This is a genomic window from Streptomyces sp. MS191, assembly GCF_008042125.1.
Taxonomy (GTDB): domain Bacteria; phylum Actinomycetota; class Actinomycetes; order Streptomycetales; family Streptomycetaceae; genus Streptomyces.
In genome coordinates, this window is the sequence record NZ_RDBI01000040.1 from 2,654,906 (window position 1) to 2,695,449 (window position 40,544).

The window sequence follows — 40,544 nt, forward strand, 5'->3', positions numbered from 1 at the left end:
GTCCTCGCCGGTGTCGAAGACGGAGACGATGTTGGTGTGCGACAGCTTCGCGACGGCCTGCGCCTCGCGGCGGAAGCGTTCGCGGAACGACTGTTCCCGGCCCAGCTCGGTGTGCAGCGTCTTGATGGCCACCTGGCGGTCGAGGGCGCTGTCGTACGCGAGGTACACGGACGCCATGCCGCCTTCGCCGAGCAGGTCGCGAAGCTGGTACCGGCCGTTCGCGACCGAACCGCCCGCATAGCGGCCCTGTGCGCCGTCCTGGCTCATTCGTGCTTCCCCCATACGCGCGCGAGGCGGCGCTGATCCGGATTTTCTCGGCCAAGTCTGCCCGAGGGCAGTGACACGTCAAGCCGGGTGCCCGTTCCGTGACCCTCCGCACAACAAGCGTCTCGGAAGCGTTACACGAACTGCGCTCAATGTGCACAGGCGTATCCGGAAGGGAGGGGGTGGCCGGTGGATCCCGGACCGTGATGTCGGGCGGAGCCTGTAGCGTGACCGCAAGGAAAGACGTATCGGTGTGCCGGTACGGCGAGACACCGAAGACAGATGCAGTCGGTCGCCGGGCTCAACCACCACGCCATCGTGGCGGTGTACGACTCCGGCGAGGACGTCGTGGCCGGCCAGTCGGTGCCGTACATCGTGATGGAGCTGGTCGAGGGCCGCACCATCCGCGACCTGCTGATCAGCGCCGAGGCGCCGGGTCCGGAGCAGGCCCTGATCATCGTGTCGGGCGTGCTCGAGGCGCTCGCCTACTCGCACCAGCACGGCATCGTGCACCGTGACATCAAGCCGGCCAACGTCATCATCACGCACACCGGCGCCGTGAAGGTCATGGACTTCGGCATCGCTCGCGCCCTGCACGGCGCGCAGTCGACGATGACCCAGACCGGCATGGTCYTSGGCACGCCSCAGTACCTCTCGCCCGAGCAGGCGCTCGGCAAGGCCGTCGACCACCGTTCCGACCTGTACGCGACGGGCTGCCTGCTCTACGAACTGCTCGCGCTGCGGCCCCCGTTCACCGGCGAGACGCCGCTGTCGGTGGTCTACCAGCACGTCCAGGACGCCCCCGTCCCGCCGTCGGACGTCGCCCAGGCCGCGCCGCCGGAGCTGGACGGGCTGGTCATGCGCTCGCTCGCCAAGGAGCCGGACGACCGGTTCCAGAGCGCCGAGGAGATGCGCGGCCTGATCCAGTACGGCCTGCAGATGCTGCAGCAGCAGGGCGGTCACACCGGGACGTGGAACACGGGCCCGGTGGAGATGCACGAGGGCGGGCACACGCCGCCCGGCGGGCTCGCCGCGACGGCCGCGCTCGGCCACCCGATGCACCACGAGACGGCGCAGCGTCCCCTCCTCCCGCCGCGGAACCCGGAGGACGGCGGGGTCGGCGGGTACGACGGCGGCTACGGGCAGGACGGCGGCTACGGCTCCCAGGGCGGCCGGAGGGGCGGGCGCGGGAAGGTAGTGCTCTTCGTGGCGCTCGCGATGGTCGCGATCGTGGCCGGCGTCGTCTACGCGCTGGACAAGGCCGCGGACCGGAGCGGCGGCACGACGGACAAGCCGACCGTCACCAACCAGCCGTCCAGCCCGACGGATTCGCCGACGCCGTCGGAGGAGCCCTCGGAGGAGTCGCAGGAGCCGGACACCTCCACCGGCGGCAACGACTACCCCTGGACGCCCACGAACAGGCCCACGAACCGGCCGACGACCCCGAGCACGCCGACGGGCGAGCCGTCGACCGACCCGGCGGACGGTGGGACCACCGACGGCGGTACCACCGACGGCGGCACCAACACGGGGACGACCGAGGGCACGACGGACGGCGGCACCAGCACGGGGACGACGACCGGGACCTCGAACGGCACGTCCACCGGCACCACCACGGGCACGTCGACCGGCACGTCCACCGGCACCACCACCGGTACGACGACGGGCGCCAACGGCGAGCCCACGGGGGGCACCACCCCCTGACGGCCCGGCCGTCCCCGCCGACCGGGACCAGGCGCGTCAGCCCGTGAACGCGTCGCGCACCGCGTCGTATTCGCGGGTCCACCACACCACCAGGGCCGACGCCGCAGGGAACTGCGGGTCGGCCCTCCGGTCGTCCAGCTGGTAGCGCCAGCGCAGTATCCAGAAGTCGTTGAGCCGTTCCCACCACACCCGGTGCACCGCGGCCGCCAGTTCGTCCGCGTCCACGCCCGCGGCGCGCCGGTAGTCCCGCGCGTACGCCCGCACCTTCGTCAACGCCAGTTCGCCCGCGGGCCGTACGAAGAAGATGGCGGCGGCCCGCACCGCCTCCTCGGCCCGCGGCTGGACGCCGAGCCGGTCCCAGTCGACGATCGCGGCCGGCTCCGCACCCCGGTAGAGCAGGTTCAGCGGGTGGAAGTCGCCGTGCACCCAGCCCGCGGCCGAGGCCGGCGGCGGGCGCCGGTGGGCGTGCTCGGCCAGCAGGCGGCGGCGCTGGAGCAGTCGGTGCACGGCCAGTTCGTCGAAGCCGTCCCGGGGGCGGCGGGCGCGGGCGAGGCGCAGCAGTTCGTCGATGACCCGGAGCGTCTCCTCGGGGCGGGCGCTCTCGTGTTCCTCGCCCGGCGGCGGTGGTTCCATCACCTGTTCGAGGCAGGTGTGGACCCGGCCGAGGAGCAGTCCGAGCCGCCGTGAGCCGCCTGCGGACAGCTGGGCACCGTCGCGGTGGCGGCCGTCGACCCAGGGGTGCAGGGCGTAGCACCGGCCCCCGATCACCGCGACGGTACGGCCGGCGGAGTCGGCGAGGGGTGGGGCGACGGGCAGGCCCAGCGCGTGCAGGCGCTGGGTGGCGCGGTGCTGGCGGCTGATGGTGTCCCGGTCCGCGGTCGGGGCGTCGAGGTGCTGCTTGAGGAAGTAGGCGCCGCGGGTGGTGGCGAGGCGGTAGCCGCGGTTGAGCAGGCCCTGGGTGACGGGTTCGCAGGACAGGGGCTCGCCGGCCTCCCGGTAGCGGCGCAGGAGGGCACCGAGCGGCGGGACGAGCGTTTCAGATGAGCGCGGCACTCGCCAGATGTTAGATCACGCTGCGTGGTGGAGGTGTCGCCCAGCGGCGCGATCGTCCGCGCGTGCGCCGGCGCCCCCGGTGGCCTGTGCGCCGTCGGGTGCTTCGATGCGCTCGCCGGCGTGCTCCCCGAGACTCCCCGCGGCGTAGTCGAGCGCGTGGACGGTCACGAACCGGGGCTCGATGCGCATGTAGACCGGGTCGAAGGGCTCGCCGTCCACGGTCCGGGGGGCGGGCCCGAAGGCGGCCAGCTGCTCCTCGGTCGGCTCGACGACCTCGGCGGTACCCGTGAACTGCACGGACCAGAGATTCTCGGAGCCGGAGTTGAGGTTGTCGGCGCCGTAGGCGACGACGCTGCCGGCGCACGCCCGGTGGTAGCCGAGTCCCCGGTGCAGCCGCAGCAGCACGCGGCCCTCGTCCACGATGTGCCGGGCCGGTGCGACGAACGGCATCGCCCGCATGCTCGTCGCCACCCGGCCGTACGACACCCCGGTCAGCAGCTCGATGGCTCGGATCTCCTCGGTGGACATGGTCTCCACTCTCCGTCACGGCCATGCCGCCCGACAGGGGCGCCTGCCCCCGGCCGGAGGGGACGTAAGTCCCGAATCCGGGCCGTCCGGGCCCGCTCCGCCCGTCGGTCCGTGCTGTTCCGCCCGGTCCTCAGCGCCGCTCGGCCTGGAGGCGCGCCACGTAGGCCGCGGCCTGCGAGCGGCGTTCCATGCCCAGCTTCGACAGCAGGCTGGAGACGTAGTTCTTGATGGTCTTCTCCGCGAGGTGGAGCCGCTCGCCGATGACCCGGTTGGTCAGGCCCTCGCCGATCAGGTCCAGGATCCTGCGCTCCTGGTCCGTCAGGCTCGCGAGCTTGTCGTCCCCCTTCGGGTTGTTGCCGTCGCGCAGCCGCTCCAGGACCCGGGCGGTCGCCACGGGGTCGAGCAGCGACTTGCCGGCGGCGACGTCCCGGACCGCCGACAGCAGCTCGTTCCCTCGAATGGCCTTGAGCACGTAACCCGAGGCCCCGGCCATGATCGCGTCGAAGAGCGCCTCGTCGTCGGCGTACGAGGTGAGCATCAGGCACTTGATGTCCTCGTTCTGCGAACGCACCTCGCGGCAGACCTCGACACCGCTGCCGTCGGGCAGCCGGACGTCGAGGACGGCGACGTCGGGACGCGTCGCAGGGATCCTGACCAGCGCGTCTGCCGCTGTGCCGGCCTCTCCGACCACTTCGATGTCGTCCTCCACGGTGAGCAGCTCGTGGACGCCGCGCCGGACGACTTCGTGGTCGTCGAGCAGAAATACCCGGATTTTTCCATCTTCGCGCACGGGGCCAGTCTCACATATTGGCTCTTCCCGTGCCCGGGGGTGCCGGGATACCGTGCCCGTGTTCCGGCGGCCTCCTGGCCGTTGCACAGCGCTGACCAGCTACGTTTCCCCTTTTCTCGATTTACTTGGAAATCCAAGCAAAATCGCAGGTCAAATGGGGTTTCGCAGGAATGCGGCGCACTGGGTAACGTGCCTATGACAGGGCGCTCGCCGGGGCACCTGTCACGCCCGACCCCGGCCGAGCCGCACCCACCCCGTGCGCGGGCCGGAAGGGCGAGCCTCCCCTTACCTGCGGTAGGGGGAACCCCAGGCCTTGCCCGGCGAACCCGGGGGCCGGACCGACGGAGGAGCACGCACGTGACCGTGGAGAGCACTGCCGCGCGCAAGACGACGCGACGCAGCAGCGGCACCAAGCGCACCGCCAGCGCGAGCGCGACCGCGAAGAAGGCACAGGGTCCCGAGAACCCGGAGCCCGAGCTCGTTCAGCTGCTGACGCCCGAAGGGGAGCGCGTTCAGCACCCCGAGTACGACATCGACCTGAGCGCCGACGAGCTGCGCGGTCTCTACCGCGACATGGTCCTGACCCGTCGCTTCGACTCCGAGGCGACCTCCCTGCAGCGCCAGGGCGAGCTGGGTCTGTGGGCCTCGCTGCTCGGCCAGGAAGCCGCCCAGATCGGCTCCGGCCGCGCCCTGCGGGACGACGACTACGTCTTCCCGACCTACCGGGAGCACGGCGTCGCCTGGTGCCGCGGGGTGGACCCGACCAACCTGCTCGGCATGTTCCGGGGTGTGAACCACGGCGGCTGGGACCCCAGCACCAACAACTTCCACCTGTACACGATCGTCCTCGGCTCGCAGACCCTGCACGCCACCGGCTACGCCATGGGCGTCGCCAAGGACGGTGCGGACTCCGCCGTGCTCGCCTACTTCGGCGACGGCGCCTCCAGCCAGGGCGACGTCAACGAGTCGTTCGTGTTCTCCGCGGTCTACAACGCCCCGGTCGTGTTCTTCTGCCAGAACAACCAGTGGGCCATCTCCGAGCCGATCGAGAAGCAGACCCGCGTCCCGCTCTACCAGCGCGCCCGCGGCTTCGGCTTCCCCGGCGTCCGCGTCGACGGCAACGACGTCCTCGCGTGCCTGGCCGTGACCCGGTCGGCGCTCGAGCGCGCCCGCCGCGGCGAGGGTCCGACGCTCATCGAGGCGTTCACCTACCGCATGGCCGCCCACACCACCTCCGACGACCCGACCCGCTACCGCCGCGACACGGAGCGCGAGGCGTGGGAGGCGAAGGACCCGATCATGCGCCTCAAGGCGTACATGGAGAACGAGGGCCACGCCGACGCGGCCTTCTTCGAGGAGCTCGAGGCGGAGAGCGAGGCTCTCGGCAAGCACGTCCGCGAGGTCGTCCGCGCCATGCCCGTTCCGGAGCACATGGCGATCTTCGACCACACGTACGCGGACGGGCACGCGCTCGTCGACGAGGAGCGCGCGCAGTTCGCCGCCTACCAGGCGTCCTTCGCGGGCGGAGAGGCCGAGTAATCATGGCTGTTCAGAAGCTTCCCCTCGCCAAGGCGCTCAACGAGTCGCTGCGCAAGGCCCTGGAGACCGACCCCAAGGTCCTCATCATGGGACTCGACGTCGGCAAGCTCGGCGGTGTCTTCCGGATCACCGACGGCCTGCAGAAGGACTTCGGCGAGGACCGGGTCATCGACACCCCGCTCGCCGAGTCCGGCATCGTCGGCACCGCGATCGGCCTCGCGCTGCGCGGCTACCGGCCGGTCGTGGAGATCCAGTTCGACGGTTTCGTCTTCCCGGCCTACGACCAGATCGTCACCCAGCTGGCGAAGATGCGGGCCCGTTCGCTCGGCACGGTGAAGATGCCGGTCGTCATCCGCATCCCGTACGGCGGCGGCATCGGCGCGGTCGAGCACCACTCCGAGTCCCCCGAGTCGCTCTTCGCGCACGTCGCGGGCCTCAAGGTCGTCACCCCGGCGAACTCCTCCGACGCCTACTGGATGCTCCAGCAGGCGATCCAGAGCGACGACCCGGTCATCTTCTTCGAGCCCAAGCGCCGCTACTGGGACAAGGGCGAGGTCGACACCGAGGCCATCCCCGGTGAGCTGCACAAGGCCCGCGTCGCCCGTGAGGGCACGGACCTCACGCTCGTCGCCTACGGCCCGATGGTGAAGACCTGTCTGGAGGCCGCCGCGGCCGCCGCCGAGGAGGGCAAGTCGGTCGAGGTCGTCGACCTGCGGTCCGTCTCCCCGCTGGACTTCGACACCATCCAGGCCTCGGTCGAGAAGACCCGCCGCCTGGTCGTGGTCCACGAGGCCCCGGTGTTCTTCGGCTCCGGCGCGGAGATTGCCGCACGCATCACCGAGCGCTGCTTCTACCACCTGGAAGCCCCCGTCCTGCGGGTCGGCGGCTACCACGCGCCGTATCCGCCGGCGCGCCTGGAGGAGGAGTACCTGCCGGGCCTGGACCGCGTGCTCGACGCCGTCGACCGCTCGCTGGCGTACTGAGGAGAACCACGTGACCATCCGCGAATTCAAGATGCCCGACGTGGGCGAGGGCCTCACCGAGGCCGAGATCCTCAAGTGGTACGTCCAGCCCGGTGACACGGTCGCCGACGGGCAGGTCGTCTGCGAGGTCGAGACGGCCAAGGCCGCCGTCGAACTTCCCAGTCCCTTCGACGGCGTGGTGCACGAGCTGCGCTTCCCCGAGGGCGCGACGGTGGACGTCGGCGAGGTGATCATCTCGGTGAACGTCGGCGGGGACGCGCCCGCGGAGGCCCCGGCCGCCCCGGTCGCCGAAGCCCCGGAGCCCGTCGTGGCACCCGTGGCGCCCGCCGCCGAGGAAGCCGAGCCGCAGGGCCGCCAGCCGGTCCTGGTGGGCTACGGCGTCGCCGCGACCTCGACCAAGCGCCGGCCGCGCAAGGGCGCCACGGTGCCCGGTCAGGCCGCCGCAGCCGCGATCCAGGGCGAGCTCAACGGGCACGGCAGCGCGACCGCCACCCGCCCGCTGGCCAAGCCGCCGGTGCGCAAGCTCGCCAAGGACCTCGGGGTCGACCTGGCGACGGTCGTCCCGACCGGCCCGGACGGGATCATCACCCGCGAGGACGTCCACGCGGCCGCCGCCCCGGCGCCGTCCGCCCTGACGGAGGCCCCGGCGCCCGTCGCGGCTCCGGCACCCGCGGCCGTTCCCGCACCCGCTGCCGCTCCGGCCGCCGTGGTGTCGACGGACGCGCGGGAGACCCGCGTCCCGATCAAGGGTGTGCGCAAGGCGACCGCGGCGGCGATGGTCGGCTCGGCCTTCACCGCGCCGCACGTCACCGAGTTCGTGACCTTCGACATCACGCGCACCATGAAGCTGGTCGAGGAGCTCAAGTCCGACAAGGACATGGCGGGCCTCCGGGTCAACCCGCTCCTGCTCATCGCCAAGGCCGTCCTGGTCGCCGCCAAGCGCAACCCGGACATCAACGCGTCCTGGGACGAGGCGAACCAGGAGATCGTGCTCAAGCACTACGTCAACCTGGGCATCGCCGCGGCCACCCCGCGGGGCCTGATCGTGCCGAACATCAAGGACGCGCACGCCCAGACCCTGCCGGAGCTGTCGCGGTCCCTGAGCGAGCTGGTCTCGACCGCCCGTGAGGGCAAGACGACTCCGGCGGCGATGCAGGGCGGCACCTTCACCATCACCAACGTCGGCGTCTTCGGCGTCGACACCGGTACGCCCATCCTGAACCCGGGCGAGTCCGCGATCCTCGCGGTCGGGGCCATCAAGCTCCAGCCGTGGGTCCACAAGGGCAAGGTGAAGCCGCGCCAGGTCACGACGCTGGCCCTGTCGTTCGACCACCGCCTGGTGGACGGCGAGCTCGGCTCCAAGTTCCTGGCGGACATCGCCGCGATCCTGGAGCAGCCGAAGCGCCTCATCACCTGGGCCTGACACGCCCTTCGGGTGGAACGCCCGTTTCACGTGAAACGCCCGGCCGGGACATCCCCGGCCGGGCGTCGTCACGCTCCGGCGCGTCCGTATCGCGGACGCGCCTGTTTGATGCACCCCTCTTGTATCTATGCTGTGTTCATGGCATCCGCACCCCCAGCCGCCGACCGCGTCTACATGCACGTCAAGCAGGCTGTGCTCGACCGCCGTTACGAGGGCGGCACCCTCCTCACGGAGGGGGAGCTCGCCGAGGCCGTGGGGGTCTCCCGCACGCCGGTGCGCGAGGCCCTGCTCAAGCTGGAGATGGAAGGGCTGCTCAAGCTCTACCCGAAGAAGGGCGCCCTGGTGCTCGCCGTCTCCGCCCAGGAGATCGCCGACGTCGTCGAGACCCGGCTGCTGGTCGAGGAGTTCGCCGTACGCCGGGTCGTACCCGCCTCCCCCGCACTGATCGCGCGGCTCGAGGAACTCCTGGAGGAGCAGAAGCGCCGGGCCGAGGCCGGCGACCTCGCCGAGGTCGCCGTCACCGACCGCTGCTTCCACGCCGAGATCGTCCAGCACGCCGGCAACCAGATCCTCGCCAGGCTCTACGACCAGCTGCGCGACCGGCAGCTGCGGATGGGCGTCGCGGTGATGCAGTCGCAGCCCGACCGGATCGCCAAGAACATCACCGAGCACGCCGAGATCCTGGAGCGGATCAAGGAGGGCGACGTCGAGGGCGCCGCCGCCTGCGTCCGGCAGCACCTCAGCTGGGTCAAGATCCTGGTCCGGGGTGAGGCACGGTGAGCGGACGCGGATTCGGGTCCGCCGTCACCCTGCCCGGCGACCCGCCCGGCGGCCGTCGCGCCGCCCTGGTCTGGGGCGTCGGTGTCGCCGTCTACTTCGTCGCCGTCATCTTCCGCACGTCGCTGGGCGTCGCCGGCCTCGACGCCGCCGACCGCTTCGACGTCAACGCCTCCGCCCTCTCCACCTTCTCCATCCTGCAGCTGCTGGTCTACGCGGGCATGCAGATACCCGTCGGGCTGATGGTCGACCGGCTCGGCACGAAGAAGGTGCTGACCCTCGGCGTCGTGCTCTTCACCGTCGGCCAGCTCGGCTTCGCCCTCTCCCCCTCGTACGGCATGGCCCTGGCCTCCCGGGCCCTCCTCGGCTGCGGCGACGCGATGACCTTCATCAGCGTGCTGCGTCTGGGCGCCCGCTGGTTCCCGGCCCGCCGCGGTCCCCTCATCGGCCAGGTCGCCGCCCTCTTCGGCATGGCCGGCAACCTCGTCTCGACCCTCTTCATCGCCCGGGCGCTCAACGGCTGGGGCTGGACCGCTACCTTCGTCGGCAGCTCGGTCGCCGGCCTCGCCGTCCTCGTACTGCTGCTCCTCTTCCTCAGGGACCACCCCGAGGGATACGAACCGGCACCCGCCACGCACGCCGGCGCCGCCTTCGTCCGGCGCCAGATCGCCCAGTCCTGGCGCGAACCCGGCACCAGGCTCGGCATGTGGGTGCACTTCACCACCCAGTTCCCGGCGATGGTCTTCCTGCTGCTGTGGGGCATGCCCTTCCTGGTCGAGGACCAGGGACTGACCCGGGGCGTCGCCGGTGAACTGCTCACGCTCGTGGTCCTGTCCAACATGGCCGTGGGGCTCGCGTACGGCCAGATCATCGCCCGGCACCACGCCGCGAGGGCCCCGCTGGCCCTCGGCACCGTCGCGGGAACCGCCCTGCTGTGGGCCGCCACCCTGCTGCACCCGGGGGACCGGGCCCCGATGTGGCTCCTGGTCACCCTCTGCGTCGTGCTCGGCGCCTGCGGCCCCGCCTCGATGATCGGCTTCGACTTCGCCCGCCCGGCCAACCCGCCGGAGCGTCAGGGCACCGCCTCGGGAATCGTCAACATGGGCGGTTTCGTCGCCTCGATGACGACGCTGCTCGCGGTCGGCGTCCTCCTCGACGCGACCGGCGACAACTACCGGATCGCCTTCTCCTCCGTCTTCGTCCTGGAGGCCCTGGGCGTCGTGCAGATCCTGCGCCTCAAGGCCCGCACCGCGCAGCGCGAGCGGGAACGGCTCGTGGCGAGCCGGGTGGAGGCCGTGCACGTACCGGTGTGACCACCCGGCCGGGGGCGGCACCGGGAGAGCGGCCCTCGCCCGGCCGCCGGCCGGAAGCGGCCCCCCGGGCGCGGGCCGGCGCGACGCCCGCGCTAGCGGGGCGTCACCGTGAAGTTGTCCAGGATCGCCTGCGCCAGGTCCAGGTCGCCCTCCGCCTTGACCCGGTCGGCGACCTCGGCCGCCCGCACCCGCCCGCAGGCCAGCCGGACGTACGTCTCCCAGTCCGTGGCCAGCGTCGCCACCGGACCCAGCGACGGCGAGCCGTCGACCGAGCCTCGGCCCTCCGCGTCCACCCGCACCGTCCGCAGGAACTCGACCGGGCCGTGCACGTCGACCACGATCGCCGAGTTGACCGGCGCGCCCGCGTCCTTGGCCACCACCTTCGGCAGCGCCTCCAGCAGCACGTCCCGCGCGATCAGAGCGGCGGGGGAGTCCAGGTTGCCCGGCCGGCCCAGCGTCGTCCGCAGGTCCTGCTCGTGGACCCACACGTCGAAGGCGCGCATGCGGTAGGCGACTTCGAGGGTCTGCTCCGCGCCGAGCGGCGCCCGGATCAGGTGCTCCGGACCACGGTTCTCGTTGCGCAGCTGACGCGCCCTGCGGATCAGGATGTACTCCAGCTCCGCGGTCATCTCCGGACCGGTGTGGTGCCGGCGCACGTCGACCTGCATCTCCATGTAGCGGGCGAACTCACTGCGCACGTGGTAGAGATCGCGGGGCAGGGAGTGGATGGGGCGAGGGTCGCCGAGCATCTCGCACTCCATGCCGATCACATGGGAGACGATGTCCCGAACCGACCACCCCGGGCACGGCGTCGGACGGTTCCACTCGCCCTCCACGAGCGGCTGGACCAGTTCGGATATCGCTTCGATGGAGTGGGTCCAGGCGTCGGCATAGGTCTGGAGGCTGGGATGGACGGTCACGGGACCCCTCGGCGGTTCTGCGGTGCGCGGGCTGAAAACAAGACTGCTTGGGAGGCTCGGACGCTAAGTTACGCTGCCCGAAGGCACCCCGGCAGTGCTTTCGTGTGACGATCGTAGGCCCGTGTTGACGGCTCGAATGCCAGGACGGTGGTAGTGTGCGCGCCTCGCTGATCCAGATTGCAGTAGACCCGGACGAATCGATCGAATCCCGCCGGGCGCGGGTGGCCGGTCTGGTACGGGCGGAGCGCGGCGGCGCCGACCTCGTCGTGCTCCCCGAGCTGTGGCCCATGGGGGCGTTCGCCTACGAGGACTTCGCCGCGGAGTCCGAACCGCTGCACGGCCCCACCCACGAGGGCATGGCGGCGGCGGCACGTGACGCGGAGGTCTGGCTGCACGCCGGCTCGTTCGTCGAGGCGGCCGGGGGCGCGCTGTACAACACCTCGCTCGTCTTCTCCCCCGCCGGCGAACTCGTCGCGAGCTACCGGAAGATCCACCGCTTCGGCTTCGACAAGGGCGAGGCGGTGATGATGGCGGCCGGCGAGGAACTGGTGACCGCCGCGCTGCCGGGGCTGACCCTGGGCGTCGCCACTTGCTACGACCTGCGCTTCCCGGAACTCTTCCGGGGCCTGGTGGACGCCGGTGCGCAGGCGTTCGTCGTCCCCGCGGGATGGCCCGCCCGGCGCCGCGCGCACTGGACGCTGCTCGCGCGGGCGCGGGCCGTCGAGAACCAGGCGTACGTACTGGCCTGCGACACGGCCGGCACGCACGCGGGCGTGGAACAGGCGGGGCACTCGATCGTGGTGGACCCCTGGGGCGAGGTCCTCGCCGAGGCGGGCCCGGACGAGGAGATCCTGCGGGTGGTCCTCGACCCGGCGAAGGTAGAGACGACGCGGGAGCAGTTCCCGGCCCTGAAGGACCGGGTCCTGGGCCTGGCACGCCCATAGGCCACGCCCGTAGGCCGGGGGCGCCCGGACCCGCCCGGGCGCCGCGGCCCCGGCGGTCAGTCCTCCCGCTCCCGCTCGGACATCCGGATCACGCACACCGCCACGGCGATCAGCAGCGCCGCGTCGGCGTCCTCGCGGACGACGTTCACGGCGTACGTGTCCCGCAGGCGGAACCACTGCCGGGAGACGTGCGCGAGCAGTTCGCCGTCGTACTCGACGGTGAACTCCCGGTCCAGGATCCGCCCGCTCACATCCAGTTCGGTGCCGTCCACGAGGCCGACCCGGTAGTGGTTGCGCAGCAGCGACAGCCGCTTCCTGCGGATCGTCGCGAGCGGCCGCTCGTCGCGCTCGATCGTCATGGTGTCGCGCAGGCTGAACAGCTTCTGCCGCAGCGTGACGAGGATCTGCCCGAGCGGGTCCTTCAGCTCCAGGGTGTCCCGCAGCCGCAGGGCCTTGCCGTCGACGAGGAAGGCGTGGCGGCCGTCCTCGTCCTCGATCCAGTAGTCGTCGCCGAGGGCGAGGATCTTGTCCCGTACGAGGTATTTCATACGGCGACAGCTTCCCCGGCGGCCGCCGCGCCACGCGGGCGCGAAGGAGTGGTCACGGCGGGGGCCCGGCGCTTCGGAGCGGCTCCGGCACGGTCCGCCCGGACGCCCTGCCCCGGTCTCCCGGGTCGTGCCGTACGCGCGTGATCCGGTGTTCATCCTCGGATGGCAAGCTTGAAGGATGAACGATGCTGCCTCGGCGCCCACCCCTGCGCCCGCACCCCGCAAGCGTGCCCGTGTCCGTGCCCCCGAGCTGATCGGCAAGGGCGGATGGATCAACACCGGCGGGAAGGACCTGAAGCTCGCCGACTTCCGAGGTCGCACATTGATCTTGGATTTTTGGACCTTCTGCTGCATCAACTGCCTCCACGTCCTCGACGAGCTCCGTGAGCTGGAGGAGAAGCACCGCGACACCCTGGTGATCGTCGGGGTCCACTCGCCGAAGTTCGTCCACGAGGCCGAGCACCAGGCCGTCGTCGACGCCGTGGAGCGCTACGAGGTGCACCACCCCGTGCTCGACGACCCGGAGCTCGCGACCTGGAAGCAGTACGCCGTGCGGGCCTGGCCGACGCTCGTCGTGATCGACCCCGAGGGGTACATCGTCGCCCAGCACGCCGGTGAGGGGCACGCCAACGCCCTCGCGACCCTCGTCGAGGAGCTGGAGGCCGAGCACGAGGCGAAGGGCACCCTGCGGCGCGGGGACGGGCCGTACGTGCCGCCGGAGCCCGTCGCGACCGACCTGCGCTTCCCCGGGAAGGCCGTCCTGCTGCCCTCCGGGAACATCCTGGTCTCCGACACCACCCGTCACCAGCTCGTCGAGCTGGCGCCGGACGGTGAGAGCGTGGTGCGCCGGATCGGCGACGGCGAGTTCCGCGAGCCCCAGGGCCTCGCGCTGCTTCCCGACGGGAAGGTCGTCGTGGCCGACACCGTGAACCACGCGCTGCGCACCTTCGACCCGGCGACCGGCGCGATCGAGCGGATCGCGGGCACCGGCAAGCAGTGGTGGCAGGGCTCCCCCACGTCGGGCCCGGCGCTCGACGTCGCGCTCTCGTCGCCGTGGGACGTCGCCTGGTGGCAGGGCAAGGTGTGGATCGCGATGGCGGGCGTCCACCAGCTGTGGACGTACGACCCCGAAGCCGGGACGGTGCAGGTCGCGGCCGGCACCACGAACGAGGGCCTGGTCGACGGGCCGGCGGCCGAGGCCTGGTTCGCCCAGCCGTCGGGGCTCGCCGCCGCCGGGGACCGGCTGTGGATCGCGGACTCCGAGACCAGCTCCGTGCGCTGGATCGACACCGAAGGCGTCGTCCACACCGCCGTCGGCACCGGCCTCTTCGACTTCGGCCACCGTGACGGCGAGGCCGGCCAGGCGCTGCTCCAGCACCCGCTGGGCGTGACCGCGCTGCCGGACGGCTCGGTGGCGATCGCGGACACGTACAACCACGCGCTGCGCCGCTTCGACCCCGCCGCCGGCGAGGTGACCACGCTCGCCACGGACCTGCGTGAGCCGAGCGACGCGGTGCTGGTCGGGGACGACATCGTCGTGGTCGAGTCCGCCCGGCACCGGCTGACCCGGCTGCGGCTGCCCGAGGAGGCCGTCCAGGTCGAGTCGGTGGCCCACCGGACGCAGCGCGAGGCGACCGAGGTGGCGCCGGGCCGGCTGCGGCTCGACGTCGTCTTCCAGGCGCCGACGGGGCAGAAGCTGGACGAGCGCTACGGTCCCTCGACCCGGCTGCTGGTCTCCTCGACGCCGCCGGAGCTGCTGCTGGGCGGCGAGGGCACGGGCACGGACCTGTTCCGGGAGCTCGACCTGAACCCGGAGCTCGCCGAGGGCGTGCTGCACGTCTCGGCGATGGCGGCGTCCTGCGACGACGATCCGGCCAACGAGTACCCGGCCTGCCACGTCCACCAGCAGGACTGGGGTGTGCCGGTGCGGCTGGCGGAGGGCGGCGTGGCGCGCCTCCCGCTGATCCTCGCGGGGATGGACGCCCAGGCGTAGGTCCCGCTCCTCGGGATGTCCCGCCGTCCCCGGTGGGCGTACGAAGCCGGTGGCGCGGCCGTTCTCAGCGGACGGTTCCCTGGTTCCTGGACGGGCGGCCCGCCGCTCCGTCCAGGCAGCCGGCCACCCAGGCGGCCGGGTCGTGGGCGGCGCGGTCGCCGCCCATGCCCAGGCGTTGCATCTCGGCGCACTCGCCGGTCAGCAGGGACCGGGTGCGCTCGCCGGTCACGTCGTAGCCCCGGATGCGGGCCGCCTGGACGTAGCCGCCCTCGTAGGCGATGTCCGTGGCCCAGGGCGGCCGCCCGTCGTAGCGGGCGATGCCGTACCAGGCCACCGCCGTGCCGATCAGGGCGGCGGTGGCCAGGACGGCGATGAACTTCCCTCGGGGCGGGCCCTCGTGACGCTGCATGAGTTCACGGTGACGACGGGGGCCTTTCGCCGATGTTTCGCCGGTCGCTCAGTAGTCGCGGCGCCCTTCGTCCACCACGGTGGGGGCGGACGGCGGGACGACGACCCGCCGGCGCCGGGCGATGCTCGCGAACGTCGCCGTGCCGATGAGACCGACCGCCATCATGATCAGTCCCACCAGGTCGAGGTTGACGCCGTCGAGCTGCCAGTCCGTGGCGAACGTGAGGATCGCGCCGACGGCGATGAGGATGATGCAGCCTCCCAGACCCATGAATCCCGCCTCCTAGTGGGGTAGTCGGGATCGGGTACCCGGGTCCGGGCGGGCTATCCCTCCGCCCGCGTGATCGCTCCGCCCGGATCGTCGCGCTCCGGGTGCCTCATCCCTCCAGGAAGGCGACGAGGGCGTTGGCCAGGAGGTACGGGTCGTCCGCGCCGCACAGTTCGCGGGCGCTGTGCATCGAGAGGCAGGCGACGCCGATGTCGACGGTGCTGATGCCGTGGCGGGCGGCCGTGATCGGGCCGATCGTCGTGCCGCAGGGCATGTCGTTGTTGGACACGAAGGACTGCCACGGCACGCCGGCCTTCTCGCAGGCCGCGGCGAAGACGGCCCGGCCGCTGCCGTCGGTGGCGTAGCGCTGGTTGACGTTGACCTTGAGGATCGGGCCGCCGTTGGGGCGCGGGTGGTGCGTCGGGTCGTGGCGCTCGGCGTAGTTGGGGTGGACGGCGTGGCCGACGTCGGAGGAGAGGCAGATCGAGCCGGCGAAGGCGCGGGCGCGGTCCTCGTAGGCGCCGCCGCGGGCGTAGACCGAGCGTTCGAGGACGTTGCCGAGGAGCGGGCCCTGGGCGCCGGTGTCGGCCTCGGAGCCGTTCTCCTCGTGGTCGAAGGCGGCGAGGACCGGGATGTAGGGGAGGTCGGGCCGCGCGGCGACGGCGGCGAGCGCGGCGACGCCCGCGTGCACGGAGATGAGGTTGTCCATCCGGGGGCCGGCGAGGAGTTCGAGGTCGCGGCCGAGGTAGGCGGGGGCCTCGACGGCGTGCACCATCAGGTCCCAGCCGGTGACGTCCTCGGCGTCGACGCCGGCCTCGGCGGCGACGAAGGAGATGAGGTCGCCCTCGTGGACCTCGCCGAGGCCCCAGATCGGCTGCATGTGCCGCTGGCGTTCGAGCTTGAGGCCGTCGTTGGCCTGGCGGTCGAGGTGGATGGCGAGCTGGGGGACGCGGAGGACGGGCCGGTCGACGTTGACGAGGACGTGGCTGCCGTCGCGCAGGGTGAGCCGGCCGGCGAGGCCGAGGTCGCGGTCGAGCCAGGTGTTGAGCAGGGTTCCGCCGTAGATCTCGACGGCGACCTGGCGCCAGCCCTGGTTGCCCAGGTCGGGCTGCGGCTTGACGCGCAGGTTGGGGGAGTCGGTGTGAGCGCCGACGACGCGGTAGGGGGTGTGGGGGTCGGCGCCCTCCGGCACGTACCAGGCGATGATCGCGCCGCCGCGGATCACGTACTTCCCGCCGCTCGTCCCGTCCCAGGCGTCGGTCTCCTCGACCTTGCGGAAGCCGGCCTTCTCCAGGCGGTCGGCCGCGTTCGCCACGGCGTGGTACGGCGACGGGGAGGCCGCGAGGAAGGTCATGAGGTCATCGGTGTGGCCGCGGTCGAAGCGGGAGGGTGCGCTACTCATGCGTTCACCATACGCAGCACGCCGGAGGCGGTGCGGGGGCCCTGGAGAACGGTTCCTTCCCGGGCTCGGCGGGGAAGACGAAACGGCCCGCTCCCCTCCCCGGGAGCGAGCCGTTCGTGGCGGACGGAGGCGCGTACTAGAACGCGGCCTCGTCCAGGTCCATCAGCGAGCCGTCGATGGCCTCGGCGAGCGCGCGCTCGGCGCCGACGCCCGGCAGGACGTTGGCGGCGAAGAACTTCGCGGCGGCGATCTTGCCGGTGTAGAAGGCCTTGTCCTTGGCGGAGGCGCTCTCGAGCTTCTCCGCGGCGACGGCCGCGCCCTTCAGCAGCAGGTAGCCGACGACGACGTCACCGGAGGCCATGAGCAGGCGGGTGGTGTTGAGGCCGACCTTGTAGATGTTCTTGACGTCCTCGCCGGTGGCGGTGAGGTCGGTGAGCATCTTGCCGACGATGCCCTCCAGGTCCACGGCGGCCTTGGCGAGCGCGTCGCGGGCGCCGGCCAGCTCCTCGCCGCCGGTGCCGACCGCGAGGAACTTCTTGATCTCCTCGGCCAGCGCGTTCAGGGACGCGCCCTGGTCGCGGACGATCTTGCGGAAGAAGAAGTCCTGGCCCTGGATGGCCGTGGTGCCCTCGTAGAGGGTGTCGATCTTGGCGTCCCGGATGTACTGCTCGATCGGGTACTCCTGCAGGAAGCCGGAGCCGCCGAAGGTCTGGAGCGACTGCGCGAGCTGCTCGTAGCCCTTCTCGGAGCCGTAGCCCTTGACGATCGGGAGCAGCAGGTCGTTCAGGCCGTGCAGGGCCTTCGCGTCCTCGCCGTTCGCCTCCTTGAGCTGGATCTCGTCCTGCACGGTGGCCGTGTAGAGGACGAGGGAGCGCATGCCCTCGGCGTACGCCTTCTGCGTCATCAGCGAGCGGCGGACGTCGGGGTGGTGCGTGATGGTGACCTTGGGGGCGGCCTTGTCCATGAAGTTCGCCAGGTCGGTGCCCTGGACGCGCTCCTTGGCGTACTCGAGGGCGTTGAGGTAGCCCGTCGAGAGGGTGGAGATCGCCTTCGTGCCGACCATCATGCGGGCGAACTCGATGATGAGGAACATCTGGCGGATGCCGTCGTGCTTGTCGCCGATCAGCCAGCCCTTGGCGGGGTGCTGGTCGCCGAAGGTCATCTCGCACGTGTTGGAGGCCTTGAGGCCCATCTTGTGCTCGACGTTGGTGGCGTAGACGCCGTTGCGCTCGCCCAGCTCGCCGGTCTCCCAGTCGAAGTGGTACTTCGGCACGAGGAAGAGGGACAGGCCCTTGGTGCCGGGGCCGGCACCCTCGGGGCGGGCGAGGACGTAGTGGAGGATGTTCTCCTCCATGTCGTGCTCACCGGAGGTGATGAAGCGCTTCACGCCCTCGATGTGCCAGGAGCCGTCCTCCTGCTGGACCGCCTTGGTGCGGCCGGCGCCGACGTCCGAGCCGGCGTCCGGCTCGGTGAGGACCATCGTGGAGCCCCACTGGCGCTCGACGGCGATCTGCGCGACCTTCTTCTGCGCCTCGTTGCCCTCGTTGAAGAGGATGCCGGCGAAGGCGGGGCCGGAGGAGTACATCCAGACGGCCGGGTTCGCGCCGAGGATCAGCTCCGCGTACGCCCAGATGAGGGAGCGCGGGGAGGTCGTGCCGCCGATCTCCTCGGGGAGGCCGAGGCGCCAGTACTCGGAGTCCATGAAGGCCTTGTAGGACTTCTTGAAGCTCGCCGGGACCGGGGCGGTGTTGGTCTCGGGGTCGAAGACCGGCGGGTTGCGGTCGGCGTCGGCGAAGGACTCGGCCAGCTCGTTCTCCGAGAGGCGGGTGAGCTCTTCGAGCACGCTCTTGGCGGTCTCGACGTCCATCTCCTCGAACGGACCGGTGCCGTAGACCTTGTCGCGTCCGAGGACCTCGAAGAGGTTGAACTCGATGTCGCGGAGATTCGACTTGTAGTGCCCCATGGCGACGGCTCCGTAAGGATCGGGGAGGGAGATGTCCTCGTACGCGTACTCGTACTACCGGTGAGTAGCCCACGCTCTCTACGATGATGCTACCCACCGGTAATAAGATGCAACCCCTGGCCTGATATCTGTGACGCGAGCCGCACGCCCCGGGTCTTGTGTGACGCTCAGTCGCCGACCGTGTACTCCGGGTCGGTGTAGCAGGGCGAGGTCAGCGAGACCGAGAGGCTGTCGCGGGTCGCCTTCTCCCACTTCGACGCGTCCTTGTACGTCGAGGGGAGCAGCAGCTCGATCGTGGCCGTGTGGTGGTCCTTCTCGTGCTCCACGTCGAGCTGGAGCTGCTTGGCCTGCGACTTCGCCGGCTCGAAGCGGAGCACCTTCCATCCCTTGGCGGGCAGCTCCTGGTGGAGCCGTTCCATCGCCTGCTTCAGGGCGTCGGCGTCGGGGCCGTACATCGACCAGAAGTGGCGGACCCGGAAGCCGTCGTCCACCCCGTCGCAGGGGGAGGCGTCGGGCGCGCCGTTGTTCGCCTCGCGCAGGCCCGCCGTGTCGAAGATCGTGCTGGACCGTGAGCGGACCAGGTCCTTGGCCGCCGTGACCTTCATCGGCTGCGGCTCGTAGGGCAGGCCGGCGTCGTTGCTCATGGTGGTGCATCCCGTCGCGAGGAGAAGGGCGGCGGCGGTCAGGGCCCCGCCGGTGCGTGCGGTGGTGCGGCGGCTCATTGCGAGGTCACTTCCTGGTACCGGCCCGTGACGACGCGGGCCTGGTTGTTGAGGCTCTCGGTGCCGTTGTCCCAGTAGCCGCTGTGGCCGCGGGACCCGTCCGTGGCCACGATGTGCGCGCCGAAGTCGGGGTTGGTCGGTGTCAGCGGCTTCACGACGCTGGCGCCGTCGCCGTCGATGAACGACGGCAGGATGTCGATGTCCAGCTTCTTCGGCGCGTGGCCCCAGCCGCCGAGGTCCGGTACCGGGTCGCTGGTGACGAAGGGGATGTTGAAGCCGCCGTACTTGCCGTCGGTGACCCCGCCGGGCAGGTGCAGGCCCTTCAGGTAGGGGTCGCTGTCGGCCTCGGCGGCGTAGACGTGGCCCTTGGGCACGTCCAGGTCGGTGGCGCTGCCCACCTGCATGCCCGGGCTGCCGGCCACGAAGATGTCGTCGGCCGCCAGGTGGCCCTGGCGGGCGGCGGAGCCGATGACCGTGCTGCCGTAGCTGTGGCCGGTCACGGTCATGTGGGTCGCGTCGCCCTGGTGGGTGGCGCGCAGCCCGTCGACGAAACCGTTCAGCTTGGGGGCGCCGTCGTCGGCGTAGTGGCTGAACGGCGCGTCCTTGACGATGCTCTGCGGGGCGTCGTAGCCGAGCCAGGTGATCGTGGACACGCTCTGGCCGTTCGCCAGGTTGTCGCTGGCGCGCCAGAGGGTCTCCATGCGCTTGATGTCGCCGCCTATGCCCTCCAGGTTGGAGGTGGTGCCGGGCACGTACATCGCGGTGTGCGTCGCGGTGTCCGGATTGCCGTTGGCGACGATGGCGTGGCCGTTGCCCTGGGTGTCGAAACCGAGGAGGTACGCCTCGGGCAGCGGGCGCTCGCCGGGACGCTCGGACTGGCCCGTGCGGTCGAAGCGGGCCTGGATCGCGTCCATGCCCTTCTTCTGGGCGGTGAGCTCCTCGAAGCGGTCCCCGTACTTCTTGTCCCACTGGAGGTACTCGGGGTTCTTGATGACCGCCGGGTACTGGCCGCTGGGGTTCTGGATGTACTCCTGGGGCTGCTTCGGAATGGCGTTCAGGTCGAGCTGGGCCTGGGCACGGGTCTCGGCGAGGACCATCCGGTTGGCGTCGTCGCGGACCGCGGAGGGGATGCCGTCGAGCGCGCCGACGGACGCCGGGTAGAGCGTGGCGTACTCGTCACGCTGCTCCTGGGTCAGCCCGTTCCACCACTCGGCGTTCTCCTTCGGCGACTTGCCGTGCGGGATCTTGCCGTCGTCGGCGTACTTCCCGGCGGCTTCCTGGAGGGCCTTGGTGTCCTTGGCGGCGTCGGCGAGGGTCTCGTCGCTGACGGTGAGGCCGGGCTCGGCCCTCAGCTTGCGCAGGACGCCCGCGTACCGGCCGTCGATCTCGGCGGCCTCGCGCACCGCGTCGCCGATGCGCTGGGCGATGTCCTCGGCCTTGCCCTTGTTGGGGTCGGAGCTGCCGATGCCCTCGGCCTTGCCGGGCAGGAAGGGGACGGGCGCGCCGTCCTGGGCGGTGGCGGCGCCCGGCTTGAGGACGTAGGACTGGGTGGGGTACTCGACGGACCCGTCGGGCTTGACCGTGAACTTGAGGTTCTCGGCGTCCTCCAGCGCCTGCTTCAGCTTCCGCTGCGGTGCGGCGAGCTCGGAGGCCAGCCCGTTGAGCGCGGTGCGGATCAGCCCGCACTCGGCGTGCAGGTACTGGAAGTTGCGGCTCAGCTGCTGGACGTCGCCGGTGGCGGTCTTGGCGGCCTCGCCCTTCTGGGTGTCGTTGATCCGCGCGAACATGCCGTTGTCGACGCGGTCCTTGTCGACGTTGGCGCGGGAGCTGATCTTGCCCCAGCCGTCCGCCGCGTCCGTGTACTCGTTCAGCTTCACGTCGCGCAGCTGCTGCCAGGTGGGCATCCGGATCAGCCCTCCTTCTTCTGGGAGGGGGCGGGCGCCTCGGCGGCGATCTTGCGCTGGGTGTCGAGCTCGCGCTCGCCGAAGTCTCGGCCGGCGCTCTTGAGGGCGCTCTCCAGCCGTCCGCACTCGTCGCGGACGGCGGTGAGGCGGGTCTTCCAGGTGCCGAGGATCTCGCTCAGGGCGGCGGAGGAGTCGAAGCCGGCGGTCCCGCCGGTGACGCCCTCGTTCGCGGTGTCGAGGTCGGTGAGCGAGGTGGTGGTCGAGGTGCGCAGCTCGCCGGAGGTCTTGCCGGCACCGTGCCAGGGACCCTCGTCGGCCTTCAGGTTCGCGTCGCCGCCCCCGCCTCCACCGCTGTCCTCGGCGGGCAGACCCGCGAGGGTCATCGACGCCGGTTGTCCGGACGGCGCGGAGCCCCCGAACAGCTCGTCCCATTTGGCGTTCAGTGCCATGTTCCACCCCCGTGGCGGCCGGAAATTGCTCCCGCGAACCTAGCAAGAGAAGACGAACGGTGCGAAGACATGTGCGAAGGGCAGGTTCTTCGTCCGGGGCGGGGGCTGCCGGGCGCGGTCGCCGGGGGCCCTCAAGAGCGCCGGCCGAGACTTCGGCGAGCGCGAGCTCGACACCCAGCGCAAGATCGCCGCCGAGGCGCCCGCCCCCTCCCAGAAGAAGGAGGGCTGATCCGGATGCCCACCTGGCAGCAGCTGCGCGACGTGAAGCTGAACGAGTACACGGACGCGGCGACCGGGGGGCCGGCGCGTCGGCTCCGGCCGGTCCCGCCGGGGGCGGGGGCGGTGGCCCGGCCCGTTCCGCCGGGGTGTGCGCTCCGTCTCGGCCGACCCGAACCGCTCTGGGCCCGGCGCCCGCTCGATAGGCTGGGGGCATGTACGGATACGGCCAGCACGGCGACGGCAGCGCCGCCCAGCAGCAGTACGCCCATCCCCCGCAGCAGCCGATGCAGGGGGGCATGCAGGGCGGTGGCTACGGGCAGCAGCCTCCCCTCTACCCGGAGCCGTCGCCGCCGTCCCTGGCCGACGCCGTACGCGCCTTCACGACGGGCTCGCTGGCCGCCGAGGACTTCCAGCAGGTCTTCGCGACCTCCAAGGTCTACTGCCCCCGTGGGGACAACCCCGGTTTCCTGGCGCTGCACAACACCCAGCAGCCGGTGATCCCGATGTTCACCTCGCTCAAGGAGCTGCGGCGGTACGCGGGCAAGGAGTCGAAGTACTTCGTGATCACCGGCGCCGAGGTGATCGACCTGCTGCCGACCGGCTACGGCTTCGTCCTCGACATGGAGGGCGACCACCGCATGGTCTTCGACGCGAAGGCCGTGGAGCAGATGGTGGACTTCGCGATGCGCCGGATGTACGGCTGACGCGGGCTGTGCGTGTGTGGGAGCGCCCGGGAGGAATTCCTCCCGGGCGTTCCGCGTTCCGAGTGGCAGGAAGTTCATTGTTCAACTAAAGTGGTCGCACAAGGAGGTCCCGCCATGCCCGCTGTGACTGTCGAGAACCCGCTCACCCTGCCGCGCGTCGCCGCCCCGGCCGACGCCGCCCCCCGCCCCGTGCTCGCCGTGACCACGGCACCTTCCGGATTCGAGGGCGAGGGATTCCCGGTGCGCCGCGCGTTCGCCGGGATCAACTACCGCTACCTCGACCCGTTCATCATGATGGACCAGATGGGGGAGGTGGAGTACGCCCCCGGCGAGCCCAAGGGCACGCCCTGGCACCCCCACCGCGGCTTCGAGACCGTCACGTACATCATCGACGGCGTCTTCGACCACCAGGACTCCAACGGTGGTGGCGGCACCATCACCAACGGCGACACCCAGTGGATGACCGCCGGATCCGGGCTGCTGCACATCGAGGCCCCGCCGGAGTCGCTCGTCGTGAGCGGCGGACTCTTCCACGGGCTCCAGCTGTGGGTGAACCTGCCGGCCGAGGACAAGATGATGGCCCCGCGCTACCAGGACATCCGCGGCGGCCAGGTGCAGCTGCTGACCTCGCCGGACGGCGGCGCGCTCTACCGCGTCATCGCGGGCGACCTCGACGGCCACGCCGGCCCGGGCATCACGCACACCCCGATCACGATGATCCACGCGACCGTCCGGCCGGGCGCCGAGGTGACCCTGCCGTGGCGCGAGGACTTCAACGGTCTCGCCTACGTGCTGGCCGGCCGTGGCTCGGTCGGCGCCGACCGGCGTCCGGTCCACATGGGCCAGACCGCGGTCTTCGGCAAGGGCGGCTCGCTGACGGTCCGCGCGGACGAGAAGCAGGACGGGCACACCCCGGACCTGGAGGTCGTCCTGCTGGGCGGCCGGCCGATCCGCGAACCGATGGCGCACTACGGGCCGTTCGTCATGAACAGCCAGGCGGAGCTGCGGCAGGCCTTCGAGGACTTCCAGGCGGGCCGGCTCGGCACCATCCCGGCGGTGCACGGGATGGGCGAGTAGGCGACCCGTCGGAGACCCGCGCCGCGCACCGGAACCGTCCGGCGCGCGGCGCGCGGTTCTGCCGGGACCCGGTCACCACGCTCCGAAGGGACGGCCACCAGGCTCCGAGGCTTCGTGGCTCCGAGGGGAAGCGGTCACCGGTCTCCGAGGGGCGCGGCACGCGCCCTGACGGGACGTCACCCGTCCGGGTCCGTACCGCAGGACGACACGCCGCGGGGCGTGGTCCGGTGAACGGGTGCAGACGCAGCCGGAGCCGCCGAGACCCCTCCTTCCCGCGCCCGCGCGCCGTGCCGCCGCCTGGTGCGTCGTCGCGCTGCTGTTCATCGCGGTCGCCGCCGTCGGCATCTGGCTCTGCGTCGAACTCCAGACGGCCGTCACCCCCGTGCTGCTCGCCCTGCTCGGCACCGCCCTGCTCGGCCCCCTCTACCGGCGCCTGCTGCGCATGAAGGTGCAGAAGTCGCTGGCCGCCGCGCTCACGGTCCTGGCGGTCCTCGCCGTCGTCGGCGGCGCCGCCTACATCGTCGTCGTCGCCCTCATCGAGACCGGCGACCAGATCCTCGACTCGCTGCGGCAGGCCGCGACCGACATCGCCAAGCACCTCGGCGCGGCCGGCACCTCCCTCGACGACGTCGCGCGGAACGCGCAGTCGCTGCTCCAGAGATTCGGCGGGACCGCCGCCTCCGGGGTGATCTCCGGCCTCAGCGTCGTCGCCGAGCTGATCGCCACCGGAGTCCTCGCGCTGCTGCTGATCTTCTTCTTCCTCCGCGACTCCGACAAGGCGSCGGGCGCCCTGCGCTCCCTGGCCCCCTCGTCCACCGGCGACGCGGTCGAGGCGATGGCCCGCCGCGCCTTCGAGGCCGTGGAGGGCTTCATGCGCGGCACCACCTTCGTCGCGCTCGTCGACGCCGTCCTGATCGGCGTCGGTCTGCTGCTCCTGCGGGTGCCCGGCGCCGTCGGGCTCGCCGCGCTGGTCTTCGTCACGGCCTACATCCCGTACCTCGGCGCCTTCCTCTCCGGCGCGATCGCCGTCCTCGTCGCGCTCGCCGACCGCGGCGTGGTCATCGCCCTGTGGGTCCTCGGCGTCGTCCTCGCCGTCCAGGTCCTGGAGGGCTACGTGCTCCAGCCGATGGTCCAGAGCCGGACCGTCCAGATGCACCCCGCCGTGGTCATGCTCGCGATCACCGCCGGCGCGTCCGTGGCCGGGATCCTGGGGATGCTGCTGGCCGTCCCGCTGACGGCGGCGGCGTTCGGGGTGATCGGCGAGCTGCGCGGGCGGTACACCGCGGCGGAGGGACGGGCGCCGGAGGGACCAGGCTGACGGACGGCCCGGCCTCCGGCGTCGAGGACGTACCGGACCGACGCGTGCGCCGCCGCGGCCCGTACGCCCGCGCCGGGCCTCAGGCGGGCAGGCCGCCCGGCTCGAAGGACGCCAGGAGCTGTTCCAGCGCCACCTGGTCGGGCCCGACGAACGGGTCCTGGTCCGGCGCCATCGTGATCGTGTCGAGCATCGCGTCGGTCATGCGCACGGCCGGCGGCAGATGCGTGCTGAGCACGATCTCCGGGTTCATGTCCCGCAGCGGGGCGAGCGTCGCCCGGTACTTCCCGGGGTCCACGATGTGCACCCACGGGCTGTCCACCGTGGCCCACAGCAGCTGCGCGGCACGCAGCTCCTCCGGCTTGAGGTCGCTCGCATGCCCGCTCTCCGCGAGTTCGGCGGACGGCATCGGGCCGCCGAAGCAGTCGGAGCTGAAGCAGATCCGCGTCTTCTCGTCGTAGAAGCCGACGGTCGCCGGGTTGTCGAAGAGCGGCGGCCGGAAGCCCGTCAGGCTGCGGTCCCCGACGTCCAGGGACTGGCCCGGGTTGAGGAAGTACACCCGGTCCATCGGGAGCGGGCGCTCGGTGGACATGATCCCCGCGCCGAGGAAGGTGGTCACCACACGGGCCTTCGGGGCCGCCTCCAGCAGGTCGAAGAGGCCACCGGTGTGGTCGCGGTCGGGGTGGGTGAGCCAGATCCAGCGCACGTCGGCGGGGTCCATGACCGAACCGAGCGCGGCGACGAAGTCGCGGTCGGCGAGGGAGAGCCCGGTGTCGACGACGACCGGCTCCCGGGCGGTGAGGACGAAGGCGTTGGCCGGGATGTGGCCGATCCCCGGTACGTCGAGACTGTCGGCCAGGACGGTGGTGTCGCTTCCGACCCTGTGGATATCCATGGCGGGCTCCGTGGTCCCCCCGGCGGCCGTACCAGACCCAGTCTCCTCCGGTCCTCAGGTCGCCGCGCGGCGGCGACCCCGGACACCTGCCGGGGCACCGATCCCGGACACCTGCCGGGGCACCGACCTCGGACACCTGCCGGGGCACCGATCCCGGACACCTGCCGAGGGCGTCCACCCGGGAACGCCCGCCGTGGACCCGGGCCGAGGGCGCCCGGACCGTCCTACGCGGCGCCGTTCCCGTTCGGCGACACCGGGGGCTCGTTCAGCTCGAACCAGATCGACTTGCCCTCGCCCCGTGGATCCACGCCCCAGGCGTGCGCCAGCATCTCCATCAGCATCAGACCGCGCCCCGACGAGGCCAGTTCCCCCGGATGCCGCCGGTGGGGCAGCTCGTCGCTGGCGTCGGAGACCTCGACGCGCAGCCGGCGGGCCCCGCCGGCGCAGGTCACCTCGGCGACCACCAGCGCGTCCCCGTCCGTGTGGATGAGGACGTTGGTGACCATCTCGGACACCATCAGGACCGCCGAGTCGACCTGGTCCTCGTCGTTCCAGTCGTGCAGCAGCTGCCGCAGGTGCTGGCGGGCGGCGGCGATGCGCTGCTGCTCCGCCTGGGCGACGGTCATCATCGTGCGGCGCGGGGCCTGCGGGACGGCCGGGCCCTGCCGCGACAGGAGCAGGACCGCGATGTCGTCCTCGCGACGGTCCGCGAGCGGGCCGGTGGTGTGGTGCGAGCCCGGACCGTGGACGGCCTCCACCAGCCGGTCGGCCAGTTCCTCGAGGGACTTCCCGTCGTGCTCCTCGAGCAGCGCGCGCAGGCGCTCCCAGCCGGTGTCGAGGTCGTGTCCGCCGGTCTCCAGCAGTCCGTCGGTGCACATCATGAGCGTCTCGCCCGGCTCCAGCGTGAGCCGGGTCGTCGGGTAGTCGGTGTCCGGGTCGATGCCCAGCGGCAGGCCGCCGGCCGTCGGGCGCAGCAGAACCGTTCCGTCGGTCATCCGGACCGCCGGGTCGGGATGACCGGCCCGGGCGATGTCCAGCGTGCCGGTGACCGGGTCGATCTCCATGTAGAGGCAGGTCGCGAAGCGCGGGCCGCCGTTCCCCGCTCCCGCGCCCGCCTGCCCGTCCCCGTCCGGGCCGTATCCCGGGCCGTACCCCGGACCGTCAGCCTCGCCGTCGGTGATCCCGTAGAGGAAGCGCGAGGCGCGGGAGAGCACGGCGTCCGGGCGGTGGCCCTCGGAGGCGTACGCGCGCAGGGCGATGCGGAGCTGGCCCATCAGGCCGGCGGCGCGCACGTCGTGCCCCTGGACGTCGCCGATGACCAGGGCCATGCGCCCGCCGGGCAGCTGGATCATGTCGTACCAGTCGCCGCCGACCTGCAGCCCGCCGCCGGTGGGGACGTACCGGGCGGCGACCTGCAGGCCCGGGAGGCCGGGGCCGAGGACCGGCATCATCGTGCGCTGCAGTCCGAGCGACAGCTCCCGCTCGGACTCGGCGACACCCGCCCGGGCCAGCGCCTGGGCGAGCATCCTGGCGACGGTGGTGAGGACCGAGCGCTCGTCGGGGGTGAAGGCCACCGGGTGCTTGAAGGCGGCCATCCAGGCGCCCATGGTGCGCCCGGCGACGATCAGCGGGAGGTAGGCCCAGGACTGGCGGCCGAAGCGCCGGGCGAGCGGCCAGGTGACCGGGAAGCGCCGCAGGTACTCCTGCGGCGACGGCAGGTAGATGGCCCGGCCGGTCCGGGTGACCTCGGCGGCCGGATAGTCGGTGTCCAGCGACATCGAGCTGAAGGGGCCCTCGTCGCCCGCGCTGTGCCCGTGGTGGCCGATGATCGTCAGCCGGTCGCCCGCCATCCCGAAGACGGCGAGCCCGTCGGGCGAGAACCCCGGCATCGACAGCGAGGCGGCGACCCGCAGCACCTCGGCGGTCGACCGGGCCTCGGCCAGCGCCCGGCCCGCGTCCAGCAGGAACGCCTCGCGCGAACGGCGCCAGTCGCCGGTGACGGGGGTGCGGGCGGCGGTGCCGGGCTGCGGCTCGGCGACCTCCTGGATCGTGCCGACGAGCTGGTAGTCGGTGCCGTCCAGCAGCGGCTTGGACCGGCTCCGTACGGTACGGATCACCCGCCCCCGGTCGTCCATGATCCGCAGCCGGGCCTCGGCGAGCGTGCCCTCCACGACGGCCAGATGGACGACGCCGTCGATCTCGTTCCAGTCGACCGGATGAAAACGGGAGCGTACGGCCGCCTCGGTCAGCCGCGCGGGCTCGGCGGGCAGCCCGAGCAGCCGGGCCGCCTCGGCGTCGAGCGTGACGATCCCGGACGCGTTGTCCCAGCGCCACAGGCCGGTCGCGATCGCGGCCAGGACGTCCTCGGTGCGCATTGCCCCACTTTATGGAGAGCGGACCGCCGGTCGCCACTGAGAGTATCCGGAGGCCGATCCCGGGTGGCCCGGTACCCTTGACGGGCCTGGATCCTTCCGGGCTCCCACAGATTCCGAAGACTGGATGAACGACGATGCATCGGTACAGGTCCCACACCTGCGGCGAGCTCCGCGCCTCTGACGTCGGCACCGACGTCCGGCTGAGCGGCTGGCTGCACAATCGGCGCGACCTGGGCGGCATCCTCTTCATCGATCTGCGCGACCACTACGGCATCACGCAGCTCGTCGCCCGGCCGGGCACCGCGGCCGCCGAGGCCCTGGACAAGCTGACCAAGGAGACCGTCGTCCGCGTCGACGGCAAGGTCGTCTCGCGCGGCGCCGACAACGTCAACCCGGAGCTGGCGACCGGCGAGATCGAGATCGAGGCCGCCGAGATCGAGGTCCTCGGCGCGTCGAAGCAGATCCCCTTCACCATCAACGCCGACGACGGCGTCAACGAGGAGCGGCGCCTGGAGTACCGCTTCCTCGACCTGCGCCGCGAGCGCATGCACCGCAACATCATGCTGCGCTCCGCCGTCATCGCCTCCATCCGCTCCAAGATGGTGGCCCTCGGCTTCAACGAGATGGCGACGCCGATCCTGGCCGCGACCTCCCCCGAGGGCGCCCGCGACTTCGTGGTCCCGTCCCGTCTGAACCCGGGCAAGTTCTACGCGCTGCCGCAGGCGCCGCAGCAGTTCAAGCAGCTGCTGATGATCTCCGGCTTCGACCGCTACTTCCAGATCGCGCCGTGCTTCCGCGACGAGGACGCCCGCGCCGACCGCTCGCCGGGCGAGTTCTACCAGCTCGACGTCGAGATGAGCTTCGTCGAGCAGGAGGACGTCTTCCAGCCGATCGAGAAGCTCATGACCGAGATCTTCGAGGAGTTCGGCGGCGGGCGTCACGTCACCTCGCCGTTCCCGCGGATCCCGTTCCGCGAGTCGATGCTGAAGTACGGCAACGACAAGCCCGACCTGCGTACCGACCTGGAGCTCGTCGACATCTCGGACGTCTTCGAGAACTCCGAGTTCAAGGCGTTCGCGGGCAAGCACGTCCGTGCCCTGGCCGTCCCGGACACCGGCGACCAGCCGCGCAAGTTCTTCGACTCCCTGGGCGACTTCGCCGTCTCCCTCGGCGCCAAGGGCCTGGCCTGGGTCCGCGTCGGCGAGGGCAACGCCCTGACCGGCCCGATCGCCAAGTTCCTCACCGAGGAGAACGTCAAGGTCCTCGCCGAGCGTCTCGGCCTGGAGCCCGGCCACGCGATCTTCTTCGGCGCGGGCGAGTTCGACGAGGTCTCCAAGATCATGGGCCCGGTCCGGGTCGAGGCCGCCAAGCGCGCCGGCCGGTTCGAGGAGAACGTCTTCCGCTTCGCCTGGATCGTCGACTTCCCGATGTACGAGCGGGACGAGGAGACCGGCAAGATCGACTTCTCGCACAACCCGTTCTCGATGCCGCAGGGCGGCCTGGAGGCCCTGGAGACCCAGGACCCGCTGGACGTCCTCGGCTGGCAGTACGACATCGTCTGCAACGGCATCGAGCTGTCCTCCGGCGCGATCCGGAACCACGAGCCCGAGATCATGTTCAAGGCGTTCGAGATCGCGGGCTACTCCCGCGAGACGGTCGAGCAGGAGTTCGCGGGCATGCTCCGCGCCTTCGAGTACGGCGCCCCGCCGCACGGCGGCATCGCCCCGGGCGTCGACCGCATCGTGATGCTGCTGGCCGACGAGCCCAACATCCGCGAGACCATCGCCTTCCCGCTCAACGGCAACGCCCAGGACCTCCTGATGGGCGCCCCGACGGAGCTGGACGAGGCGCGCCTGCGCGAGCTGAACATCCAGCTGCGCAAGCCGGTCGCGAAGGAGAAGCCGGCCGACGACCGCCCGATCACGGACGCGGTCCACCCGGACGCCGCCCGCTAGGGCGGAAGCATCCCCGAAGGGGCCCGGACCGCGCAGGCGGTCCGGGCCCTTTCGTGCTTTTCCGGGTGGGATGGTGCCGATGTCTGGGCACGCGGAATTTGCCGGTGGTACAACCGACGCACGGTGTTCGCTCGATCTGTCGGGGGAAGTGTGGGCAACGAGACGCGCATGGGGACCGAGACTCAGCAGCAGGCGGCCGAGGAGGCGTTACGCCTCTGGTTACCGCACGCCGAGTGGGAGCTGATCCCCCTGCCGCAGGGGCGGTCCGGGGCGGCGGTGGCCGGGGTCGACATCAGCGGTGACACCAGTGAGCTGGCGCCGGGCATCTACGTCCTGAGGGTCGGGCCGGACGACGACCGGCAGACCCAGCCGAACGTCCGGGCCGCGCACGACCTGCTGAGGGCGCCCTCGCAGGACTTCGCCCGGGACCACATCCCGCGCCTCGTCCATCTCCATCCCACGGGGGAGGGCGAGCAGCGCCTGGTGGTCACCCTCCACGAGGCGGCCGGCGGCGGCCTGCGCCGCTACGTCTCCCCACGCACCCGCTCGACCGGACTGCTGCGGACCGCGCGGCGGCTGTCCGTGGAGCTGCTGACCGCCTGGTCCGCGCCGCACGACATGCGGCGGAAGACCCCGCACGAGCTGCTGGTCGACCTGGTGGGGCCGGATCGGGCGACCGCCTGCCTCGACGCCGCCGAGGCGTTCTTCCCCGGCGGCCGGACGACCGTCAGCGGCGACCTCGCCTTCCTGGACCCCCGGCAGATCCTGGGTCCCGAACAGGCCGGGCCGCAGCGCGTCATGTACGGCACCTGCCACGGCGACCTCAACACCGGCAACCTCCTCGTGCCGGTGGACGAGCGGGCCGACACCGACACCGGGTACTCGATCGTCGACCTCGCCCGGGCGCACTCCGGAGCCGTCGGGTTCGACCTCGCGTATCTGGAGGTCAGCGTTCTGGTCAATCTGATGCCGGACCTCTCGCCCGCGGTCCTCGCCCGTTGTCTGAAGAGCGCCGAGGACGCCGTCCGCCGGTCCGTGCCGGACGACACCGACTGGCTCATGGGCTTCCTGGAGGAGTCCCGTCGGGGTGCGCACGAGTGGATCTCCGGTCAGCAGGGTCGGCTGGACCAGCTCAACCACCAGTTCCTGCTGGTCCGGATGATCGCCGGGCTCCTGTGGGCGCAGCGATTCCCCTCGGACGGCTCGCGGGCACGGCTCTGTCTCGCCTACGCCGGGTACTACGCCCTGCGCTACAACGGGGTGCTCGGTGAGGACGAGGCAGCGTCGTCACCGGACACCGACACCGACACCGACACCGACTCGGACTCCGACCGCCGACGCCGGGAGGAGGCCGAGGAGGACCTCTGGCAGTCGTTGTGGGAGACGACCTCGGGCTTCGCCCCGCACGCCGCCCGCTACGTCCTGATAGCCGAGCGCATGCCGCAGGCCGCCACGGTCGCCTCGCTCGGACGGATTCCGTGGTCGCTGGTCGTGGACCTCGATCCTCGCTCGGACGGTGACGGGTTGCGCCACCGGGCAGGTCCGGTGCTGGAGGCCCAGCGCGCGGTCCACCTCTACACCCGTGAACAGCCGATGGTCGACTACGCCCGCGGCACCGCCTGGATGCTGGCCGTCGGCTCCGTCCTGCGCAACGAGCCCCCCGACGACCTGCGCAACTGGGGATACCGGCGCCTCGGCTCGGTACGCCAGTCGGCCTCCTCGTTCCGGCAGGCAGTCGGAGACACCCCGGTCTTCGTCGTGGTCCTGGAAGGGGACGGCCGGAACGCGCCGGGCACGGAACGGGACCGGCTGCTGCGTGTGATCGAGGCCGTGGACGAGGGCCTTCAGGGCCACGGCACCTTTCTGCACGTGGGACCGTCGGCCCTGGGCACGGGGGTGGAGAGCACATCGCTGCCGCTGCCGCTCCCGGCCCTGCTCGACCGGCTCACGGAGACGCTCGGGATGGCGCCGGAGCAGGTCGACTTCACCGTGCCGGCCCTCGACAAGGGCACGGCGGCGATCTCGCCCGAGACGATGCAGAAGCTCCGGGAGCATCTCGTCGTGCTCCACGACGGCATCGAGCTGACGGTCACGCCGTCGGGGAACCGCCACAACGACGAGTTCTGGCGCGGCGGACTGATCAGCTGGGCCGATCTCGACGTCGGCCGTGACGTGCCCCGCACGGTCACCGAGAGCCTGGTGGCGACCCTGCGCGACACGCTGGAACAGCACCGCACCCGAACCGTCCTGCTGCACCACAAGCCGGGTACCGGTGGGACCACGGTGGCGCTGCGCGCCGCATGGGACCTGCACCACGAGTACCCGGTGGCCGTGCTGCCGCACGGCGTCACCGTCGACCGCGCCCGTGTCCCGCTCATCGCCGACCGGCTGAACCTGCTCTACAGCAGGACGCAGACGCCGGTGCTCCTGGTCGCCGAGTCGGGGGACCTCAGCGAGTCGGACCGTGAGGCGCTCTACCAGGAGCTCGCCAAGCGCGGTGCCCGGGTGACGGTGCTCTACGTCCGCCGGGGAGTCGGCGACGCGGGCCAGGGGACCCTGGAGGTGGGAGAGTCCCTGAACGCCACGGAGACACGGGACTTCGAGCGGCGGTACAGCGAACTCGTCCTCGAACCCGCCCGGATCGGCCAGCTCAAGCAGCTCTCCCGGAAACAGTACGAGCGCTACCGGACGCCCTTCTTCTACGGACTGATCACCTTCGAGCGGAAGTTCACCAAGCTCTCCGACTACGTCAAGACCCATCTGGAGCAGGTCAGGGGTCGGGCGGGCGACGTGATGCTGTACCTGGCGCTGGTGACGGTCTTCTCGAACACCGGCCTGCAGCGCGAACTCGTCCACAAGCTGATGCGCCACTCCTCGACCACCTCGTACCTGGAGCTCGCCGACGTGCTGGGGCCGGAGGCCGCGCGGCTCGTGGCCGTGCGTTCCGGCCGGGTCCGGCTGCAGCACCAGCTGATCGCCGAACAGGTGCTGGCCGGACTGCTCAACGACGACCGCTGGGAGTACTACCTCAAGGACAAGTCGATCGACTTCATCGAGGCCCTCGCCCACACCACCGACGTGTCGTCGGACCCGGTCCGGGTGTTGCTGCGACAGATGTTCGTGGAGCGGCAGGGCGGCACCGTGGAGGGTGTGGAGGACCGCGGCTACTTCGCCCCGCTCATCGAGCGCCTCGACACCAACTCGGCCCACGAGGTGCTCAGGTCGCTGACCCACCACATTCCCGACGAGCCGCACTTCTGGAACCACCTCGGACGCCACCAGATGTACGGGCTGGACCGCGAGTACGACAAGGCGGAGGAGTACGTGTCGCGCGCCGTCGCGCTCGCCGAGAACGACTTCATCCACCACCACACCCTGGGACTCACCCGCCGGGGCATCCTCAAGCAGGAGCTGAAGCGGGCCCAGCCGCGCGGGGTGACGGCCGTGCGCAGGGCCGTCGAGGAGCACTACGAGCGCACCGTGGAGTGCTTCGAGACCTCCCGCCGGCTCAACCGCGAGAACCTGCACGGCTACATCACGCACGTCCAGACGATCATCACCGTCGCCCAGACGTTCAAGGCCGCCGCCCGGATCCGCTCGATCGCGGAGCTGGACACCGCTGCCGGGGACTGGGTGGCCGAGAAGGTCGGCGAGGCCAACGCACTGCTCCACGAGGCGACGCAGGCCTACGGCACGCTCGACGACCAGGACAGCTACGTCGTGCGCTGCCGGGCCGACATCAGGCAGCTGTACGGCGACCTGGACGCGGTCGTGGAGATGTGGGAGGTGGCCGTGACCGGGCGGCGGTCGACTCCCATGGTGCAACGGGCCCTCGCCCAGGCCTACTACCTCCGCGGGGAGGGCCGTTGGCGCAACCTGGGCCATGCGGAGCTGAGGCGCGTCGCGGAGCTGGCCCGGCAGAACCTCGCCCGGTACGACTGCCGCGAGGAGGACTACCGACTCTGGTTCGAGGCGTACAAGCAGCTGCCGGAGTTCGACGTCAACGAAGCGTTGTCCCAGCTCCAGTTGTGGTCGGACCGCTTCCCGTCCTGGCGCGCCCACTACTACCGCTACTGCCTCCTGTTCCACCTGTGGTTCACCACGCGGAGCAACCACGTCGAACCCTTCCGCCACGAACAGCAGCAGAGTCGCGAGCTGGTCTTCGGCCGCTCCAAGTGGTCGTACCTGTGGCTGGCGAAGGGGCCCCAGTGGTACCCCGTGATCGCCGACAGCGACCTCGGCGAGTGGGACCGCAAGAAGACGTTCTGGAAGCACACCGACCAGCTCCAGCGGGTCAACGGCCTCATCGACGTCATGCGCAACCCCTGGAGCGGGGACATCAAGCTGGACGGCTCGGTGACCGCCTTCTTCGTGCCCAACCGCGGCGAGTTCCTCCCCGACGGCGACGAGAACACAGAGGTCAACTTCTTCCTCGGCATGAGTCCGGACGGTCTCCAGGCGTGGGAGGTGCGGAGGGGACACCTGCCGCACGCGGTCTCGGCGCGCGACGCGATCGGACCGGCCGCCCTGCCCGCCGCGGTGCCGGCTCCGGCCGCTCCCGAGCAGGCGCGGGTGTCCACCGACGCGCTGTCCGCCCGGGCCGCGCAGATCCGCGACGACCAGAAGCTGGCCTACATCCTGTCCCTGCTCAAGGCCTGGCAGGAGGTGGACCAGACGCCGCGGCTGTCGGCGCTGACCGAACGGGTCAGTGCCCGGTACCGGTACGACGCGGCCGACGTCGAGGCCCTCCTGGAGCGTTCGAACCAGGTCCACTACATCGGCGGCGGCGACGATCCGGAGATACGGCTCGGCGAGGCCGTGCCGCGCCGGCAACCGGTCGCCCGCACGGGACAGGCGGCGCCCAAGCGCCTGGTCGTCCGGCCCGGACAGAAGGTCCTGGGACGCGTCCTGCAGGTCTACGAGGCGAAGAGAACCGTGACCGTGGTGTACGCCGACGAGCAGTGGGCGACCCTGCACTTCGAGGACATCGTCAGCCCGCCGGGCGAGGTCCCCCTGCGGGGGCAGCTCCTGTGGATGGAGCGCGAGCTGGACCAGCGGGGCGGCTGCCTGGCCCGCGAGGTGGAACTGCTGCCGCTCAACTCCACCAAGGTCGACGACGAGCTGATCGCCGAGGACGCGCTGCTGGAGCGGATCGAGAGCGACCTGCGCGACGAGCTGGAGGCCCGGCTCGGGGGCGGCGCCCACCGTGTGTCCGAGGCGGAGATGGCCGAGTGGCTGGAGGACCGGTTCACCGGATGCCTGCCGCTCGCCGAACGGCTCGGCCTCGGCGACCTGTCCGGGCTGTGGAGCGGTCTCGACTGGCTCCGGCGCGACGGCAGCGGCCGTACGGCCACGCTCTCGCCGGCCACCACGGCCGTGTTCGGCCGGGTGAGCCTGCCCGCCGTGGGCGGTCGGGTGCCCGCGGCACGCTCCGGCAAGCCGCTGCCCCGGTTCGGCGAGGCGCTGGGCGCGGCGGTCGACGGCCTGCGGCAGCGCGACGGTACCGCCGCCCCGACCTTCGGCGCGGTGATGGGGGCGCTCAAGTCCGCCCTCGGCCAGGACTTCACGCGGGTCGTCGGTCCCCACGGCGGGAGGTCGCTGCGCAACAGGATCCTGAAGGAACCGGGCTGGGAGCTGGTGGGCAAGCCGCCCCTCCCGGACGTGGTGCGGCGGCAGGCCGACTCGCTCCTCAGGGACGCGGTGGACTCGATCGAGGCCCGGGGGCAGGAGGCCACCCTGGCGTCGGTGGGGGTCGCCCTGCGGGAACGGCTCGCCGACGACTACGACAGCACCGTGGGCCGCTCCCTGAAGCGCTGGCTGGAGCGGCAGCCGGGCTGGGAGGTACGGGAGGAACGCCCCGGTCACGAGGTGGCCCGGTTCGTGGGCGACGCCGTGCCGGCGCCGGTGGGCGCGCCGGAGGACGGGGGGCCCGCGGAGGCATCCACGGCTCCTCCGGTGGAGCCGGACGTCGCGAAGGACCTGGAGGAGGTCGTCGCCGCGCTGGCCGCCGAGGGCGGGATGGCCCCGCTCACCGGGGTCGGCAGCCGGTTGCGGGCCCTGTGGGGCTCCGAGACCTACAAGAGGGTGATCTCCGGACGGCGCCTCCCGGGGCTCGCGGCGGCCCACGGCTGGGAAGTCTTCGAGATCCGGCCCGACGTGCACGGTCTGCGACGGCCCGAGTCCTCGTCGGGCGAGGAGGGGGAGACCCGGTGACGGACGTCTCGCGGACGAGTACGGCCGCCCTGCTGGACTGCGTCGCGGCCCAGGAGGGGACCGCCCCGGTCACGGTGGAGGAGCTGGGGCGTAGGGCGGGACTGGCACCCACGGAGGCGGCGACCGCGGTGCCCACCGTGCTGGCGCTCGTGGGAGCGTTCGGCGTGCTGCGGGAGGAGACGACACCGTCCGGTGCTCCGGCCGTGGCGGTGATCAGCCCGGCCGCGGCGTACTTCCTGCGGGGTCTGGCCGCCTACATCCGCTCCGGGCACGCGGTCCTCGACAACTGGGAACGCGCGGGCACGGAAGCGGGCCCCTACACCGACGGCCAGGTGCTGGCCGGACCGCAGTTCCTCTACCTGACGGAGAGCAGGCGCCTCGCCCTGGACGCCGACGCCGTGCCGCTGCGCGAGGTGGAGGTCGTCCAGGTCGTCGTCAAGGCCCGGCACCGGGGCGGCGGCGGCCGGGCCCGGTACCTCTTCCAGTACGACGAACGGGCTCGCCAGTACCAGCTGCCGGGTGGCCACGTCCGTGCCTCGGACGCCGATCACCGGGCCGCGGCGATCCGGGAACTCGAGGAGGAGCTGGCGGGCTACCGCCATCGGGCCGACCGGGACGTCCTCACCGAGCTGGGGACCGTCGAGGCCGTCCAGCCGTCCCGCACCTTCGGTGCCGTCAGTGGATACCGCGTCACGTTCTTCCAGCTGAGAACCGATGCGGAGCGACTGCTGCTGGGGCCGGGCGCTCACTGGGCCGCCGAGGAGGAGGTCCTCGACCCCGGATTCCGTATCGGCCGCGCGAGCCTCAACGTCACCGCGCTGGCCCGGCTGGACGCCGGCCTCCCGGGCGGCCTCACCGGCCTTCCGCTCAGCGTTCCCGATCCGCTGCGCCGCACGTTGCGCCAGGTCGTCCGGGACCGCCCCTGGGAAGCCGCCGGTCTCGCGGTGGGCGTCATCGGCCTGGTCGTGTCACTGATCCCGCTGCTCCTGTGACCGAGCCCTCCCCGGCGGTCGGGCGCGGAGCGCGGGGCGGGGCGGAACACGGAAGACGGAAGGAGGGGACCCCGCCCGGGGGTCCCCTCCTTCCGGTGACTCACTGGTCCTTCTTCGGCTCCTCCAGGCGCGGGAAGAGCACCGCGCCCTTCGTGACCGTCGCGCCCGCGGGGAGCGTGCCCCACGTGCCGGCGTCCTGGACCGGCTGGTCGGCCAGGGGGCCCAGGGCGGGCTCGGCGCCGAGGGACTCCCAGAGCTTCTGGGAGGTCTCCGGCATGACCGGGTTGAGCAGGACCGCGACCGCGCGGAGCGACTCGGCGGCCGTGTACAGGATCGTCGCCAGGCGGGCGCGGCCCGCCTCGCTGTCGTCCTTCGCGACCTTCCAGGGCTCCTGCTCCGTGATGTAGCCGTTGACCTGCTTCACGAAGTCGAAGATCGCCAGGATGCCGGCCTGGAAGTCCAGCTCCTCGCCGATCTTCCGGTCGGCCGTGGCGACGGCCGCGGCCAGGCCCTCGTGGATCGCCTTCTCCGCGTCGCCGTCGGCCGTCGCGGCCGGCAGGGCGCCCTCGAAGTACTTGCCGACCATGGCCGCCACGCGCGAGGCGAGGTTGCCGTAGTCGTTGGCGAGCTCGGAGGTGTAGCGGGCGGCGAAGTCCTCCCAGGAGAACGAGCCGTCCTGGCCGAACGCGATCGCGCGCAGGAAGTACCAGCGGTAGGCGTCCACGCCGAAGTGCGAGGTCAGGTCCTGCGGCTTGATGCCGGTCAGGTTCGACTTCGACATCTTCTCGCCGCCGACCATCAGCCAGCCGTTGGCCGCGATCCGGCCCGGGACGGGCAGGCCCTGAGCCATCAGCATCGCCGGCCAGATCACCGCGTGGAAGCGCAGGATGTCCTTGCCGATGAGGTGGACGTTCGCCGGGAAGGTCTCGTCGAACTTCTGCTGGTTCGTGCCGTAGCCCACGGCCGTCGCGTAGTTCAGCAGCGCGTCGATCCACACGTAGATCACGTGCTTCTCGTCCCACGGCACGGGGACGCCCCAGTCGAAGGTGGAGCGCGAGATCGAGAGGTCCTGCAGGCCCTGCTTCACGAAGTTCAGGACCTCGTTGCGGGCCGACTCCGGCTGGATGAAGTCCGGGTTCGCCTCGTAGAACTCGACCAGCCGCGGGCCGTACTCGCTCAGCTTGAAGAAGTAGTTCTCCTCCTTGAGGATCTCCACCGGCTTCTTGTGGACCGGACACAGCTTCGTGCCGTCCTCGGCCTCGATGAGATCACCGGGGAGCTTGTACTCCTCGCAGCCCACGCAGTACGGGCCCTCGTATCCGCCCTTGTAGATCTCGCCCTTGTCGTACAGGTCCTGCACGAACTCCTGCACGCGGTCGGTGTGACGCTTCTCCGTCGTCCGGATGAAGTCGTCGTTCGCGATGTTCAGGTGCTCCCAGAGAGGCTTCCACGCCTCCTGGACGAGCTTGTCGCACCACTCCTGCGGGGTGACCCCGTTCGCCTCCGCGGTGCGCATGATCTTCTGACCGTGCTCGTCCGTGCCGGTGAGGTACCACACCTTCTCGCCGCGCTGACGGTGCCAGCGCGTGAGCACGTCGCCTGCGACGGTCGTGTAGGCGTGGCCCAGGTGAGGAGCGTCGTTGACGTAGTAGATGGGGGTCGACACGTAGTACGACTTCACGTCGTTCGCCCCCTGCTTCTCGGATCCAGTGGCCGCCATGGTCGAAATCCTAACGGCCTGGCGAAGATCCACTCACATCGTTAAGCGGCGGCGGGAGCACGGAGACGTCCGCGAAACGTTCCCCGGCGTAGAAAGCCTCATGCGGAGCAACGAGGAAACGGACACGCGAGACATGCGAGTACTGGTCGCCGAGGACGAGGTGGTCCTCGCGGAGCTGGTCGCCACCGGACTGCGGCGGGCCGGTTTCGCCGTCGACACCGTCTACAGCGGCGACGCCGCCCTCGCCTACCTGGGGCTGCACGACTACGACGTCGTCGTCCTCGACCGTGACCTGCCGCGCGTCCACGGCGACGACGTGGCCCGCCGGCTGGTCGCCGGGGCGTCCCGGACCAGGATCCTGATGCTGACCGCGGCCGCCGGACTGGAGGACCGGGTCGAGGGTCTCGACCTGGGCGCCGACGACTACCTGGGCAAGCCCTTCGAGTTCCCGGAGCTGGTGTCGCGGGTGCGGGCCCTGCGGCGCCGGGCGGCCCGGCCGCCGGTCCCGCCCCTCCTGGAGAAGGGCGGGCTGCTGATGGACACCGTCCGCCGGACGGCCGCGCGGGACGGGCGGGACCTCGACCTGTCCCCCAAGGAGTTCTCCGTGCTCCAGATCCTGCTGGAGGCGGACGGCGCCCCCGTCTCGGCCGAGGAGCTCCTCGAACGGGCCTGGGACCTGCACGCCGACCCCTTCACCGCCGCGGTGCGGGTCTGCATGAGCAAGCTGCGCGCCAAGCTGGGCGAGCCGGGCCTCATCCGCACGGTGCAGGGCGTGGGGTACGTGCTGTGAGCGGCGGACCGATCGGTTCGGGGTCGACCATCCGCACCCGGATCGCGCTCGTCTACGGCGCCGTCTTCGTGGTTCTCGGCGGCTGTCTGCTCGGCGTGGTCAACCTGCTCTCCCGGGCCGGTACGGAGGGGGAGGCGGAGGCCATCGCGGCGCGCGTCCGGGTGGTGCGGGCGGTGCCGCTCTCCGAGGCGCCCGTGCAGAGCGTCTCCGCGTACCAGCTCAGCGACGACGTCAGCCGGGCCGCCGGCGAGCAGATGCTGATGTGGTCGTGCCTGTCCCTCGTAGTCATGGCGATGTGCGCCGTCGTCGTCGGGTGGTGGACGGCCGGGCGGGTGCTGCGTCCGGTGCACGAGATGACCGCGCGGGCGCGTCGGCTGGCCGAGCGGGACCTGCG

At 71.5% G+C, this 40,544-nt stretch carries 30 protein-coding genes and 2 pseudogenes; 16 read left to right on the forward strand and 16 right to left on the reverse strand.

Annotated features, from left to right (window positions below):
* A partial coding sequence (locus EAO71_RS38935) for a protein kinase domain-containing protein (RefSeq protein ID WP_261992187.1) occupies positions 1-267 on the reverse strand: 267 nt, incomplete at its 3' end.
* A 261-nt stretch (positions 268-528) separates the two neighbouring features.
* Here EAO71_RS38935 and EAO71_RS19290 point away from each other — a divergent pair.
* A pseudogene (locus EAO71_RS19290) lies at positions 529-1,968 on the forward strand (protein kinase domain-containing protein); the annotation flags it as partial.
* 36 nt (positions 1,969-2,004) lie between these two features.
* On the opposite strand, the gene EAO71_RS19295 reads toward EAO71_RS19290, so the two are convergent.
* The 3 genes from EAO71_RS19295 to EAO71_RS19305 all read right to left on the reverse strand — a co-directional run bounded on the left by EAO71_RS19295 (position 2,005) and on the right by EAO71_RS19305 (position 4,339).
* Positions 2,005-3,021: a phosphotransferase gene (locus tag EAO71_RS19295; RefSeq protein WP_147978840.1), complete on the reverse strand. Its 1,017-nt coding sequence runs from the start codon at positions 3,019-3,021 to the stop codon at positions 2,005-2,007.
* A gap of 15 nt (positions 3,022-3,036) precedes the next feature.
* The gene (locus EAO71_RS19300) at positions 3,037-3,549 is read right to left on the reverse strand and encodes a pyridoxamine 5'-phosphate oxidase family protein (protein WP_147978841.1); all 513 of its coding nucleotides are present in this window, start codon (positions 3,547-3,549) and stop codon (positions 3,037-3,039) included.
* Between the two features lie 130 nt (positions 3,550-3,679).
* A complete protein-coding gene (locus EAO71_RS19305; protein WP_147978842.1) occupies positions 3,680-4,339 on the reverse strand; it encodes a response regulator in 660 nt (219 codons plus the stop codon).
* 357 nt (positions 4,340-4,696) lie between these two features.
* Here EAO71_RS19305 and pdhA point away from each other — a divergent pair, with 357 nt between their 5' ends.
* The 5 genes from pdhA to EAO71_RS19330 all read left to right on the forward strand — a co-directional run bounded on the left by pdhA (position 4,697) and on the right by EAO71_RS19330 (position 10,374).
* Positions 4,697-5,878 (forward strand): pyruvate dehydrogenase (acetyl-transferring) E1 component subunit alpha, encoded by a 1,182-nt coding sequence (pdhA, locus tag EAO71_RS19310; RefSeq protein WP_147978843.1) that lies wholly within the window; start codon positions 4,697-4,699, stop codon positions 5,876-5,878.
* Positions 5,879-5,880: 2 nt separating this feature from the next.
* Positions 5,881-6,861, forward strand: a complete 981-nt coding sequence (locus EAO71_RS19315) for an alpha-ketoacid dehydrogenase subunit beta (protein WP_147978844.1) — start codon at positions 5,881-5,883, stop codon at positions 6,859-6,861.
* Positions 6,862-6,892: 31 nt separating this feature from the next.
* Positions 6,893-8,284: a dihydrolipoamide acetyltransferase family protein gene (locus tag EAO71_RS19320; RefSeq protein WP_147979392.1), complete on the forward strand. Its 1,392-nt coding sequence runs from the start codon at positions 6,893-6,895 to the stop codon at positions 8,282-8,284.
* Between the two features lie 138 nt (positions 8,285-8,422).
* Entirely contained in the window at positions 8,423-9,064 is a 642-nt protein-coding gene (locus EAO71_RS19325; RefSeq protein ID WP_147978845.1) for a GntR family transcriptional regulator, read from the forward strand.
* Positions 9,061-10,374: an MFS transporter gene (locus tag EAO71_RS19330; protein WP_147978846.1), complete on the forward strand. Its 1,314-nt coding sequence runs from the start codon at positions 9,061-9,063 to the stop codon at positions 10,372-10,374. Before EAO71_RS19325 ends, EAO71_RS19330 begins: the two co-directional genes overlap by 4 nt.
* 92 nt (positions 10,375-10,466) lie before the next feature.
* On the opposite strand, the gene EAO71_RS19335 is transcribed toward EAO71_RS19330, so the two are convergent.
* Positions 10,467-11,294, reverse strand: a complete 828-nt coding sequence (locus EAO71_RS19335) for a maleylpyruvate isomerase family mycothiol-dependent enzyme (protein ID WP_147978847.1) — start codon at positions 11,292-11,294, stop codon at positions 10,467-10,469.
* 155 nt (positions 11,295-11,449) lie between these two features.
* Between EAO71_RS19335 and EAO71_RS19340 the strand changes: the two genes are divergently transcribed.
* Positions 11,450-12,238, forward strand: a complete 789-nt coding sequence (locus tag EAO71_RS19340) for a carbon-nitrogen family hydrolase (protein WP_147978848.1) — start codon at positions 11,450-11,452, stop codon at positions 12,236-12,238.
* Positions 12,239-12,294: 56 nt separating this feature from the next.
* Here the strand turns inward: EAO71_RS19340 and EAO71_RS19345 are convergent, their stop codons facing one another.
* Positions 12,295-12,786, reverse strand: a complete 492-nt coding sequence (locus tag EAO71_RS19345; RefSeq protein ID WP_147978849.1) for an LURP-one-related/scramblase family protein — start codon at positions 12,784-12,786, stop codon at positions 12,295-12,297.
* A 178-nt stretch (positions 12,787-12,964) separates the two neighbouring features.
* On the opposite strand from EAO71_RS19345, the gene EAO71_RS19350 reads away from it, so the two are divergent.
* Positions 12,965-14,779 (forward strand): NHL domain-containing thioredoxin family protein, encoded by a 1,815-nt coding sequence (locus tag EAO71_RS19350; protein WP_147978850.1) that lies wholly within the window; start codon positions 12,965-12,967, stop codon positions 14,777-14,779.
* A 64-nt stretch (positions 14,780-14,843) separates the two neighbouring features.
* Here the strand turns inward: EAO71_RS19350 and EAO71_RS19355 are convergent, their stop codons facing one another.
* The 7 genes from EAO71_RS19355 to EAO71_RS19385 all read right to left on the reverse strand — a co-directional run bounded on the left by EAO71_RS19355 (position 14,844) and on the right by EAO71_RS19385 (position 21,895).
* Positions 14,844-15,188 carry a hypothetical protein gene (locus tag EAO71_RS19355; RefSeq protein WP_147978851.1) on the reverse strand — a complete coding sequence of 115 codons (345 nt, stop codon included), beginning with the start codon at positions 15,186-15,188 and terminating at the stop codon, positions 14,844-14,846.
* A gap of 48 nt (positions 15,189-15,236) precedes the next feature.
* The gene (locus tag EAO71_RS19360; RefSeq protein ID WP_147978852.1) at positions 15,237-15,458 is read right to left on the reverse strand and encodes a DUF6458 family protein; all 222 of its coding nucleotides are present in this window, start codon (positions 15,456-15,458) and stop codon (positions 15,237-15,239) included.
* Positions 15,459-15,564: 106 nt separating this feature from the next.
* The gene (locus tag EAO71_RS19365) at positions 15,565-16,857 is read right to left on the reverse strand and encodes a M18 family aminopeptidase (protein ID WP_147978853.1); all 1,293 of its coding nucleotides are present in this window, start codon (positions 16,855-16,857) and stop codon (positions 15,565-15,567) included.
* 136 nt (positions 16,858-16,993) lie between these two features.
* A complete protein-coding gene (locus EAO71_RS19370) occupies positions 16,994-18,820 on the reverse strand; it encodes an acyl-CoA dehydrogenase (protein ID WP_147978854.1) in 1,827 nt (608 codons plus the stop codon).
* A 167-nt stretch (positions 18,821-18,987) separates the two neighbouring features.
* A complete protein-coding gene (locus EAO71_RS19375) occupies positions 18,988-19,542 on the reverse strand; it encodes a hypothetical protein (protein WP_147978855.1) in 555 nt (184 codons plus the stop codon).
* A complete protein-coding gene (locus EAO71_RS19380) occupies positions 19,539-21,446 on the reverse strand; it encodes an alpha/beta hydrolase (protein ID WP_147978856.1) in 1,908 nt (635 codons plus the stop codon). Before EAO71_RS19380 ends, EAO71_RS19375 begins: the two co-directional genes overlap by 4 nt.
* A 5-nt stretch (positions 21,447-21,451) precedes the next feature.
* A complete protein-coding gene (locus tag EAO71_RS19385; protein WP_147978857.1) occupies positions 21,452-21,895 on the reverse strand; it encodes a hypothetical protein in 444 nt (147 codons plus the stop codon).
* Positions 21,896-22,326: 431 nt separating this feature from the next.
* On the opposite strand from EAO71_RS19385, the gene EAO71_RS19390 reads away from it, so the two are divergent.
* The 3 genes from EAO71_RS19390 to EAO71_RS19400 all read left to right on the forward strand — a co-directional run bounded on the left by EAO71_RS19390 (position 22,327) and on the right by EAO71_RS19400 (position 25,213).
* Positions 22,327-22,818, forward strand: a complete 492-nt coding sequence (locus EAO71_RS19390; protein WP_147978858.1) for an SseB family protein — start codon at positions 22,327-22,329, stop codon at positions 22,816-22,818.
* A 114-nt stretch (positions 22,819-22,932) separates the two neighbouring features.
* A complete protein-coding gene (locus EAO71_RS19395; protein WP_147978859.1) occupies positions 22,933-23,895 on the forward strand; it encodes a pirin family protein in 963 nt (320 codons plus the stop codon).
* Between the two features lie 235 nt (positions 23,896-24,130).
* Positions 24,131-25,213 (forward strand): AI-2E family transporter, encoded by a 1,083-nt coding sequence (locus tag EAO71_RS19400; RefSeq protein ID WP_147978860.1) that lies wholly within the window; start codon positions 24,131-24,133, stop codon positions 25,211-25,213.
* A gap of 79 nt (positions 25,214-25,292) precedes the next feature.
* Here EAO71_RS19400 and EAO71_RS19405 read toward each other — a convergent pair whose 3' ends face one another.
* Both EAO71_RS19405 and EAO71_RS19410 read right to left on the reverse strand, forming a co-directional pair.
* Positions 25,293-26,105, reverse strand: a complete 813-nt coding sequence (locus tag EAO71_RS19405) for an MBL fold metallo-hydrolase (protein WP_147978861.1) — start codon at positions 26,103-26,105, stop codon at positions 25,293-25,295.
* Positions 26,106-26,329: 224 nt separating this feature from the next.
* A complete protein-coding gene (locus EAO71_RS19410) occupies positions 26,330-28,480 on the reverse strand; it encodes an ATP-binding SpoIIE family protein phosphatase (RefSeq protein ID WP_147978862.1) in 2,151 nt (716 codons plus the stop codon).
* A 134-nt stretch (positions 28,481-28,614) separates the two neighbouring features.
* Between EAO71_RS19410 and aspS the strand changes: the two genes are divergently transcribed.
* From aspS to EAO71_RS19425, 3 genes are all read left to right on the forward strand, one after another.
* Complete coding sequence (gene aspS / locus EAO71_RS19415) at positions 28,615-30,435, forward strand: aspartate--tRNA ligase (protein ID WP_147978863.1); 1,821 nt, start codon at positions 28,615-28,617, stop codon at positions 30,433-30,435.
* Between the two features lie 168 nt (positions 30,436-30,603).
* Positions 30,604-36,648, forward strand: a complete 6,045-nt coding sequence (locus tag EAO71_RS37775) for a P-loop NTPase (protein ID WP_187282708.1) — start codon at positions 30,604-30,606, stop codon at positions 36,646-36,648.
* Positions 36,645-37,640 carry an NUDIX hydrolase gene (locus tag EAO71_RS19425; RefSeq protein WP_147978864.1) on the forward strand — a complete coding sequence of 332 codons (996 nt, stop codon included), beginning with the start codon at positions 36,645-36,647 and terminating at the stop codon, positions 37,638-37,640. The genes EAO71_RS37775 and EAO71_RS19425 overlap by 4 nt, the downstream gene beginning before the upstream one ends.
* A 100-nt stretch (positions 37,641-37,740) precedes the next feature.
* On the opposite strand, the gene metG is transcribed toward EAO71_RS19425, so the two are convergent.
* Positions 37,741-39,360, reverse strand: a complete 1,620-nt coding sequence (gene metG, locus EAO71_RS19430) for a methionine--tRNA ligase (protein WP_147978865.1) — start codon at positions 39,358-39,360, stop codon at positions 37,741-37,743.
* Between the two features lie 133 nt (positions 39,361-39,493).
* Here metG and EAO71_RS19435 point away from each other — a divergent pair, with 133 nt between their 5' ends.
* Entirely contained in the window at positions 39,494-40,150 is a 657-nt protein-coding gene (locus EAO71_RS19435; protein ID WP_147978866.1) for a response regulator transcription factor, read from the forward strand.
* Positions 40,147-40,544, forward strand: a pseudogene (locus tag EAO71_RS19440) (HAMP domain-containing protein); the annotation flags it as partial. The gene EAO71_RS19435 and the pseudogene EAO71_RS19440, both read left to right, overlap by 4 nt.

Bases quoted from the DNA above. Each gene is read 5' to 3' on its own strand.
- EAO71_RS19315 (WP_147978844.1), top strand. From the start codon at position 5,881: ATGGCTGTTCAGAAGCTTCCCCTCGCCAAGGCGCTCAACGAGTCGCTG.
- EAO71_RS37775 (WP_187282708.1), top strand. From the start codon at position 30,604: ATGGGGACCGAGACTCAGCAGCAGGCGGCCGAGGAGGCGTTACGCCTC.
- EAO71_RS19410 (WP_147978862.1), bottom strand. From the start codon at position 28,480: ATGCGCACCGAGGACGTCCTGGCCGCGATCGCGACCGGCCTGTGGCGC.
- EAO71_RS19385 (WP_147978857.1), bottom strand. From the start codon at position 21,895: ATGGCACTGAACGCCAAATGGGACGAGCTGTTCGGGGGCTCCGCGCCG.
- EAO71_RS19370 (WP_147978854.1), bottom strand. From the start codon at position 18,820: ATGGGGCACTACAAGTCGAATCTCCGCGACATCGAGTTCAACCTCTTC.
- EAO71_RS19350 (WP_147978850.1), top strand. From the start codon at position 12,965: ATGAACGATGCTGCCTCGGCGCCCACCCCTGCGCCCGCACCCCGCAAG.
- EAO71_RS19375 (WP_147978855.1), bottom strand. From the start codon at position 19,542: ATGAGCCGCCGCACCACCGCACGCACCGGCGGGGCCCTGACCGCCGCC.
- EAO71_RS19320 (WP_147979392.1), top strand. From the start codon at position 6,893: ATGCCCGACGTGGGCGAGGGCCTCACCGAGGCCGAGATCCTCAAGTGG.
- EAO71_RS19325 (WP_147978845.1), top strand. From the start codon at position 8,423: ATGGCATCCGCACCCCCAGCCGCCGACCGCGTCTACATGCACGTCAAG.
- EAO71_RS19390 (WP_147978858.1), top strand. From the start codon at position 22,327: ATGTACGGATACGGCCAGCACGGCGACGGCAGCGCCGCCCAGCAGCAG.
- EAO71_RS19395 (WP_147978859.1), top strand. From the start codon at position 22,933: ATGCCCGCTGTGACTGTCGAGAACCCGCTCACCCTGCCGCGCGTCGCC.
- EAO71_RS19435 (WP_147978866.1), top strand. From the start codon at position 39,494: ATGCGAGTACTGGTCGCCGAGGACGAGGTGGTCCTCGCGGAGCTGGTC.
- EAO71_RS19380 (WP_147978856.1), bottom strand. From the start codon at position 21,446: ATGCCCACCTGGCAGCAGCTGCGCGACGTGAAGCTGAACGAGTACACG.
- aspS (WP_147978863.1), top strand. From the start codon at position 28,615: ATGCATCGGTACAGGTCCCACACCTGCGGCGAGCTCCGCGCCTCTGAC.
- EAO71_RS19300 (WP_147978841.1), bottom strand. From the start codon at position 3,549: ATGTCCACCGAGGAGATCCGAGCCATCGAGCTGCTGACCGGGGTGTCG.
- EAO71_RS19405 (WP_147978861.1), bottom strand. From the start codon at position 26,105: ATGGATATCCACAGGGTCGGAAGCGACACCACCGTCCTGGCCGACAGT.
- metG (WP_147978865.1), bottom strand. From the start codon at position 39,360: ATGGCGGCCACTGGATCCGAGAAGCAGGGGGCGAACGACGTGAAGTCG.
- EAO71_RS19365 (WP_147978853.1), bottom strand. From the start codon at position 16,857: ATGAGTAGCGCACCCTCCCGCTTCGACCGCGGCCACACCGATGACCTC.
- EAO71_RS19360 (WP_147978852.1), bottom strand. From the start codon at position 15,458: ATGGGTCTGGGAGGCTGCATCATCCTCATCGCCGTCGGCGCGATCCTC.
- EAO71_RS19345 (WP_147978849.1), bottom strand. From the start codon at position 12,786: ATGAAATACCTCGTACGGGACAAGATCCTCGCCCTCGGCGACGACTAC.
- EAO71_RS19355 (WP_147978851.1), bottom strand. From the start codon at position 15,188: ATGCAGCGTCACGAGGGCCCGCCCCGAGGGAAGTTCATCGCCGTCCTG.